This is a genomic window from Streptomyces sp. OZ13 (assembly GCF_052068155.1).
Taxonomy (GTDB): domain Bacteria; phylum Actinomycetota; class Actinomycetes; order Streptomycetales; family Streptomycetaceae; genus Streptomyces.
The window spans coordinates 1-57,671 of record NZ_JBQHCZ010000014.1 but is presented as its reverse complement, the minus strand read 5'-3'; the positions used below and the strand labels follow the sequence as shown (position 1 = coordinate 57,671).

Here is a 57,671-nt window from a genome sequence, read left to right as displayed (position 1 = left end):
CCTCGATCCACACCTCGACGAACCCGAACCGCAACCATCTCTGGAGCGGCTGGACGGGACACGAGGCCGACGGCAGCCGGGCCGTGACCAACGCCGCGTACGCCGAGGGCACCCACCCCGGCTACCCGTGGCCGACCTACGCGGAGCGCCTGGAGAGGGCGGGCCGCAGCTGGAAGACGTACACGGAGTGGGAGAACTTCACCGACAACAGCATCGAGTTCTTCACGAGCTTCAAGAAGATCGCGCGCAAGGCGCTGGCGGAATCCGGTGGCTTCACCTACATGGAGGCCTTCTACGCCAAGGTCCGCGAGACCGAGGACGCCGCGGAGCGCGCCGCGCTGCTCGCGTCGCTCGAGCGGGGCGTCGCGAAGCTCTCGAAGGACGAGCGGTCGCTCTTCGAGCGCGGGCTGCGCCGGGTCGAGACCGGCACACTCGCCGACAGCTTCCGTGCCGACGTGGCAGCCGGCAGGCTCCCCGCCGTGTCCTACCTCGTGCCGTCGGCCGTGGACTCCGAGCATCCCGGGACCTCGTCGCCCATCGCCTCCGCCTCCCTCGTCTACAAGGTCCTCGACGCCCTCGCCTCGCACCCCGAGGTCTGGCGGCGCACCGTCGTCCTGATCAACTACGACGAGAACGACGGCTTCTTCGACCACGTGCCGCCGCCGGTCCCGCCCGCCGACAACACCGACGAGCGCTGGCAGGGGCTCCCCACCGGCCTAGGGATCCGCGTCCCCATGCTGGTCGTCTCGCCCTGGTCGGTCGGAGGCTACGTCTGCTCCGAGGTCTTCGACCACACCTCGGTGATCCGGCTGCTGGAACGGTGGACCGGGGTCGAGGAGCCCAACATCACCCCGTGGCGGCGCACCGTGACCGGCGACCTCACCTCGGCCTTCGACTTCGGCAGGGCACACCCCCAGCCGGAGGTGGAGCAGCCGGGGGAGATACCCGCCTTCACGGGCCGCTGGCGGCCGCTGCCTCCCGCGGTGCAGTCGATGCCCGTCCAGGAGCCGGGCACCCGTCCCGCGCGTCCTCTGCCGTACCAGCCCGACGCCCACGCGACGCTGTCCGCCGACGCGGTCACCGTGGCGGTCCGCAACAGCGGCCGGGCGAGCGCGCACTTCGCGCTCTACCCGTACGCGGGCGAGTTCCCCGTGCCGCAGCACCGGGATGTAAGGGGCGAGGCGCAGTGGACGGTGCCCCTTACGCGTGCGGACTACCGGTTCACGATCACCGGCCCGAACGGCTTCCGCCGGGAGTTCGCCGGCCCCGCGCGGGGCACAGCGGAGGTCCGCTCCGTCATCGACCACCACGACCGCGACGTGCACCTCACGCTGCGTAACAGCGGCAGCGCGCCCCTCACGTTCACCGTGCGGCCCCTCGGCTATGTCGAGGAGGCGGACCTGCACGGCTGGACCCGCAGGATCACGGTGAAGGCCGGACGCAGCCGCACCGTCGTGCATTCGGCGGCCGACGCGCACGGCTGGTACGACCTCGAGGTGACCGTCGAGGGGCCTGAGCGGGAGTCCGGTTTCCGGCGCCGGCTGATGGGACACATCGAGAACGGTCGCCCCAGCGTCTCGGGCTGAGGCGGCGCTGTCGGGGGGTGAAGGCTGCACATCGCTGTCATGGGGCAGCGATGTGCACCGTTATGTACCGGTGTGCATCTGTGTGACTCACCCCACAAAAGGGACAAACGATCACGATTGGCTGCCAGAGTGTTTCCTTGCAGGTCATGAGTTCTTTGCGGGCCTTTCCCGACCAAAGATCCACGAACCATCAGGGGAGCCGGTCCGTTGGCAGCAATTGCCCGGTGGTGCGTCAGGCACCGCCTCGTCGTCGTACTGCTCTGGCTCGTCACCCTCGGCGGCGTCGCGGCCGCCGCGGGCGTCGCCGGAGCCGCCTACTCCAACGACTACGAGGTCCCGGGCACCGAATCCGGCCGTGCCACCACCCTCCTCCAGGAGGGCTTCCACGGCCGGGCCGGCGACAGCGACACCATCGTCTGGCGCACCGACAGCGGCAGCGTCCGGGCCCCCGACGTCGAGAAGCGCATGTCCGACATGCTCCAGGACGTCGCCGGGCTCGACGGCATCGCCGGCGTCGTGAGCCCGTACGGCAGCGACGGCGCCACACAGATCAGCCCCGACTCCCGCACCGCCTTCGCCGTGGTCGCCTTCGACCACCAGGTCGAGGACATCCCCGAGGCGCAGGCCAGGGCCGTCGTCGACACCGCGAAGGCCGCCGCGGTCGACGGGGTGGACGTCGAACTCGGCGGCAGCGCCATCGCCCTGACCGAGGCCCCCGACGGGCATCTCGCCGAAATGGTCGGTGTGGCGGTCGCCGCGGTCGTCCTCTTCCTGGTCTTCGGCTCCCTCGCCGCCAGCGTGCTGCCCATCGCCACGGCGCTCGTGTCCGTCGGAACCGCCTACGCGGGCATCGTTCTCCTCGGCCATGTCATGACCGTCGCCGACTTCGCGCCCATGCTGGGCCTCCTGATCGGCCTCGGCGTCGGCATCGACTACGCGCTCTTCATCGTCACCAGACACCGCAAGGGGCTCAAGCGCGGCCTTCCGGTGGACGAGGCGGTTCGCGACGCCGTGGCCACCACGGGCCGCGCCGTCGTCTTCGCCGGCGCCACCGTCTGCATCGCGCTCCTCGGGATGCTGATCCTGCGACTCGGCTTCCTCAACGGCGTCGCGATCGCCGCGTCCCTCACCGTCGTCCTCACCGTCGCCGCGTCCGTGACGCTGCTGCCCGCCATGCTCTCGATGATCGGCATGCGGGCCCTGAGCCGGCGCGAGCGCCGCCGGCTGGCCGAAGAGGGGCCGCAGCCCGAACTGCCGACCGGCTTCGCCGCCCGCTGGTCCGCCTTCGTCGAGCGCCGGCCCAAGCTGCTGGGCGCCTTCGCCGCGGTCGTCATGCTGGTGCTGGCCCTGCCGACGTTCTCGCTGCACCTCGGCACGTCCGACCAGGGCAACGGCCCCGCCTCCGCCACCACCCGGCAGTCGTACGACATGCTCGCCGAGGGCTTCGGCCCCGGCGTCAACGGGCCCCTCACACTCGTCGCCGAGCTGGAGGGACCCGACGACCACATGGCGCTGGACCGGCTTCGGGAGGACCTCCGCGCCACCGACGGCGTCGCGTCCGCCGGGCCCGTCGCCTACAACAGCAGCGGGGACACGGCGGTGCTCACCGTCATCCCGGAGTCCGCGCCCCAGTCGAAGACGACGAGCGAACTCGTCGACCGCCTGCGCTCCGAGGTCCTGCCGGTCGCGGAGAACGGCACCTCGCTCCAGGTGCACGTCGGCGGTGTCACCGCCGGCTACGACGACTTCGCCGAGGTCATCGTCGGCAAGCTGCCCCTCTTCGTCGGCGTCGTCATCGCGCTCGGCTGCCTCCTGCTGCTGCTCGCCTTCCGCTCCCTCGGCATCCCGCTGAAGGCCGCGGCGATGAACGTCCTCGCCGTCGCCTCCGCCTTCGGCATCGTCGTGGCCGTTTTCCAGTGGGGCTGGGGCAGCGAGCTGCTCGGCCTCGGCAGCGCGGGCCCCATCGAGCCCTTCCTGCCGGTGATCATGGTCTCTGTGCTCTTCGGCCTCTCCATGGACTACCAGGTCTTCCTGGTCAGCCGGATGTACGAGGAATGGCTGGAGACCGGCGACAACCGGCGCGCGGTACGGGTCGGGCTCGCCGAGACCAGCCGCGTGATCAACTCCGCGGCCGTCATCATGATCTCCGTCTTCCTCGCCTTCGTACTCAGCGGCGACCGCGTCATCGCCATGTTCGGCATCGGCCTCGCCGCTGCCGTGGCGCTGGACGCCTTCATACTGCGCACCCTGCTGGTGCCCGCGCTGATGCACATGCTCGGCGGCGCGAACTGGTGGCTGCCCCGGTGGATGGGCCGCCTGCTGCCCCGGATCAGCATCGAAAAGCCCGAGTGCCGCGAGGCCGCGCATGCGAGGATCCCCGGTGCACGCGCGCGCGAGGACGGCGAGCTCGTGCAGTAACGGCCCGCAGTCCACCGGAGGAGCACTGTGTTTGCCATAAGCCTCGGCGACGACGGAGCGGAACTGCGTCCCCTGGAACCCTGGCAGGCGGAGGAGTTCTTCGCCCACATCGACCGTGGCCGCGAGTACATCGGCCGCCACGTCGGCCTGCCGGACATCGTCAAGGACGTCCCCGCCGCAAGGACCTTCCTCCAGTCGTACGCCGACAAGGCCGCCGCGGACACGGGACGCATCTACGGCATCTGGCTGGAGGGCACCCTCGTCGGCGGCGTCATGTTCCGCACCATGGACGTGGCCCAGGGGACCTGCGAGGCGGGCTGCTGGCTCGAACCCACCGCGGCGGGCCGGGGCCTGGTCACGCGCGCCGTGACGGTCATCATCGACTGGGCGGTGGAGGTACGCGGAATGCACCGCGTCGAATGGATCGTCGCCTCCGCCAACCAGGCCAGCATCAACGTCGCCAAGCGCCTGGGCATGACACACGAGGGCACCCAGCGGGAGCTCTACCTGTACCGCGGCGAGCGGCACGACGAGCAGATCTGGTCGGTGCTGGCGCCTGAGTGGCGCAAGCGGCGGGCCGCGTAGCGGGCAGCTCGAAGGGCAGCGCAGAAAACCGATGGTGCTCCCGAGCGGGCGGTGCTCCAATGCCCGGATGGACCCAAGTGATCAGCAAGCCGTACTCGCCCTGTTCGACCGGCAGTTGCGCCGGCACGCCCCCGGGGGCGAGCCGGCCGGCGACGTGGTGCGCCGGACCGGCGCCGACGGTGACTGGAGCGGTGTCCTGTGGTCCGCGCTGCGTCCGGAGACCGCCGATGCCGCGATCGAGGGTCAGGTGCGGTACTTCTCCGGGCTCGGCCGCCCCTTCGAGTGGAAGCTGTACAGCTACGACGCTCCGCACGACCTCGGTGAGCGGTTGCTCGCGGCCGGATTCACCCCGGAGCCCGACGAGACGGTGATGGTCGGGGAGGCCGCCGGCCTGACCGCCGGCGCCGGACTGCCCGACGGGGTACGGCTGGAGCCGGTGACCGGCCCGGCGGGCGTCGACCTCGTGGCACAGGTGCACGAGCAGGCTTTCGGCACCAGCAGCGAGCGGCTGCGCGAGCAACTCCTCGTCCAGCTGGCCAAGGAACCCGACACGATCGACATCACCCTCGCGATGGCGGGCGACCTCCCGGTCTGCTCCGCACGCATGGAACGCTACCCGGGGACGGACTTCGCCGGACTCTGGGGCGGCGGCACGCTCGCCGCATGGCGCGGACGCGGCATCTACCGGGCCCTGGTCGCCCACCGGGCACGTCTCGCGGTGGCCGGCGGCGTCCGCTTTCTGCAGGTCGACGCGTCGGACGACAGCCGGCCCATCCTCGAACGGCTCGGTTTCACGGCGCTGTGCACCACGACGCCGTACGTCTACGAGCCGTGAGCCACGGGCTGTGAGGCACGCGTTGTGATTCCCGGGGCCGGCACGCCCCGCGGTCGCTACGAGCCCTGGGCCCGCACCAGTACGTCGCCGGCGGTCGAGCGGTAGTAGAGCACGGACCGTCCCGCACGGCGGCGGCCCACCAGCCCGGCGCCCAGGAGCACCTTGAGGTGCCGGCCCACGGAGCCGAGACCCTGGCCCGTCAGCGCCACCAGGTGCGTCGTGCTCATCGGGCTGTCCAGGAGCACCAGCACGCTCGCCCGCCCGGTGCCCAGCAGCCTGGCCAGCGCCTCCGGGGCGGCGGCGCGCTCCGGCTCCGCCAGCGTGCCCGAGCACGGGTACACCACGGCGTTCCGGTGCACCGTGCCGTCGGCGTCCGGCCGGTCCGTGGAGATCCATCCCGTGCGCGGCGTGATCGGTACGAACAGCAGCTGCGCTCCCAGCAGCTGCCGGGGCGGGAAGGCACGGGTGTTGATCTGCAGCCGGTTGTCGCCCAGCCACCGCATCTCCGGGTGCATGTCGTCCAGCGCCGCCGCCCAGCCCGCCCGGCTCAACTGGTCGGTGCGCGCGACCACATCGGCCTCGATGACGCGCCGCCGCCGCGGCCAGTCGGGCGCCACGGTCTCCCGCCACACCCACTCCAGCAGGCCGGCGACGCGCTCCGGCAGATCCGGGCGCAGCAGCAGGTCGGGCAGCGGCCCGCGGTGAGCGACCTCGAGGTCGGCGCGGGCCACGTCGGCCGGTGTCTCGCGGATCCGCGTTAGCTCGTCGTGGAACTCAGCGCCGCCGCCCGGCGCCGCACGCTCGAGCGGCGGCACCGGCGTCAGGAAGTCGGCTATCCACCGGTGCCTGCCCAGGGCGACGGGCACCAGCAGGGCGGTGACCGGATCGGCGGCAAGCCGCTCCCGGAACGCGTGCCGGTGACGCTCCAGCCACCGGCGCTCGGCCGGATGCGCGGCCGCGTCCCTCATCAGGACCATCAGGCTCGCCGTCGTCTCGCAGAGCGGGGACACGACGAAGCGGCCGCCCGCGAGCGTGTCCGCGTTGACCTCCCACCAGCCCAATGGTTTCGCCTCCCCGCGAAACATTAACTCCGCGCCCGAACGGCTGCCGACACTCCGTCCATGCGCACCTACCAAGAACTCTTCCGAGCCCCGGAGTTCGCCCCGCTGCTGGCGGCCACCGCCGCACACGTGGCTGCACTGACAGTGAGCGGGCTCGCCCTGGGGACGCTCGTCCACGACGCGACCGGGTCGCCGCTCCTCGCGGCCCTCAGCATGTTCGGCCCGAAGCTGGCGCAGATGATCGGCGCGAGTCTCCTGCTGTCGGCGGCGGACCGGCTGCCCCCGCGCACCGCGACCGTCGGCCTGGCGCTCTTCTTCGCCGCGGCCACCACGGCCCTGGCCCTGCCCGGCCTGCCGGTGTGGGGCATCTTCGCGATCCTGTCGGTGCAGGGCACGGTCGGCTCGATCGGCGGCGGGGTGCGCTACGGACTGCTCACCGAGATCCTCCCCGCAGACGGCTACATACTCGGCCGGTCCGTGCACAACATGTGCGCGGGAAGCCTCCAGGTCTGCGGCTATGCCATCGGCGGCGTACTCGTCAACGTCCTGACCCCGCGCGACGTCCTGCTCACCGGAGCCGCCCTGTACGTCGTCTCCGCGGCCGTCGCCCGCATCGGTCTCACGAACCGGCCGTCGCGCGCGAAAGGCCGACCGTCCGCGCGTGAGAGCTGGAGGACCAACGCGCGGCTGTGGGCGTCGAAACCGCGGCGCCGCGTCTACCTCGCCCTGTGGGTGCCCAACGGACTCGTCGTCGGCTGCGAGTCCCTCTTCGTCTCCTACGCTCCCCGCCACGCGGGGCTCCTGTTCGCCTGCACCGCGGTGGGCATGCTGGCGGGGGACGTCCTGACCGGCCGCTTCCTGCCCGCGCCCTGGCGTGACAGATTCGGTGCGCCGCCCCTGCTGCTGTTGCTCGCCGCCCCGTACCTGATCTTCGTTCTGCACCCCGCGCTGCCCGTGGCGCTCGCCGCCGTGACCGTGGGGGCGGTCGGCTTCTCCGCCAGCCTGCTGCTCCAGGAACGCCTGCTGTCCCTGACGCCGAGCGAGCTGACGGGTCACGCCTTGGGACTGCACTCCTCGGGGATGCTCACCATGCAGGGCGTCGCCGCGGCCGTCGCGGGCGGCGTCGCGCAGCTCACCTCGCCCGCGACCGCCATGACCGTGATGGCCGCCGCCTCCGCCGCGGTCACCCTCGCCCTGACACCGGGCCTCCGACGCCTGGCAGCGGTCGCGGAACGCGTGCCGGAGACAACCGGTACCCACCGCGGGAACACCGGCGCGGGCAAGGACCCCAGCCCAGCCGAAACAGCCTGACGCCCCGGCACGCGCTCCAAGACGCCTCGCGCCTCCGGAGATCCGGCAGCCGCCCGGCGCCGCCGCCCGCACCACCGGGGAAGGCCCCGTCGACACTGGAGGAACGACATGCTCGACCACGCCATGCAGCAGCTGCGCCGCGCCGACCTGATCCGGGAGGCCGACGCCGAACGCCGCGTCCTCCGCGCCGCAGGCACGCGCCGCGCCGAGCGTTCCTCCGCCGACGACGGAGGGACAGCACGGTCGAGCCGTCCTGACCGCAGGTGTTTCACCCAGGCGGCGTGATCCTCCGCGACGACGGATTCTCGGGCCCGTCCACCTCTTGCGCCTCAGCCGTGCCGTCGGCATCGGCCGTGCCGACGGCGCCGCCGCCCGTGCCTGCCGCGCCGCCCGGACCTGCCGCGTCAGCGGTTCCGGCGGCTCCGGCTGCTGCACCCGGCTCCCGGGCCGGCCCCACCGTCGCGTCCGGCGCCGGAGCGTCTACTGCCGACGGATCGTCCGGGCGCGTCGCGTCCGTGGCCCTGACCGTCACCTTGCCCGAGTCGAGGTCGATCGGGCCACGGCCGGGGTCGCCGTCGCCTACGTCGACCCTGGTCAGCGCCAGACGGTTTCGTTCGTCGTCGGTGTGCTTACGGCCGGGTGCGAAGATCTCCTCGAAGGCGTTGAACACGGATCGGCCTCCCCTATCGGACCTCCAGCTGGAGGATCTTGTCGTCGCCCGACTCCGGCGTGCCGCGGGAGTCGGTCTCGCTGGTGAGGAGCCAGAGCTTGTCCCCGCCCGCCGGTACGACGGTGCGCAGACGGCCGTGCTCCTCCTCGAGGAACGCCTGCGGGTCCGCGGAAGGCGCGGTCCCGGACAGCGGGATGCGCCACAGGCGTTCGCCGAGCAGCCCCGCCATCCAGATCGAGCCCCCCGCGTACGCGATGCCGCTCGGTGAGGCGTCCGTCGTCTTCCACTGCGCGACGGGGTCGACGAAGCCGGACCGGCCGCCCTCGCCCTCGACCTCCGGCCAGCCGTAGTTCTTCCCCGGCTCGATCAGATTGAGCTCGTCCCAGGTGTTCTGCCCGAACTCCGCCGCCCACAGTCGCTTCTCGGAGTCCCAGGCGAGGCCCTGCACATTGCGGTGGCCGTACGAGTAGACGACGGAGTCGGCCTCCGGGTTGCCGTGGACCGGGCGGCCGTCCGGCGTCATGCGGAGGATCTTGCCGCCCAGCGACTCCTTGTCCTGGGCGAGACCGGTCTCGCCCGTCTCGCCCGTGCCCGCGTACAGCATCTTGTCCGGGCCGAAGGCGATCCGGCCGCCGTTGTGGATGATCCCCTTGGGGATGCCGCGGAGCACCGTGTCCGGCGCGCCCAACTGCTGGCCGGCCGGCTTCTGCTCGTCGTAGAGCAGGCGGGCGATGCGGTTGTCGGAGGCGGTGGTGAAGTACACGTACACCTGGCGGTCGGAGGCGAACGAGGGGGAGATCGCGAGACCCAGCAGGCCGCCCTCCCCGCCCGGTGCGACACCCGGCACGGAACCGATCTCGGTCTTGTCGCCGCTCTCCGCGTCGACGCGCGTGATCGTCCCCTCGTCCCGCGAGGTCACCAGCAGGTCGCCGCCAGGCAGGACGGCCGCGCCCCAGGGCGACTTGAGGTCCTCCGCCAGGGTGGACACGACCTTCACGGAGCCCTTCGCGGGCGGGCCGGCGGGGCTGGGCGCGGGGCTCGGTGCCGCGGTCGAGGGCGAGGCGGCCTCTTTGGAGGCGCCGGGTGTACCGGCGGACGGATTCGTCCCGTCGCCCGACGAGCATCCGGCCGCAAAGAGGAGTGCGACGGCGGCCATTACGGCCGTCACTGCAGGACGGTGCACGGTTCTGATCCCTTCGACGGCGGCTGGAGCTGCCTTCCTGTTCTTCTTACACCGCTGCCGCCGTTCAGGTTCCCGATCTTGCGGAGAAGCTGCGGCAGCCGTCCAAGTGCCGGGCCCGCAAGACGCCTCGGCAGCGGCCGGTCTCCGATACACCGGTAAGCCTCGGCAGCGGTCCGCGAGCCGGGTCGGGAGCCGAGCCGCAGCAGCCGTCCGCGCGCCGCCGCCGGGCCCGCCGAGACGCCTCGGCAGCGGCCGACACTCCGGCCCGCCGAGGCGCCCCGGCCGCGGTCAGCGCGCCGGGTCCGCAACCCGGCCGCCGCGCCGCTCAGTCCCACGAACCCCGTGCCGGCGGCAGCGCCGCGATCTCCGCCAGGTCGTACGCCGTGAGCTCCACCTTCCACGCGCCCGCGTTCTCCACCGCCCATTCCGGCCGCTTCGTACCGGGTACCGGCACCACGTGCCGCCCCTGGGCCAGTACCCAGGCCAGGGCCACCTGTGCCGGTGTGACGGCGCTCCCGTGCCGAGCGGCGACCCGGCGCAGTCCGGCCACGACCGGCTGGTTGGCGGCCATCATCTCCGCCGTGAACCGGGGGTGGCGCGCCCGTACGTCGTCCGGCTCGAAACCCTGCCCCGGGGTGAGCGTCCCCGTCAGGAAGCCGTTCCCCAGCGGTGTGGCCGCGAGGAATCCCACCCCGCGCGCCTCGCACCACGGGAGGAGCCGTTCCAGGGCCCGGGGCGACCACACCGACAGCTCCGCCTGCACCGTGCTCACCGGGAATACCTGCTGCATCCGCTCCAGTTGGCGAATCGTTCCCTCGTACAGGTCGCCCCCCGAGCGGCGTGACGCCCGTGCACCGACGGCGCACATCCCGAGAGCCCGCACCTTGCCGGCGCCGACCAGTTCCGCCATCGCGCCCCAGGTCTCCTCCACGGGCACCTCGGGGTCGGCGCGGTGGAGCTGGTACAGGTCGATCACGTCGGTCTGGAGCCGCCGCAGCGAGGCGTCGCAGGCACGCTTCACATAGCCGGGCCGCCCATTGGCGACGATGTGCTGGTCGCCGACGAGCAGGCCCGCCTTCGTCGACACGAAGGCGTCCTCGCGCCGTTCCTTGAGGACCCGGCCGAGCAGCAGCTCGTTGGTGAACGGGCCGTACATGTCGGCCGTGTCCAGCAGGCTCGAACCGGCGTCGAGCGCGCTGTGGACGGTACGGAGCGACCGGTCCCCACGCTGCTGGGAGCTGCTGTAGGCCCAGCTCATCGGCATGCAGCCGAGCCCCACGGCGCCCACCTCGAGGCCCGCCGCACCGATCGCCCTGCGCTCCAACTCCCCGTACCTCTCCCTCGGCCGCTCCCAAACTAACCAATGGGCGCCCGCGGCCTTCGCATAGCCTCCTGACCATGACTGCTGATGTGTGGCTCCCCGTCCCGGCCGACGAGATCGACGGCCTCCCCGCGCCCTCCGCCACGGGCCTGACGTACCGGTTCTGGGACGGCGGACCCGACTTCCCCGCCGACCCCGCCGACTGCGCCTTCTACGCCGTCCCGTACATGAAGGGCATGGAGGTGGCCATACGGCCGCTGTCCGCCATGAAGTCCGTACGCGTCGTGCAGACGCTGTCCGCGGGCATCGACCATGTGGAGCCGGGACTCGACCTGCTGCCCGCCGGCGTGCGGCTGTGCAACGCCAAGGGCGTCCACGAGGCGTCCACGGCCGAGCTCGCCCTCGCGCTCGTCCTCGCCTCGCTGCGCGGCATCCCCGGGTTCGTACGCGGGCAGGACTCGGAGCAGTGGCGGGCCGGCTTCTACCCGTCGCTGGCCGACAAGTCGGTGCTCATCGTGGGATACGGGTCCATCGGCGCCGCCGTCGAGGACCGGCTCGCGCCGTTCGAGTGTGCGCGGGTGGCGCGCGTCGCGCGCTCCGCCCGGACAACGGAGCGCGGCGAAGTGCGCGCACTCACCGACCTTCCCGTCCTGTTGCCGGACGCCGATGTCGTGATCCTGTCCACTCCGCTCACCGACCGGACGAAGGGCCTGGTGGGGGCCGACTTCCTGAGCCGGATGAAGGACGGCGCGCTGCTCGTCAATGTCGCCCGCGGTCCGGTCGTCGACACAAAGGCGCTGCTCGCGGAGGTGGAGACCGGTCGGATCACCGCCGCTCTCGATGTGACGGATCCCGAGCCGCTGCCCGCCGGACACCCGCTGTGGCACGCCCGCGGCGTACTGATCAGTCCCCATGTCGGCGGCTCCACCTCGGCGTTCATGCCCCGGGCCAAGCGCCTGCTGGCCGATCAGGTCAGCCGCTTCGCGGCGGGCGAGGCGTTGCGGAATGTCGTCGTGACGACCGGATAACGACCTTCGAGCCGACCACGATCCGACACGCTTCGAAGTCACTCGAATGCACCGCGTGCCTTAATCGCCAGAGATCGTCACGGAGAGTAGAGGGGCTATGTCCCTGAGTGACGATATTGGTGTATCGTCCCGACCTGGGGGCTGCACCGTGCGAGGGGTGGTGCTGTGGCGCGAACTGATTGCCGATCAGACGTGAGGGGGGCGACGGGCGATGCATGGCCGATGGACCGACGATCCGACGCGGCAGGGCAGCCGCTGGCGACTCCCGCGCACTGCGCTGCGCGGAGCGACGACTCCGACGGCCGCGCCCCAGGCCTCCGTGCCGCCCGCGCCCCCGGGGACGGCGGCGCAACCCCGGACAGCGCGATGAGCGCGCCAGGGGCACTGCTGTTCCGGGACGCGCTGCCGCGCGGCGGCTCGAGGCTGAAGCACCAGCTCGTCCTGGCCGTCGTCTGCGCCGGCTACGGAGTGGGCGCCGCCTTCGGCTGGGGCTCCGACCGACTGGCTCTGATCATGGGCGACTTCGGCCTCAGCCTGGCCGCCCTGATCGCCGCCGTCTCCTGCCTGCTCTACGCCCGCACGCAGAAGTGCCGCTTCCGGCCCGCGTGGCTGCTGTTCGCCTTCTCCTCCGCCATGGCGGCGGCGGGCAACGCCGTCTGGGGCTGGTACGAGGTCGTGCTCGGCCGCGCCGTGCCGAGCACGTCCGTGGCCGATCTGTTCTTCCTCTGCTTCGCGCCGCCCGCCATCGTGGGACTCCTGGTCCTGGCCAAGCGGCCGGTCTCCAAGGCCGGCTGGGTCTGCCTCGCGCTCGACGCCTGGCTGATCGGCGGCTCGCTGCTCACACTCTCCTGGAGCCTCGCGCTCGCCCACACCGCACACGCACAGGGCGAGAGCGTGGCCCCGGCCGCTCTCGCGCTGGCCTATCCGCTGCTCGACATCGTGCTGGTCAGCATGGTGCTCGCGCTGCACTTCCGCCGCTCTCCCGCCAACCGGTCCGCGGTCAACACCGCGATCGCCGGCCTCGCGCTCACGGTGCTGTGCGACGCCCTGTTCACCTCCCCGCTGCTGCGGGAGAGCTACAGCTCCGGCCAACTGCTGGACGCCGGCTGGTTCGCGGGCTCGCTGCTGCTCGCCTACGCACCCTGGGGAGGCACCGGTGAGCCGGCGGGTCCGCCACGGGGCACGAGGAATCCGGTGCGTCCCATAACGAGCTCACTGTCCGCGCTGACCCCGTACCTGGCCGCGGCCGTGTGCACCCTCGGCATCCTCCACAACGTCATCGAGGGGCGCCGGGTCGACCGGGTCGTCGTGCTCACCGGCTGCACCGTCGTCCTCGCCCTCGTCGTGCGGCAGGGCATCATGCTCCTCGACAACATCGCCCTCACCCACGAACTGGCGCAGAAGGAGAACCACTTCCGCTCGCTGGTGCAGGGATCGAGCGACGTCATCATGATCGCGGCGCCGTCGGGGGTCCTGCGCTACGTCTCGCCCGCCGCCGCAGGCGTCTACGGGCGTGACGCGGAGGAACTGGTCGGCACCGAGCTCGCCTCGCTCATCCACCCGGAGGACCTCGGCCGCGTCGTCCACGAACTGCGCCGCTTCCTCGCCGCGGAGCCGTCGGCGGAGCCCACCACACGCATGGAGTGCCGGTTCAGATCCGGTTCCGGCGACTGGCTCAACGTGGAATCGACCGTCAGCCGTCACCAGGGCGGCCTGATCTTCAACAGCCGTGACGTCACGGAAAGGGTCCGGCTGCAGGCCCAGTTACAGCACAACGCGGAGCACGACCCGCTCACCGACCTCCCCAACCGGGCGCTGTTCACCGAGCGGGTCAGGGGCGCCCTGAACGGCCGCAGGGCGGGCGACGAGGGCACCGCGGTGCTCTTCATCGACCTCGACGGCTTCAAAGGCGTCAACGACCGGCTCGGCCACCAGGCGGGCGACGAGCTGCTGATCCAGGCGGCGCGGCGGCTGGCCGACTCCGTACGGGCCGCCGACACGGCCGCCCGGCTCGGCGGCGACGAGTTCGCCGCCCTGATCGTCGGCGACGGGTCCGGGGACAGGTCCGCCCGCGAGTCGCAGGTGCTGGAGATCGCCGACCGGCTGCGGCTCATGCTCTCCCAGCCGTACCGCATCGACGGCGGCGAGGTGCGGGTGGCGGCCTCCATCGGCGTCGCCTTCGCCGAGCCCGCGATGAGCCCCACCGACCTGATGCGCAACGCCGACCTCGCCATGTACCGGGCCAAGGCCGCGGGCAAGGACCGCGTGGAGCTGTACGCGCCCCAGATGCAGGCCGAGGTGGTCCGGCGCACCGAACTCGCCGCACGGCTGCGCAGCGCTCTGCACGAGGGCGAGTTCGCGCTGCTGCACCAGCCGGTGGTGAGCCTCACCACCGGCCGGATCGCGGCGGTCTCCGCGCAGGCGCGCTGGCGCTCCGCGCAGGGCATCCTCTTCACCCCTGCCGAGTTCCTGCGGGTCTCCGACGACGGCGACCGCAGCGCCGAGCTCGGCCGCTGGCTGCTGGAGGAGGCCGTCGGCCAGGCGGCGGAACGCGCCGGCGCGGGCCACCGGACAACGGTGTCGGTACGACTGCCCGCGCGTCTGCTGCTGGACAGGGCGCTGCCGCTCGGCTCCATCGAGGCCCTGCTCACGCGGCACGGCCTGCCGTCGGGCGCACTCGTCATCGAGCTCGCGGACAGTGATCCGCGCATCTCCTTCGACGAGCTCGAACAGCGGCTGACCGCCCTGCGCAGGATGGGCGTACGCATCGCGCTGGACGGCTTCGGCAGCGGCTACGCGGCCATCAACGCCCTGCGCAGGCTCCCCGTGGACGTGCTGAAACTGGACAGGGGCCTGATCGAGGGCGTCGTCGAGTCGGCGAGAGTGCACAAGATCACGAGCGGGCTGCTGCGGATCGCGGGCGACCTCGGCTTGCAGTCGGTGGCGGACGGCGTGGACGTGCCGGAGCAGGTGCTGGCGCTGCGCGCCATGGGATGCACCCACGGCCAGGGAATGGCCTTCTCGGGGCCGCTGGACGAGTACCGGCTGCGCCGTGCGCTGGCCAGGGGCGAGTATCCGGTGCCCGACGGGCTGGGGCTGCCGCTGCTGGCCGCGGGCGTTCCGCCTGCCCGGAATGGCTCAAATAATGAGACGCGCGTCCCACCCACTTGACAGTGGTAGCGCGCCGGGGGGAGGGTCATTGCCATGCGCACCCGAATTCTCGTACTTGGAAAGCGCGTCGGCTAGCAGGGCCGCACCGACAGCTCTGCAGACACCTCCCGACGCGCTCCCCTCGCTTGCCTCACGGCACGAGGGGTTTTTTGTTGCACCGGCGCCGACAGCAGCCAGATCAGAACCGCATCAAACCTCGCGAAAACCCTCAGCTTCGAGAAGAGAACGCCGATGACCGAGCAGGCCTCCGGGGCCCACCATCCGCAGCCGCGGGCCCGTACCGGCGGACAGCCGTCCGCCACCGTCGAACACGTCACGGGTGCGCAGTCCCTCATTCGCTCTCTCGAGGAAGTAGGGGCCGACACGGTGTTCGGCATCCCGGGCGGCGCGATCCTCCCGGCGTACGACCCGATGATGGACTCCTCGAAGGTCCGCCACGTCCTGGTCCGCCACGAGCAGGGCGCGGGCCACGCCGCCACCGGCTACGCGCAGGCCACCGGAAAGGTCGGCGTCTGCATGGCGACCTCCGGCCCGGGCGCCACCAACCTGGTCACCCCGATCGCCGACGCGCACATGGACTCCGTGCCGCTGGTCGCGATCACCGGCCAGGTCGCCAGCAAGGCCATCGGCACGGACGCCTTCCAGGAGGCGGACATCTGCGGCATCACGATGCCGATCACCAAGCACAACTTCCTGGTCACCAAGGCCGACGACATCCCGCGCATCATCGCGGAGGCCTTCCACATCGCGTCCACCGGCCGCCCCGGCCCCGTCCTCGTCGACATCGCCAAGGACGCCCTCCAGGCCAGGACCACCTTCAGCTGGCCGCCGCAGACCGAGCTGCCCGGCTACCGCCCGGTCACCAAGCCGCACGCCAAGCAGATCCGCGAGGCCGCCAAGCTGATCACCGGCGCCAAGCGCCCGGTCCTGTACGTCGGCGGCGGCGTCCTCAAGGCCGGCGCAACGGCCGAGCTGAAGGTGCTCGCCGAGCTCACCGGAGCCCCCGTCACCACCACCCTGATGGCGCTGGGCGCGTTCCCCGACAGCCACCCGCTGCACGTGGGAATGCCGGGCATGCACGGTGCGGTCACCGCCGTCACCGCGCTGCAGAAGGCCGACCTGATCGTCGCCCTCGGAGCCCGTTTCGACGACCGCGTCACCGGCAAGCTGGACAGCTTCGCCCCGTACGCCAAGATCGTCCACGCCGACATCGACCCGGCGGAGATCGGCAAGAACCGCGCCGCCGACGTCCCGATCGTGGGTGACGCACGCGAGGTCATCGCCGACCTGGTCCAGGCCGTCCAGGCCGAGCACAGCACCGGCAACACCGGCGACTACAGCGCCTGGTGGAAGGACCTCAACCGCTGGCGCGAGACCTACCCGCTCGGCTACGAGCAGCCGGGCGACGGCAGCCTCGCCCCCCAGCAGGTCATCCAGCGCATCGGCGAACTCGCCCCCGAGGGCACGATCTTCGCCGCCGGCGTCGGCCAGCACCAGATGTGGGCCGCCCACTTCATCGACTACGAGCAGCCCGCCACCTGGCTGAACTCCGGCGGCGCGGGCACGATGGGCTACGCGGTTCCCGCGGCGATGGGCGCCAAGGCCGGAGCCCCGGACCGCACGGTCTGGGCGATCGACGGCGACGGCTGCTTCCAGATGACCAACCAGGAACTCACCACCTGCGCCCTGAACAACATCCCGATCAAGGTCGCGATCATCAACAACGGCGCCCTCGGGATGGTCCGCCAGTGGCAGACCCTGTTCTACAACCAGCGCTACTCCAACACGGTGCTGCACTCCGGCCCCGAGGCCACCGGCCTGGAGAAGAGCGCCGGCACCCGCGTCCCGGACTTCGTCAAGCTGTCGGAGGCCATGGGCTGTCACGCGATCCGCTGCGAGTCGCCCGACGACCTCGACAAGGTCATCGCCGAGGCCAACGCGATCAACGACCGCCCGGTCGTCATCGACTTCATCGTCCACGAGGACGCCCAGGTGTGGCCCATGGTCGCCGCCGGCACCTCCAACGACGAGGTCATGGCCGCCCGGGGTGTCCGCCCCGACTTCGGCGACAACGAAGACGACTGAGAGCCGCAGGAAGAGCTGTAGGAAGAGGAACGACGCACATGTCCAAGCACACGCTCTCCGTCCTGGTGGAGAACACGCCCGGCATCCTGGCCAGGATCGCCGCCCTGTTCTCCCGCCGCGGCTTCAACATCGACTCGCTCGCCGTCGGTGTCACCGAGCACCCCGACATCTCCCGCATCACCATCGTGGTCCAGGTCGAGGACCTGCCGCTCGAGCAGGTGACCAAGCAGCTCAACAAGCTCGTCAACGTCCTGAAGATCGTCGAACTCGAGCCCGGTGGCGCCATCCAGCGCGAGCTCGTGCTGGTGAAGGTCCGCGCCGACAACGAGACCCGCTCCCAGATCGTCGAGATCGTCCAGCTGTTCCGCGCCAAGACGGTCGACGTGTCGCCCGAGGCCGTCACCATCGAGGCCACCGGTTCGAGTGACAAGCTGGAAGCGATGCTGAAGATGCTGGAGCAGTTCGGCATCAAGGAACTCGTCCAGTCCGGCACGATCGCCATAGGGCGGGGCGCCCGTTCCATCACGGACCGGTCGCTGCGCGCCCTGGACCGCAGCGCCTGACTCCCTTTCTCGCCTGGCGAGACCCCGAAACCTCCCCGTCCTCTCCCGCCGTACGGTGGGACGCAACACCAGCACTCCAAGGAGATATCCCAGTGGCCGAGCTGTTCTACGACGACGATGCCGACCTGTCCATCATCCAGAACCGCAAGGTCGCGGTCATCGGCTACGGCAGCCAGGGTCACGCCCACGCGCTGTCGCTGCGTGACTCGGGTGTCGACGTCCGTGTCGGTCTGCACGAGGGCTCCAAGTCCAAGGCCAAGGCCGAGGAGCAGGGTCTGCGCGTCGTGACGCCCGCCGAGGCCGCCGCCGAGGCCGACGTCATCATGATCCTGATCCCGGACCCGATCCAGGCCCAGGTCTACGAGGAGTCCGTCAAGGACAACCTGAAGGACGGCGACGCGCTGTTCTTCGCCCACGGCTTCAACGTCCGCTTCGGCTTCATCAAGGCCCCGGCCGGCGTCGACGTCGCCCTGGTCGCCCCGAAGGGCCCGGGCCACCTGGTCCGCCGCCAGTACGAGGAGGGCCGCGGCGTTCCGGCGATCGCCGCCGTCGAGCAGGACGCCACCGGCAACGCCTTCGCGCTGGCGCTCTCGTACGCCAAGGCCATCGGCGGCACCCGCGCCGGCGTCATCAAGACGACCTTCACCGAGGAGACGGAGACCGACCTGTTCGGTGAGCAGGCCGTGCTCTGCGGTGGTGCCTCCGCGCTGGTCAAGGCGGGCTTCGAGACGCTGACCGAGGCCGGCTACCAGCCGGAGATCGCCTACTTCGAGTGCCTCCACGAGCTGAAGCTGATCGTGGACCTCATGTACGAGGGCGGCCTCGAGAAGATGCGCTGGTCGGTCTCCGAGACCGCCGAGTGGGGCGACTACATCACCGGCCCGCGGATCATCACGGACCAGACCAAGGCCGAGATGAAGAAGGTCCTCGCCGAGATCCAGGACGGCACCTTCGCCAAGAACTGGATGGACGAGTACCACGGTGGTCTGAAGAAGTACAACGAGTACAAGACCCAGGACTCCGAGCACCTGCTCGAGACCACGGGCAAGGAGCTGCGCAAGCTCATGAGCTGGGTCGACAACGACGAGGCGTGAGCGACCGGGCGAGGGGGCCGGTCCCCGGTCCCCTCGCCTCCGCCACTTCGTCCAGCCACGGACGAGTGATCCTGCCAACGAGGCGCAAGACGCAGCGTGCGGCACCACTACACTGCTCAACAACACCATCGCGTCAGGCCCACAGTGTCGTGCGTCTTCCACGCGGCTTGCCCCCTCCACCGCCTGCGGCCGTCGGGACGGCCGTCCGCACTGCATCTGTGAGGACTCACGTGAGCTCGAAACCTGTCGTACTCATCGCTGAAGAGCTGTCGCCCGCCACCGTCGACGCGCTGGGCCCGGACTTCGAGATCCGGCACTGCAACGGCGCCGACCGCGCGGAGCTCATCCCCGCCATCGCCGACGTCGACGCGATCCTGGTCCGCTCCGCGACGAAGGTCGACGCCGAGGCCATCGCCGCCGCCAAGAAGCTGCGTGTCGTCGCCCGCGCGGGCGTCGGTCTGGACAACGTCGACGTGTCCGCCGCCACCAAGGCCGGCGTGATGGTCGTCAACGCCCCGACCTCCAACATCGTCACCGCCGCCGAGCTCGCGTGCGGCCTGCTCGTCGCCACCGCGCGCAACATCCCCCAGGCCAACACCGCGCTGAAGAACGGCGAGTGGAAGCGCTCGAAGTACACCGGCGTGGAGCTGAGCGAGAAGACCCTCGGCGTCGTCGGCCTCGGCCGCATCGGTGTCCTGGTCGCCCAGCGCATGTCCGCGTTCGGCATGAAGATCGTCGCGTACGACCCCTACGTGCAGCCGGCCCGCGCCGCGCAGATGGGCGTCAAGCTGCTGTCCCTCGACGAGCTGCTCGAGGTCTCCGACTTCATCACCGTCCACCTGCCGAAGACCCCGGAGACGCTGGGGCTGATCGGCGACGAGGCGCTGCACAAGGTCAAGCCGGCCGTCCGCATCGTCAACGCCGCGCGCGGCGGCATCGTCGACGAGCAGGCGCTGTACACGGCGCTCAAGGAGGGCCGCGTCGCCGGCGCCGGCCTCGACGTGTACGCCAAGGAGCCCTGCACCGACTCGCCGCTCTTCGAGCTCGACCAGGTCGTGTGCACCCCGCACCTCGGCGCCTCCACGGACGAGGCCCAGGAGAAGGCCGGCATCGCCGTCGCCCGCTCCGTGCGCCTCGCGCTCGCCGGTGAGCTCGTACCGGACGCGGTCAACGTCCAGGGCGGCGTGATCGCCGAGGACGTGCGCCCCGGTCTGCCGCTCGCCGAGAAGCTCGGCCGCATCTTCACCGCCCTCGCGGGCGAGGTCGCGGTCCGTCTCGACGTCGAGGTCTACGGCGAGATCACCCAGCACGACGTCAAGGTGCTCGAACTGTCCGCGCTCAAGGGCGTGTTCGAGGACGTCGTCGACGAGACCGTCAGCTACGTCAACGCGCCGCTGTTCGCGCAGGAGCGCGGTGTCGAGGTCCGCCTGACGACGAGCTCGGAGTCCCCCGACCACCGCAACGTCGTCACCGTGCGCGGCACGCTCTCCGGCGGCGAGGAGGTCGCGGTCTCCGGCACGCTGGCCGGCCCCAAGCACCTCCAGAAGATCGTCGCGATCGGCGAGCACGACGTGGACCTGGCGCTCGCCGACCACATGGCCGTCCTGCGTTACGAGGACCGCCCGGGCATCGTCGGCACCGTGGGCCGGATCCTCGGCGAGGCCGGTCTCAACATCGCCGGCATGCAGGTCTCTCGGGCGGAGGAGGGCGGCGAGGCGCTCGTCGTCCTGACTGTCGACGACACGGTGCCGCCGGCGGTGCTGGCGGAGATCTCGGACGAGATCGGCGCGACGTCGGCGCGGTCGGTGAACCTGGTGGACTGATCGGCGCTTCCCGCGTCTCGACGCGGCGACCGCACCGTACGGCGAAGGGGCCCGGGTCTCCCGGGCCCCTTCGCCGTCCGCGGTTCCCGGGCGTGCCACTCGCGGCGGGCCGTTCCCCTCCCCGCCCCACCCTTCCCGCTGTACCGATGTGCGGCTCCGCCGCGTGGGGGCTCCGCCCGGACCCGGCACCGCGCTCCGCGCGGTGTTTCGGGGGCTCTGCCTGCCCCAGGACCCCCCCGCGCCTCAATCGCCGGCGAGGCTGACGCAGTCAGCCCGCCTGGGGGCACCTTCCACGGCCGCCAGGCCGTAGGGGGAGATTGAGGGCACCGCGCGGAGCGCGGTACGCCGCCCGCAGCGCGGTACGGGGTCCGGGGCCTGCCCCGCCACGCGGCGGAGCCGCACATCGGTACAGCGGGGGAGAGGAACACGCCCCGCGCAGCGGCTATCGCACCAGCGCGCCCCGCGCCGCCCCCTCCTCCGCGGCGCCCCCGGCGGGCCGCACGCCCCGGCGCATCAGCACCGCGCACCCCGCTCCCGCCAGCACCAGGACCGCCCCGCCGATCGCCGCCCCGTGCATCCCGTGCACGAACGCGTCGCGCGCCGTCGCGAGGAGTTGCGCCCCGGCCGGGCCGCCCAGTTCCGCGGCGACGGCGCTCGCGCCGCCGAGGGTCTCGCCGGCGGTGTCGAGGGCCTCGGGCGGCAGGCCCGAGGGAGCCGAGGCGGCGAGGTCCCGGCGGTAGACCGCGGCGCCGATGCTGCCCAGGACGGCCATGCCCAGCGCGCCGCCGAATTCCTGTCCCGTCTCGAGCAGCGACGCCGCCGAGCCGGCCTTCTCCGGCGGTGACGCGGCGAGCGCCAGGTCGGAGACGAGCGCCATCACGGTGACGATGCCGCAGCCGATGACGGCGGCGGCGCCGAGCACGATCCACAGCGAGTCGGTCCCGGACAGCAGCAGCAGGGCGAACCCGGCTGCCGCGATCAGGAAGCCGGCGGCGATCACCCGGGCCCGGTCGGTCCTGGCGGCGATCGTGCCGGCCACCGGGGCGGCGACGCCGACGGCGAGCGAGGGCGCGGTGCTCCACAGGGCGGCCTCCAGCGGCCCCATGCCGAGCACGGACTGCAGGTACTGCGTGGTGAAGTAGGCGGAGCCCATCATGGCGAACATGGCGAGGGTGTTGAGGGCGACGCCGGGGCCGAAGCCGCGGGCCCGGAACAGCTCCGTGCCGATCATCGCGTCGTCGCGCACCCGCTGGCGCCGCACGAAGACGAATCCGATCGCGAGGCCGGCCGTGATGCTCATCGCCGGTCCCATGCCGTAGCCGTCCGCGGCGATCTCCTTGAGCCCGTAGACGACGGGCAGTACGGCGCCCATCGACAGCGGCACGCTGAGCAGGTCGAAGCGACCGGGGGCCGGGTCCTTGAACTCCGGCACCAGGACCGGCACCAGGACCAGCAGGAGCAGCATCGCGGGCACGTTGACGAGGAAGACCGACCCCCACCAGAAGTGGTCCAGCATGACGCCGCCCATCACGGAGCCGAGCGCGATGCCGCCGGCCATGCAGCCGGACCAGATGCCGATCGCCTTGGTGCGCTGCCTGTCGTCGCGGAACATGTTGCGCACGAGTGCCATGGTCGAGGGCATCAGGGTCGCGCCGCCGATGCCGAGCAACGCCCGCGCGACGATGAGCATTTCGGCGCTTTGCGCGTACGCGGCGCCGACGGAGGCGAGGCCGAACGCGACGGCCCCGACGAGGAGCAGCCGGCGGCGGCCGATGCGGTCCCCGAGCGATCCCATGGTCATCAGCAGCCCGGCGAGGGCGAAGGCGTAGATGTCGAAGATCCACAGCTGCTGTGTGCTGCTCGGGTCCAGTTCGAGGCTGATGGCGGGGATCGCGAAGTAGAGGACGGAGACGTCCATGGAGACCAGGAGGAGCGGCAGCAGAAGGACGACGAAGGCGGTCCATTCGCGGCGGCCGGCAAGGGGCGCGGTGGTGCTCGGTGGGGTCATGCGCAGCAATGTACGGATGTATTAAACGCATGTCTAGAACATTTGTATAAAACATGCGTCTAGGACGCTCGTATGGCATGCCGGTACGCTGCCTGGCATGGGACATCGCGAGGATCTGCTCGAGGGCGCGAAGCGCTGCCTGATGGAAAAGGGCTTCGTGCGCACCACGGCGCGGGACATCGTCAAGGAGTCGGGGACCAACCTGGCGTCGATCGGCTACCACTACGGCTCGAAGGACGCACTGCTGGCGGAGGCGTACGTCGCCCTGGTCGAAGGCGTCTCCGACCACTTCGACGCCACGGAGGAGGCGGCCACGGGGACGCGCCCCGGCTCGACGGACCGCTTCCAGGCGGTCTGGAAGAACATCATCGCCACCATGTCGGGCCCGGACTCCCTGTGGCACCTGAGCATGGAGATCGTCGTCATGGGCGATCAACTGCCCGCCGTGCGCGACCATCTGGCCCGGGCCCAGCGTGAAGGCGCGCGGGGCATCATCCCCATGTTCATGGGCGGTGCCGAGGCCGATGTCGCCGAGGAGGACGTCGACACGCTCGGGAAGTTCTACATGACGCTGATGATGGGGCTCATCGCCCAGTGGTCGTTCGACCCGGCGACCGCGACCCGCGCCGACGAACTCACCGAGGGGCTGCGGCGGGTCATGAAGGCGGCCGGCGAGACGCCGTGAGGCGCTACAGCCGGGCGCTCTTGAGAGTCATGTGCAGCAGCAGCCGGTGTTCCCCGTCGTCGAGGTCCAGACCGGTGAGCTGCTCGACGCGGCCGAGCCGGTAGTAGAGCGTCTGGCGGTGGATCCCCAGCGCCGTGGCGGTGCGCCCCGCCTGGCCGGCGCAGTCGAGGAACACCTCCGCCGTGCGGGCCAGTTCGCGGTGCGCGGGGGCCAGTAGTTCGCGTACCGCGGGATCCTCCGCGGCCTGTGCGGGCAGGGCGGTCAGCAGGCGGTACGGGCCGATGTCCGACCACCGGGCGACGGGCCCGAGCCGGGTCTGCGCCCGCGCGGCCCGGGCGGCGGAAGCCGCCTCGCGCCAGGCGCGGCCCAGGCCGGCCAGTCCGCGCAGCGGCGTCGCCACGCCGGCGGCCGCCTCGCCGCCGCCCGCCGTGTCCACCAGACGGGACGCCGCCGAGAGCGCGGGGGAGAGGCTGTCCGCGGAACGGAGTCGTACGAGCGCGGCCACCGCACCGGCCGGACCGCCGGACGCCTCGCCGGAGATCTCCGTCTCCACGGTGCGCCCGCCACCGGACCGCACGGGCAGGGGCACCGTGCACAGGGCGGAGGCCCCGGGCAGTGAACGCACGGACGGTGCGTCGCCCTTCGTCCACGGCGTCACGCACACCAGCGTGTGCAGTCCCTCCGCGTCCGTGCCCAGCCCGGTGCCCAGCTCGGCCACCGCCATGTCGTACTGCCAGCCCCGCTCCGCAGACAGCACCGCCCGCAGCTCCCGGGAAAGATCCGCGCCGACCCGCTCCTCGTCCGCGAGCAGTGTCCCGATCCGGTCGGCGACCTCCATCGCGGCGGACAGCTGGGCGGCCGACGGCCCCGGCTCCGCGTCGAGCAGCCACACGTACCCGAGGGCGACGCCGCGGTGGCGGACCGGCAGACAGATCCGGTCGCGGTAGACACCCGCGTCCGGGGCGGCGGGAATGCGGACCGGGCCGGTGGCGCGGGTGATGCCGAAGCCCTCGAACCAGGCGCGCACCGCCGGGGTCGATCTGCGGGTCAGGATCGAGCGGGTGCGCACCGGGTCCAGGGTGGTCTCGTCGAAGGCGCTGTCGCTGTCGTGGGCGCCGAAGGCGATCAGCCCGAAGTCCCGGTTCTCCAGAGTCGCCGGCATGGCCAGCAGCGCGGAGATCTCGTCGACGAGGTCCTGGTAGTCGCCCTTCACGCCCCCATTCTCGCACCCTTCAGACATATGTCTGAGATCCGGGACACGGATGCGTGACAGCTGTCGATGGCCCGGCGATCGCGCCATCCTTAGTTTCAGGGTGGTTCTTCGTGCCGTTTCCGGGGGCTTCCGGTTTCGGCCACTTCAACACCTGTTCCGTGGAGGTGCCCCCGTGCTGGGTCCCGTGATCCTCGCCGCTTCGCGCAGCGACAAGATGCGCCGTTTCGTGTCGGCCGCCCCGGGGACCAAGCAGGTCGTCGCCCGGTTCATCGCCGGTGAGACGGTCGAGCAGGTCGTTCCGGTCGTCAAGGAGGCCGTGGCCAAGGGCCTCGAGGTCACCCTCGACGTCGTCGGTGAGGACATCACCACCCGCGAGCAGGCCGCCGCCGCCCGCGACGCCTACCTCGAGCTGATCGAGCAGCTCGAGGGCCTCGGCCTCGGCACCAAGGCCGAGATGTCCGTCAAACTGTCGATGTTCGGCCAGTCCCTCGAGGGCGGCCACGAGCTGGCCCTCGCCAACGTCCGCCCGGTCGTCGAGGCCGCCGCCGCCATCGGCACCACGGTTACGCTGGATGCCGAGGACCACACCACCCTCGACTCGATGTTTGCCATCCACGAGGAGCTCCGCAAGGACTTCCCGCAGACCGGCTGTGTGATCCAGGCCTACCTGTTCCGCACCGAGGACGACGCCCGCCGACTCTCCGAGGCCGGCAGCCGGGTCCGGATCGTGAAGGGCGCGTACAAGGAGCCCGCCTCCGTCGCCCACCAGGACAAGGCCGAGATCGACAAGGCGTACGTCCGCGTCCTGAAGATCCTGATGGAGGGCGACGGCTACCCGATGATCGGGTCGCACGACCCGCGTCTGATCGCCATCACCCAGGAGCTGGCGCGCAGCGCCGGGCGCAAGCTCGACGACTACGAGTTCCAGATGCTGTACGGCATCCGCAGCGACGAGCACGTCCGCCTCGCGGCGGAGGGCCACCGGATGCGGGTCTACACCGCCTACGGCACCGACTGGTACGGCTACTTCATGCGCCGCCTGGCGGAGAAGCCGGCCAACCTGCTCTTCTTCCTCCGCTCGATGATCACCAAGGGCTGAGCCCTCCCACCCCTCGCTAAGGAGCAACGGAACCCATGGACGCTGTCACCCAGGTCCCCGCCCCGGTCAACGAGCCGGTGCACGGCTACGCCCCCGGTTCGCCCGAGCGCGCCCGCCTCGAGGCCAAGCTCAAGGAGCTGGCCGAGAACCCGATCGAGCTGCCGATGACCATCGGCGGTGTGAAGCGGATGGGCGGCGGCGAGCGTGTCGACGTCGTACAGCCGCACAACCACAAGGCCGTCATCGGCACCTTCGCCGCCGCCACCCAGCAGGACGCGCAGGACGCGATCGACGCCGCCCTCGCCGCCGCTCCCGCGTGGCGGGCGATGTCCTTCGACGACCGTGCCGCGATCATCCTGCGCGCCGCCGAGCTGCTGGCCGGCCCGTGGCGCGAGACGATGGCCGCCTCCACCATGCTCGGCCAGTCGAAGACCGCCCAGCAGGCCGAGATCGACACCCCCTGCGAGCTCATCGACTTCTGGCGCTTCAACGTCAAGTACGCGCGTGACCTGCTCGCCGAGCAGCCCCCGGCCAACTCGCCGGGCGTGTGGAACCGTCTGGACCACCGCCCGCTCGAGGGCTTCGTCTACGCGATCACCCCGTTCAACTTCACCGCCATCGCCGGCAACCTGCCGACAGCGCCCGCGCTGATGGGCAACGTCGTCGTCTGGAAGCCGTCCCCGACGCAGACCCACGCCGCCGTGCTGCTGATGCAGCTGCTGGAGGAGGCCGGTCTGCCCAAGGGCGTCATCAACCTGGTGACCGGCGACGGCATCGCCGTCTCCGAGGTGGCCCTCGAGCACCCGATGCTCGCCGGCATCCACTTCACCGGCTCGACCAAGACCTTCCAGCACCTGTGGAAGACGGTCGGCAACAACATCGAGAAGTACCGGTCCTACCCGCGCATCGTCGGTGAGACGGGCGGCAAGGACTTCGTCGTCGCGCACCCCAGCGCCGACCGCGCGGTGCTGAAGACGGCTCTGACCCGCGGTTCCTTCGAGTTCCAGGGCCAGAAGTGCTCCGCTTCCTCGCGCGCCTACGTCCCGGCCTCGATCTGGAACTCCGGCTTCAAGGAGGAGTTCGCGGCCGAGGTCGACGGCATCAAGATGGGTGACGTCACCGACCTGTCGAACTTCATCGGCGCCGTGATCGACGAGCGTGCCTTCGCCAAGAACAAGGCCGCCGTCGACCGCGCGAAGTCGGACCCGTCCTGCACGATCGTCGCGGGCGGCAGCTACGACGACTCGGTCGGCTACTTCGTCCGTCCGACCGTCATCGAGTGCTCGGACGCCGCCAACGAGGTCTTCACGACCGAGTACTTCGGCCCGATCCTCGCCGTCCATGTCTACGAGGACGACAAGTACGAGGAGATGCTGGAGCAGATGGAGTCGGTGTCGGCGTACGCGCTGACCGGCTCGATCATCGCCGGTGACCGGGCCGCGGCGGCCCACGCGATGGAGAAGCTCCGCTACGCGGCGGGCAACTTCTACATCAACGACAAGTCGACCGGCGCCGTCGTCGGCCAGCAGCCCTTCGGCGGCGGCCGGGCCTCCGGCACGAACGACAAGGCCGGCGCCCCGCAGAACCTGATGCGCTGGACGCTGACCCGTGCCATCAAGGAGACGCTGGTCCCGCCGACCGACTACTCCTACCCGCACATGGGCTGACCTTCCGGTCGACCCCCGAGGCTCCGCCCCCGTCCCGGCCCCCACGCCGGAACGGGGGCGGTTTCCATGTGCGCCCGCCGAACTCCCCGCCGGTCGGGTCCGGTTCAGACCCGGCGCCTGCGCGCCATCGCGAACGAGAACACCCCGAACAGCACCAGACCGGCGGCGACGAGCGCCAGCAGCCACGGCCCCGCGGGAGTCGCGGCGAAGGACCGCAGCGTGTCGTCGAACCCCTTTGCCCTGTCCGGTTCGTAGGTGAGCGCCGCGAGCACGACGAAGACGCCGACGGCCCCGAACAGCACTCCTCGTGCCACGCCGCCCGCGACGCCCGTCACGTCGATCAGCCGCCGGGTCCCGCGCGACATGCCGCCCTGCTTCAGGTGCTTGCGGTACTTGCGCAGCGCGGCGCGTACGGCGACCCAGGCACCGGCGACGACGATGCCGGTACCGGCCAGACCGACGATCCACCGGCCCCCGGGCAGCTCCAGCGCCCTGGCCGTCACGTCCTGCGACTGCCGGTCGCTCGAGCCGCCGCCGCTGCCGCTCTCACCCGCGGCGAACGCGAGCACCGAGTAGGCGACGAACCCGTAGAAGACGCAGCGGCCCGCGGACAGCAGCCGCTTGTGCGTCTTGTGCCCGTCGGCTCCCGCGGCGCCGAAGAGCGCTTCGGAGAGACGCCACAGCGCCATGCCGGTCAGTCCGGCACCGAGCGCCCACAACAGCACGGCGCCGAAAGGCTGCTCCGACAGCTGGGTGAGCGCGCCGCCGCGGTCCGCCTGGCGGCCGGTGCCGCCGAAGGCGATGTGCAGGGCCAGCGCCCCGACGAGCAGGTAGATCACCCCGCGTGCCACGAATCCCCAGCGAGCGGCTGCTTCGACGACGGAACCGTTCGCCGCCCGGCGGGCCCGGGCGCGGCCGGTGAGCGTCAATGTGCGTGCGTTCATGGGCCACCTCCGGTACGCGGATGCCCTGGGGGTTCTGCCGGAAACGGGACGCCGACGGCCACGCCTGGTGACGGCCGCTCAGTTTGCGTGCGCCGTGGGCGGATACCCGAACGGCATGGCTGAGACCGAGAAGAAGACGACCCAGGCACGTACGACGACGAAGAAGACGGCCGCCGCCGCACAGGGGCGGACCCGGTCGGCCGCCGAGGCGCCGGCGAAGGCGTCGTCCAAGGCGCAGGACACGGCGCGCCGCACCGGCGAGCTGGCGCAGGGCATCGGCGGCGTGGCCACGGAGAAGGCACTGACGGCGGCCAGGACGGTCCAGCAGGCGGCCTCCACCGCCGCCGGCGCGACGGTCGGCAAGGCAGGCGTCGTGTGGACGCTCGTGAAGGCGCGCAAGGCGATCGTGGCCGGAGCCGGGACGGGCGTCGCCACCGCGGTGGCCGGCTCGTACGCGCTCGGCCGCCGCGCGGGCCTCAAGCAGCGCGGCCCGTTGTCCCGCCTCACCGGCGGCAGGCTCTGAACGGACCGCTCCCGACCCGGTAGCCGTCTGCTCCGGACGGGTGGGGCGGCGCTCGCCGGTGCCCTGCGCTGGAAGGGATCACGCGTCAGTGATCACCACCACGCAGGGAGACACGATGACCCACAACCGGCGAAGGAGCCCCGTCCGCCGGGTGCTCCTGTTCAGTTGCGCCCACCTCTTCGCAGCGGCGGCCGTCGTCGGCCTGGGAGCCACGGAAGCCGGCGCGCAGGTGCCATTGTGCTTCGGGTTCCCCGCGACGACCACGGGGACGACGGGGACGCCCGGTAACGACGTGATCGTCGGGACGCCGGGCGCCGACGTCCTCGACGGCCTGGGCGGCAACGACCTGATCTGCGGCCTGGGTGGCGACGACCGCCTGACCGGAGGGCCGGGCGCCGACTCGCTCGACGGCCAGGACGGCGGCGACACCGTCGTCGGCGACAACTACAGCGCGACGGGGAACGCCACGGCGGCCACCGGGACGGACCGGGTGTTCGGCGGGGCGGGCGTCGACGCGCTGGTGGGCGACAACCTCGCCCCGCAGGGCACGGCCGCCGGGGCGGCGGGGGACACGCTCCACGGCGGAACGGGCGACGACTTCCTGGTCGGCGACAGCAGGGGCGACCACGCCTCCGGCGGGGCGAACGACCGTCTCGAGGGCGGCGAGGGCAACGACGGCCTCAACGGTGACGCGTTCGCCTTCTTCGACGCCTCGGGGGCCGGCGACGACGTCCTCCTGGAAGGCCCTGGGGACGCCGGTGACGCGAACGGCGACAGCACCGCCATTCTGGGGAACGCGAGCGGCAGCGGCGGCAACGACGTCATCGATCTCGGAGCGGACGGCGGCACGATCGCGACCGGTGATCACAGCGCTTCCGGTGGTACGGCGACCGGTTCCGGCAACGACCGGATCACCGGTGGTGGCGCGGGCGAGTTCCTGCTCGTCGGCGACAGCGCGATGGGTGACCCCACGGGCGCGACCGCCGGGAACGATCTGATCGACGGGCGCGGCGGGGACGACACGGTGTTCGGCGACAACATCGGCCCGAGCGGTGTGTCGGCCGGCGCCGCGGGCGGCTCCGACCGCATCGACGCCGGGGCCGGGAACGACACCCTCCGGGGCGGCCCCAGCAGCGATCTGCTCAACGGCAGCACCGGCACGGACGACTGCGACGGCGAGGCCGGGGCGGACCTCGAGACGAACTGCGAGATCTGAGGCCCGGTCTCCACGGGCCCGCGCCGGGACGCCGATCCCGCCGCGGGCCCGCGCTCTCGTCCCGGGCCATGATCGCGTCTCAGATAGTAGGAAGTCCGAGTAATTGTGGAGACAGAGCGGCCGGGCTGACCTAGCTTTGTAGGAGCCGAACGTCTCGCTCGATCCAGCGAATGGCGGTTCCGAGTCCGCGCCCACAGGCAGGCAACCCCTGCGGCGCGCTCACCGCCCCTTCCGGCACCTCGAAATCTCTTCTGATCTCAAGGAGTCGATCATCATGTCCGCTGCGACCGCCCGCCGAGTCCGTCACTCCTCCCGCACCAGCGAGTCCGACCGCAAGAACGCCGCCGCCGCCCTCCAGCGCGCCCTCGACCGCCGGGACAACGGCGGCTCCACCGGTCACTGAACGACGACCATCCGCGTCCATATGGTGGACGCGCCGTGTCATTGAATGGGACGCGGAGTAGGGTGCCGACATGTCTCGCAGCATCAATCTCGCAGTTGTCCCCGGTGACGGCATCGGCCAGGAGGTCGTGGCGCAGGGCCTGAAGGTCCTTGCCGCGGTCCTGCCTCAGGATGTGAAGCTGGAGACCAAGGAGTACGACCTCGGCGCCCAGCGCTGGCACCGCACCGGGGAGACCCTCCCGGACGCGGAGCTCGACTCCCTCAAGAACCACGACGCGATCCTCCTCGGCGCCATCGGCGACCCGTCGGTGCCCTCCGGTGTGCTGGAGCGCGGTCTGCTGCTGAAGCTGCGGTTCGCCTTCGACCACTACGTCAACCTGCGTCCGTCGAAGCTGTTCCCGAACACGGCCACCCCGCTGGCCGGCCGCCCCGACATCGACTTCGTCGTCGTGCGCGAGGGCACAGAGGGCCCGTACACGGGCAACGGCGGTTCCCTGCGCACCGGTACGCCCGCCGAGGTCGCCACCGAGGTCAGCCTCAACACGGCCTACGGCGTGGAGCGTGTCGTCCGCGACGCGTACGAGCGGGCCAACTCCCGCCCCCGCAAGAAGCTGACGCTCGTCCACAAGAACAACGTGCTCGTCTACGCGGGGCACATGTGGAAGAACATCTTCGACAAGGTCGGCCAGGAGTACCCCGAGGTCACCACCGACTATCTGCACGTCGACGCCGCGACGATCTTCTTCGTCACCCAGCCGGAGCGCTTCGACGTCATCGTCACCGACAACCTCTTCGGCGACATCCTCACCGACCTCGCCGCTGCCGTGACCGGCGGCATCGGCCTGGCCGCTTCCGGCAACATCAACCCGACCGGCGAGTTCCCGTCGATGTTCGAGCCCGTCCACGGCTCGGCCCCCGACATCGCCGGCCAGGGCAAGGCCGACCCGACCGCCACGATCCTGTCGGTCGCCCTCCTGCTGCGCCACCTCGGCCACGTGTCCGAGGCGGTCCGCATCGAGGAGGCCGTGGCCGCCGACCTGGCGGAGCGTGCGCCGGGCACGACCCGCACCACGGACCAGATCGGCGACGCGCTCGCGGTACGAGTAGCGAACTGACCCGGGACATCAGACTTCCGGGGGCGTCCCCCGGACACCCCAGAAGCCGCCGGGTCGCATTCTCCACCGCGCCCGGCGGCTTTTCCTGTGCGGCCCCCGGGTGCCACCATCAGAACCTGGGCCGTACTCCCGCCGTTCCCTGCGCGGATCCCCACGGGCGATAATCGGACGTGGGCCGTGTCGCACGGCGATGCTCGGATGTCCAAGCAGTGGGCGTGAGCGCGGTCCGTCACAACAACCGGTGAAGGACACTGCACTCATGACGACGCCCTCGATCGAGCTCAAGCCTTCCTCGCACCCGCTGTCCGACGCGGAGCGCGAGGCGATCCTGGCCAATCCGGGATTCGGCCGCCACTTCACCGACCACATGGTGACGATCAGGTGGACGGAGGGGCGTGGCTGGCACGACGGCGAGCTCGTTCCTTACGGGCCGCTGTCGATGGACCCGGCCAACATGACCCTGCACTACGCGCAGGAGATCTTCGAGGGCCTCAAGGCGTACCGCCGCCCCGACGGTTCCGTGGCCACCTTCCGTCCCGAGGCCAACGCCGAGCGCTTCCAGCGTTCCGCCCGCCGCCTGGCGATGCCCGAGCTGCCGGTCGACACCTTCATCGCCGCCTGCGACGCGCTGGTCCAGCAGGACAAGGCGTGGGTCCCCGCGCACGGTGGCGAGGCGTCCCTCTACCTCCGCCCGTTCATGATCGCGAGCGAGGTCGGTCTGGGTGTGAAGCCCGCCAACGAGTACCTCTTCCTCGTCATCGCCTCCCCGGCGGGCGCGTACTTCCCCGGCGGCGTCAAGCCCGTCTCGATCTGGCTCTCCGAGGACCGGGTCCGCGCCGTCCCCGGCGGCATGGGCGACGCCAAGACCGGCGGCAACTACGCCGCGTCCCTGCTCGCCCAGGCCGAGGCCGCGCAGAAGGGCTGCGACCAGGTCGCCTACCTCGACGCCGTCGAGCACAAGTGGGTCGAGGAACTGGGCGGCATGAACCTGTACTTCGTCTACGAGACGGGTCCCGCCGGCGACCTCAAGATCGTCACCCCGGAGCTCACCGGCTCCCTGCTCGCCGGCATCACCCGCGACTCGCTCCTCACCCTCGCCAAGGACCTCGGCTACGGGTCGGAGGAGGGCCGGATCTCCATCGACCAGTGGCAGGCCGACACCGAGAACGGCACGCTCAAGGAGGTCTTCGCCTGCGGCACGGCCGCGGTGATCACCCCGGTCGGCCGGGTGAAGTCCGCGCGCGGCGAGTGGACGCAGTCCGGCGGGCAGCCGGGCGAGGTCACCATGCGGCTGCGCAAGGCGCTCCTCGACATCCAGACGGGCTCCGGCGAGGACGTCCACGGCTGGATGCACGAGCTCGGCTGACGCCCCGCGTCACCACGACGGCCCGCCCCGGCTTCCGGCCGGGGCGGGCCGTCGTGTTCACGAGGCCGTCGACTCCGCGACCGGTGCGGGCGCGGCGGCGGGGGCTGTGCCCGCCCGCAGCGCCGCGTACGTCACGCCTCCCACCAGTCCCGACAGGACGAAGCTCACGTCGATACCGCCGGTGAGGCCGAGCAGCGGTCCTTCGTAGAGCGGGGTGGAGACGGCCGCCAGACCCACCGCCGCACCCAGCGCCCAGGACACGGTGGCGGATACGTTCCAGCCGGACCGGAACCAGTAGACGCCGCCCCGCGCACGGCGGTTGTGGACCTGGAGGGCGTCCGCGTCGTACACGCCGGCGCAGCGGACGTGCGCCATCAGCGTGATCACCGCCCAGGGGGTTCCCACCGCGGTGAGCAGCAGCACGAACGACGTCATGGCCGACTGGGCGTCCCACCCGAAGTGGCCGGCGAACACGAACGCCGTGGCCACGACGGCCATCACCAGGGTGGCCCGGGTACGGGTGGCACGCGGCAGGATCGCGTCGAGGTCGAGCCCCATCGAGTAGAGCATCAGCCCCGCGTTGCCGACCGAACCCGCCGCGGCGGCGATCAGCAACGGGACGAGGTACCAGGCGGGGGACGCGGCGACGAGCGGGCCGGCGTAGTCGGCCCCGGCCCGCGCGGCCAGCGCCGTGTACGTACCGAAGAGCTGCGGGATCAGCAGCCCGGCCACCAGCCCCGCACAGGTGGCGCCGAGCACCCGGCGCGGGCTGTGGCGCAGCGGCGAGATGTACCGGGTGTAGTCGCCGAGCAGGGTGATGAACGCGATCGGTCCGCTGAGTCCTGCGGCCACCGCCGACAGCACCCACGTCGGCCAGAACGACCCCAGCAGGTACGGGGTGTCCGGCGGCGCCGCCGTGGTGAGGTCCGGGGCGTACGCGACGATGCCGAGCAGCAGGAGCGCGGTCATGCCGACGGCCAGGACCTTGCTGAGACGCAGCAGCAGCCGGTAGCCGTACACGGCGCCGACGGCGGTGCAGGCGGCGAGCAGCGCGTAGACGAGCGTGTGGGCCATGCCGCCGGTGGGCAGTCCCGCGAGGCGCGCCAGCGTGCCGATCACCACGTCGCCGCCGATCCACAGGGTCAGTGCCGTGTAGCCGAGCGAGAGCAGCAGGCCGACGACCGACCCCACGAGCCGGCCGCGGACCCCGAAGGCGGCGCCGCTGGACGTCGACAGATTGGTCGCCGTACGCAGCGAGACAAGGGCCAGCGGGGCGGTGACGGCCACGCCGACGACCGTGCCGGCGACGACCGAGGTGACGGACGGCCACAGGCCGAGGCCGAAGGAGACCGGGAGCCAGCCGAAGACGATCACCCCCAGGCAGAGGTTCGACCCGAGCAGGATCGAGACGAGATCGCGAGGAGAGCTGGTGCGCTCCCCTTCGGGGACGGTGTCGACTCCGCGCTGTTCCACCGGCATGGGCTGCCCCTCACCTTCACGGTTAGAGTGACGTTCTAATTGAATGCTGCTCAATGTGAGGCATGCCTCGTACCAAGTCAATGGTTTCCTTCTGAGAGTGCGATTGTTAGAGTGACGCTCAAAGATGGAGGTGTGGTGACATGCGACTGACCCCGACCGAGCGCGACCGGCTGCTGCTCTTCGGCGCCGCCGAGCTGGCGCGGGCACGCAGGGCCCGCGGTCTGCGGCTGAACGTCCCGGAGGCCACCGCGCTCATAGCGGACACGGTCTGCGAGGCGGCACGCGACGGTCGCCGGCTCGCGGAGGCCATCGAGGCCGCCCGCTCGGTCCTCGGCCCCGACGACGTCCTCCCCGGCGTCGCCGACGTGGTGGGGGAGGTCCATGTGGAGGCGGTCTTCGACGACGGGTCCCGCCTCGCCGTCGTCTCCGACCCGATCGGCGGCGGGCAGGGCAAGAACGCTCCCGGAGCGCTGCTGCCCGCGCCGCCGCACGACGAGACGCCGCCCGCCGTGCGGCTGACCGTGCGCAACACCGCCAGCGTCCCGGTCAGCGTCACCTCGCACTTCCACTTCTTCGAGGCCAACCCGCGTCTGCGCTTCGACCGGGCCGCGGCCTACGGCATGCGGCTCGCCGTCCCGGCGGGCTCGTCGGTCCGCTTCGACGCGGGCGGTGACGTGGAGGTGGGGCTGCTGCCCATCGGCGGCGACCGGATCGCGATCGGCTTCGCCGGCCTGGTCGACGGACCGCTGGACGCGCCCGGCGCGAAGGAAGAAGCCCTGCGCAGGGCGGCGGCCTGCGGCTACCTCGGAGCGGAGGAGAACTGATGGACCCGTACGAGTACGCATCCGTGCACGGACCCCGCGCCGGGGACCGGGTCGTCCTCGGCGACTCCGGCCTCGTCGTACGGGTCGAGTCCGACGCGCAGAAGCCCGGGGACGAGTTCCTGGCCGGTTTCGGCAAGACGGCACGCGACGGACTGCACCTCAAGGCCGCCGCCGTCCGGGAGACCTGCGACGTCGTCATCAGCAACGTCCTGGTGATCGACGCCGTGCTGGGAATCCGCAAGGTCTCCATCGGCATCCGCGAGGGCCGCATCCACGCCATCGGCCGGGCCGGGAACCCGGACACCCTCGACGGTGTCGACGTCGTCGTCGGCACCGGCACCTCGATCGTCTCCGGTGAGGGGCTGATCGCCACCGCGGGCGCCGTCGACACCCACGTCCATCTGCTGTCGCCCCGCATCATGGAGGCCTCCCTCGCCTCCGGCGTCACCACCGTCATCGGCCAGGAGTTCGGCCCCGTGTGGGGCGTCGGCGTCAACTCGCCCTGGGCGCTGCGGCACGCCTTCAACGCCTTCGACGCCTGGCCCGTCAACATCGGCTTCCTCGCCCGTGGTTCGTCCTCCGATCCGGCGCCGCTCGTCGAGGCTCTCGCCGAGGGCGGTGCGTCCGGCTTCAAGGTCCACGAGGACATGGGCGCCCACACCCGCGCCCTCGACACGGCGCTGCGGGTCGCAGAGGAGCACGATGTTCAGGTCGCCCTGCACAGCGACGGCCTGAACGAGTGCCTGTCCGTCGAGGACACCCTGCGGGTGCTCGACGGACGGACGATCCATGCCTTCCACATCGAGGGCTGCGGCGGAGGGCACGTACCGAACGTGCTCAAGATGGCGGGCGTGCCGAACGTCATCGGCTCGTCCACCAACCCGACCCTGCCCTTCGGCCGGGACGCCGTCGCCGAGCACTACGGCATGATCGTCTCCGTCCACGACCTCAAGACCGACCTGCCGGGCGACGCGGCGATGGCCCGCGACCGGATCCGCGCCGGGACCATGGGCGCGGAGGACGTCCTGCACGACCTCGGGGCGATCGGCATCACCTCGTCGGACGCGCAGGGCATGGGGCGCGCGGGGGAGACCGTACGCCGCACCTTCGCCATGGCCGGCAAGATGAAGGCCGAACGAGGACCCCTGGACGGCGACGGCGCGCACGACGACAACGCACGCGTCCTGCGCTACATGGCCAAGCTGACGATCAATCCCGCTCTCGCGCACGGACTCGCCCACGAGATCGGCTCCATCGAGCCCGGCAAGATGGCCGACATCGTGCTGTGGCGGCCCGAGTTCTTCGGAGCCAAGCCCCAACTGGTACTGAAGTCGGGGTTCCCCGCGTACGGCGTCGTCGGCGACCCGAACGCGGCGACGGACACCTGCGAACCGCTCGTGCTGGGACCGCAGTTCGGCGCCTACGGAGCGACACCGGCCGACATCTCGGTGGCGTTCGTCGCCCAGGCGGCCGTGGACCTCGGCTCCGATCTGATGCCCACCCGCCGGCGCCGCGTCGCCGTGCGCGGTACCCGCGGCATCGGTCCGGGTGACCTGCTGCTCAACTCCAGGCTGGGGGACGTGTCGGTGGACGGACACAGTGGACTGGTGACCCTCGACGGCGATCCGCTGCGCTCCGGTCCGGCCGAGTCCGTCTCGCTGAACCGCCTCTACTTCCTCTGAGCCCTCCGCCCTCGCCGCCTTTCAAGCCCCGTCCTCAAGCCCTCCTTCAAACCCCTCCTTCAAGCCAACGACGCCTTAGGACTTGCCGTGACCTTCCGCATGCCGGCCGAATGGGCCCCGCACGAGCGCACCTGGATGGCCTGGCCCGGCCCCAACCCGACCTTCACCGACGAGGCGGAACTCGCGGAAGCCCGCGCGGCGTGGGCGTCCGTGGCCCGGGCCGTACGACGCTTCGAGCCGGTGACCGTGGTCGCCGGGACGGGGCAGGTGGCATCGGCCCGGGCACTCCTCGGTGCGGACATCGAGATCGTCGAACGGGACCTGGACGACGCCTGGATGCGCGACATCGGCCCGACCTTCGTCACCGACGGCTCCGAACTGGCCGCCGTCGACTGGGTGTTCAACGGCTGGGGCGCGGCCGAATGGGCGCGCTGGGAGCACGACGCCAAGATCGCCCGCCATGTCGCGGACCTCGCGGGCGTCCCCGTGCACCCCTCACCGCTGGTCAACGAGGGCGGCGCGATCCACGTCGACGGCGAAGGCACCGTCCTGCTCACCGACACCGTGCAGCTCGGCCCCGAGCGGAATCCGGGCTGGAGCCGCGCCGAGGTGGAGGCGGAGATCCACGCCCGGCTCGGCACGACAAAGGCCATCTGGCTGCCGCGCGGCCTGAGCGGCGACTACGGCACGTACGGCACACGCGGGCACGTCGACATCGTCGCCGCCTTCGCCCGCCCCGGCGTCGTCGTGGTCCACACCCAGCCCGACCCTTCTCACCCCGACCACGAACCGTGCAAGGCCAATGTGGCGCTGCTCTCCGCCCAGACGGACGCCAAGGGGCGCCGTCTGGAGGTCGTCGAGGTCCCCGCCCCGACGAAGCTCCGCGACGAGGACGGCGAGTGGGTCGACTACTCGTACATCAATCACTACCTGTGCAATGGGGGCCTGGTGCTCTGCGCCTTCGACGACCCGCGCGACGAGATCGCGGCGGGCATCTTCCGCCGGCTCTTCCCCGAGCGGACGGTGACGCTGGTGGACGCGAGGGCGATCTTCGCGGGCGGCGGCGGCATCCACTGCATCACCCAGCAGCAGCCGCAGATCTGACTCCGGGCCGCCGACGGCACAGGATCGGGTAGAACGTACAGGTGACCAGCACCAGCCCTGCCGGCCCCCGCCGCCGGAACCAGTCCGCCCCACCGCGCGAGCAGCTGCTCGCCGCCGCCATGGCCACCATCGCGGAGCGCGGGCTCGACGGGCTGACCATGGCCGGGCTCGGCCGGCAGGTCGGAATGAGCAGCGGGCACCTCCTCTACTACTTCCGCACCAAGGACGAGCTGCTCCTGCAGACGCTGGAGTGGAGCGAGGGCCGCCTCGGCGCGGAACGCGGCGCGCTGCTGTCCCGGCAGGCGCCGGCCCGTGAGCGGCTCGAGGCGTACGTCGACCTCTACGTCCCCGACGGGCCGCGCGACCCGCACTGGACGCTGTGGCTCGAGGTCTGGAACCGCTCGCAGAACGCGGACGCCGACATGCACGGCCGCCAGGCGGCGATCGAGGGCGCCTGGCACAGGGACCTCGTGGCGCTCATAGCGGAGGGCGTCTCCCGCGGCGAGTTCCGCCCGGTGGACCCCGACCGCTTCGCGGCCCGCCTGCGCGCACTGCTGGACGGCTTCAGCGTGCATGTCGCCGTGGGCATACCGGGCACGGGCCGCGAGCAGGTGCTGGCGCACGTGGGGGAGTTCGTGCGGGAGTCCCTGCTCCACTGACCCCGCGGCCGGCGCGCGGTCTTGTTCCCCTCCCCGCCCCTTTCCCGAAACCGGGGGCTCCGCCCCCGGACCCCGTGCCGCCCTGCGGGCGGCGTACCGCGCTTCGCGCGGTGCCCTCAATCTCCCCCTACGGCCTGGCGGCCGTGGGAGGTGCCCACAGGCGGGTTGGAAATGCCGCTGCGCGGCATCCAGCCACGCCGGCGGAGGACTCCGGCCTTGCCGGCAACTCCAGCCCCGCCGGCGTTTGAGGCGCGGGGGTGCGGTGGGGGTCCCCCCACGCCGCCAGGCGTAGGGGGAGGAGCCCCCGAAACACCGCGCTTCGCGCGGTGCCGGGTCCGGGCGGAGCCCGGTTTCGGGAAGGGGCGGGTAGGGGAAAGGCCCCGCGCAGCGCGCCCCGCCCCGCAGCGCGCCCCGCGCAGCGGACCCGCCCCGTCGCAGCGCACCCGCCCCGCGCAGCGGACCCGCCCCCCAGGGGCGACCGCATCGTGAGACTCCCGTCCAGCCCGCGGCGCACCTGTGGCAGACTTCCCCCGTGCTCTCGTTCGCCATGATTATCGGCAGCAGCGCGCCGGTCCGCAGTGACCGCTGACCCGTGGACAGCAATCCCGCGGCAGGCGGCACCGTGCCCCAGACCCGCGCGCAGACCTCTCGCACCCGCGAGGGGTTTTTTCGTTTTACGGCCTCACCCACGGCCGAATGCGAGCCGCGCGCGATGATGGGGGCAAGTGGAGCCAGACATTCCGGAGCCACTCATCCGACAGGAGTCAGGACAGCATGACCACCAACGGCCAGGACACGCAGGTCGACGACAGTTTCCATGTCTTCGACACGACGCTGCGCGACGGCGCCCAGCGCGAGGGCATCAACCTCACGGTCGCGGACAAGCTGACCATCGCCCGGCACCTGGACGACTTCGGCGTGGGTTTCATCGAGGGCGGCTGGCCGGGCGCGAACCCCCGCGACACGGAGTTCTTCGCCCGCGCGCAGAAGGAGATCACCTTCCGCCACGCCCAGCTCGTCGCCTTCGGCGCCACCCGCCGCGCCGGCGGCAAGGCGGCCGAGGACCCGCAGGTCAGGGCGCTGCTCGAGTCCGGCGCCCCCGTGGTCACGCTGGTGGCCAAGTCCCACGACCGCCATGTCGAGCTCGCGCTGCGCACGACCCTCGAGGAGAACCTGGAGATGGTCCGCGACACCGTCTCCTACCTGCTCGAACAGGGCCGGCGGGTGTTCGTCGACTGCGAGCACTTCTTCGACGGATACCGCGCGAACCCGGAGTACGCCAAGAACGTCGTCCGGACCGCACACGAGGCCGGCGCCGACGTGGTGATCCTCTGCGACACCAACGGCGGCATGCTTCCGGCCCAGGTCCAGGCCGTGGTCTCCACCGTCCTCGCCGACACCGGGGCGCGCCTCGGCATCCACGCCCAGGACGACACCGGCTGCGCCGTCGCCAACACCCTGGCCGCGGTCGATGCCGGCGCCACCCACGTCCAGTGCACCGCCAACGGCTACGGCGAGCGGGTCGGCAACGCCAACCTGTTCCCGGTCGTCGCCGCGCTGGAGCTCAAGTACGGCAAGCGCGTCCTGCCGGACGGGGCGCTCGCGGACATGACCCGCGTCTCGCACGCCATCGCCGAGGTCGTCAACCTCACGCCTTCCACCCACCAGCCGTACGTGGGTGTCTCCGCCTTCGCACACAAGGCCGGCCTGCACGCCTCCGCGATCAAGGTCGATCCCGACCTGTACCAGCACATCGACCCGGAACTGGTCGGCAACACCATGCGGATGCTCGTGTCCGACATGGCCGGCCGCGCCTCGATCGAGCTCAAGGGCAAGGAGCTCGGCATCGATCTCGGCGGCGACCGTGAGCTGGTCGGCCGCGTCGTCGAGCGCGTCAAGGAGCGCGAGCTCCAGGGCTACACCTACGAGGCCGCCGACGCCTCGTTCGAGCTGCTGCTGCGCGCGGAGGCGGAGGGCAGGGCCCGGCGCTACTACCGCACCGAGTCCTGGCGGGCGATCGTGGAGGACCGCCCGGACGGTACGCACGCCAACGAGGCCACCGTGAAGGTGTGGGCCAAGGGCGAGCGCATCGTCGCCACCGCGGAGGGCAACGGACCGGTCAACGCGCTCGACCGCGCGATGCGGGTGGGCCTGGAGCGGATCTACCCGCAGCTCGCGAAGCTGGAGTTGGTCGACTACAAGGTCCGGATCCTCGAGGGCCGCCACGGCACCGGCTCGACGACCCGGGTGCTGATCACCACCGGCGACGGCAACGGCGAATGGGCCACGGTCGGCGTCGCGGACAACATCATCGCCGCGTCCTGGCAGGCACTGGAGGACGCGTACACCTACGGTCTGCTGCGCGCGGGCGTCGAGCCGACGGAGTAGTGCGCGAGGGGCGGCCCGGGCGACCGGGCCGCCCCCTTCGCTTCGTGCTCAGGCCTGAAGCCGCCACTTCTGGTTCGCGGCCCCCGTGCACGACCAGATCTGTGCCCGGGTCCCGTTCGCCGAGGAGTTGTCCGACGCGTCGAGGCACTTGTCCGCGGGGACGTTCACCAGATCCCCGCTGCCCGCTTCGTGGCGCCATTGCTGGGCGCCCGAGCCGTTGCACGTGTAGAGCTGCACCTTCGCGCCGTCCGCCGTCGAGCCCGATGTCACGTCCAGGCACTTGCCGAGCGCCTGCACGGAACCGTCGGAGCGGATCGTCCAGCGCTGCGCGGCGGAGCCGTTGCAGTCCCACAACTGGACGGGCGTGCCGTCGGCGGAGGAACCGCCCGCCACGTCGAGGCACTTGCCGCCGAGGCCCACCAGGGCGCCGGACTGGTCCGAGCCGCCCGACTGCGTCCCCGACCAGGTGAAGGTCGCGGACGTCTTGCCCGGCAGCGAGTACGTGTACCGCTGTCCGCCCCAGTTGACGGTCATCGTCTGAGCCGACGACGAGTCGTTGTAGGCGATGAGGGCCTTGGAGCCGTCGGGGTTGCGCCAGGCCACGTTGGGGACGGCCGAGCTGCCGGTCGACGCGATCCGGTGGGCGCCCGGCTTCACGAACTTCGTGAGGTGGCCCATCGTGTAGTACTCGATCGTGTAGTCCACCTGGCCGTGCCGTGAGTCGCCGTTGTGGACGGTGATCAGGCCGTCGCAGGTGCCGCAGCCGCCGTTGTGCGGGCCGCGGTTCTGGTCGACCGCGAGGGACCACTTGGTCACCGACTTCGCCCAGTTACGGGTGTAGTCGATGATGTTCATCATGTCCTCGCGCTGCTGGTTCGCGATCCAGGTGCCGCCGGAGTGCTCGGTCTGGAAGGCGTCCAGCTGCGGGTACTGGTTGTGGACGTCCGTCTGCTTCGAGACGTTGCCTCCGTAGCCGTGCCAGGCCACCCCGCCGAAGTTCGGGTGGCTGCGCACCGCCGCGTCGTTCACGGTCTGCGCCGCGTACGCGTCGTAGGTGTCCCAGTTCCAGTCGTGCGCCAGCACCTTCGTGGGCAGGCCCGCGTCCGCGAGCCCCGGCAGCAGCTCGCTCTTGGTGAAGTACGCGAGCCCCGAGGCGTTCCAGCTCATCGAGGGGTATCCGCCGCAGCACGTCGGCTCGTTCTGTGCGGTGACGTAGTCGACCGGGACGCCCTGGTCCCGCCAGGCCTGAAGGTACTTCACGAAGTAATCGGCGTACGTGCCGTAGTTCTCGGCCTTCAGCCAGCCGCCGCTCAGCTGCCCGCTGTCCTTCATCCACGCCGGGGCGGTCCACGGCGAAGCCACCAGGGTCAGCGAGGGGTTGAGCTGCTCGGCCTGCTTCGTCAGGGGGAGCACGTCCTGGAGATCGTGCGCGATCGAGAACCTCGACAGGGACGGGTCGGTCTGCCCGGCCGGCAGGTCGTTGTACGTGTATCCGAAGCGCGCCAGGTCGGAGCCGCCCATGGGGTTGCGGATGAACGACAGTCCGATGCCGTCGGTGGGCGAGAACAGTTTGCGCATCGTGGCGTCACGTGTCGCCTGCGACAGAGCGCCGGAGCCCTTCATCAGCCAGGCCGCGGTGTCGGTGAAGGACGCGCCGCCGCCGGTGAACGTCTGGTAGCGGGTGTTCTCGTCGACGGTGATGTTGGTGCCTCCACCGCCGGTGCCCGACTGGAAGTGGATCGGTGCCTGCTGCTGAAGTCCGCGGGTGACATGGCGGCCGCCGCTGTCGTCCGTCGTGGTGAGCCAGACGTTCACCTGTTCACCCGCCGCCTGGGCGCTGCCGGCCGTGAGGCCGGTGAGGCCCGCCGTGGCGAGCGCGCCGGCCAGCAGGATGCGGACGGTTCTCATCGGTCGTCGGGCCGGTCGTCGTGATCGTCTTGCCAGCAGTCTCGCCATGAGCATGACCTCTCGGCTCGGTGTGGGGGACGGGGCGTGAGTGAACTCCCGCACGGGGCACCCGTCAAGACTTCGCGCATTCAGATCCTGAACGCATAACTCCCCACGCCTGCCCCGCACTTGGGTTTCAGCGGATTTCGGTGTGAAGTATTGACGGCATGACCGCCTGGCGGTTGACTCTGCGCACCACGCCGGAACCGGTTCCGGCAGCGGTTCCGGTACCGGTACCGGTACCAGAGGCTCGACGCGGAGGCCCTTCGATGCGTGTCACCATCGCCGACGTCGCACGTGAGGCGGGTGTCAGCAAGACCACCGTCTCCCGGGTGCTGAACACCAAGGCCGATGTCGACGCCGCCACGGCCGCCCGTGTTCGTGAAGTGATCGGTGCGCTCGGCTACGTCCCCAGCTCGGGCGCCGTCGGTCTGGCCCGCGGCCGCAGCCGTACCGTCGCCATGCTGACGCCGCCGCTCACCTGGCCCTGGATGGGCGAGGTGCTCCAGGGCGTCGTGGACACCGTCGAGGCGGCCGGCTACGGCCTGCTGCTGTTCACCTGCAACCGGGGCGCGGAGTCCGTCGACCACTTCACCAGCCAGGTGTCGGCCAGGGCGTTCGACGGACTGCTCGTCATCGAACCGGAGAACACCCTCGACACCATCACCGCGATGCACCGCCGCGGACTCCCCGTCGTCCTCATCGACGACCGCGGGCACCACCCCGAGTTCCCGTCCGTGGCCACCACCAACCGGGAGGGCGGAGCCTCGGCCGCCCGGCATCTGCTCGCGGCCGGACGCACCCGGCCCCTCGTGGCCACCGGTCCGGCGGGCTTCGGCTGTGTACGCGACCGGACGGACGGCTTCCTGGAGATCCTGCCCCACGCTCTTGTCCTGGAGGGGGAGTTCACGGAGGCGTCCGGCCGGCAGGCCGTCGCGCGGGCGCTCGGCGACGGGACGCCCTTCGACTCGGTCTTCGCGCACAACGACCTCATCGCCGCGGGGGTGCTGCGCGCCCTGCGGGACGCCGGCCGCGGCGTGCCCGACGACATCGCCGTCGTCGGCTTCGACGACATCCCCATGGCCCGGCACACCGCGCCCCCGCTGACCACCGTGCGCCAGCCGATGCGGGAGATGGGCGAGACCGCGGCCCGGCTGCTGCTCGCGCGGCTCGGCGGCGAGGCGATCCCGGACGAGCCGGTCGTGTTGCCCACCGAGCTCGTCGTCCGGGGCTCCGCGCCCGACGGCTGACCCCGCTCCTCCGCCGGTCCGCGCCCGCGGGCGGCGCCGTATGCCCCGCCACAGGCCCCCTTCGACCCGGTCTGCCATGCCGGACGGTGCACCACCGGGGCCCCGCCGTCCGCACACCGACCGCCTCTTGCCACATCCTGCCGAATCCGCGCCACACCCATGTCGCACCGAAGGAGCCGCAATGCCAGGATCACGCCGGCCACGACCACGCCCCGGACCCCGTCGGGCCGGTACGGCCCTTCTCGCAGCCACCGCCGTGCTCGGGTCGCTGATCGCCGGAGCTCTGCCGAGCGCCGCCGCCGACGAGCCCGCGCCTGTCCCCGTCGACCGCTTCGAGGGCGAGGTGCCGTTCGCCGCCCCGCCCGCGGAGGGCATCTTCACCTGGGGCAGCGACGCCGACGACCGGCCCAGGCTGGAGTTCGAGGAGCGGGCCGACGCACCCGAGGGCAGCAAGGTCCTCGAAGGCTCCTACGACATCAGCGGCTGGGGCGGTCTCAGCCACGAGTACGCCGTCGACCAGGCGCCCCGCGACTGGACGGCGTCCAAGGGCATCCGCTTCTGGTGGTACGGGCAGAACACGGCGCCCCTGCCGCCCGGTTCGGGCAAGCGCATCAACTTCGAGATCAAGGACGGCGGCGCGAACGGCGGCGCGTCCGAACTGTGGACCACCTCGTTCACCGACGACTGGGAGGGCTGGCACCTCGTCGAGATCCCGTTCGCCGACTTCGTCTACCGCGCCGACTACCAGCCCGTCGGCGGCATCGACCAGGTCCTCGGCCTGAACGAGATGTGGGGCTGGGCGCTCACCCTCCCCACCGGCGCCCCCGGCTCCTTCGCCGTCGACGGCATGGAGCTGTACGGGAAGGCCGACCCGGCCCTCAAGGCCAAGGTCGTCACCGACGCCGCCGTGTACCCGGTCGACGAGGGCGGCACCGCCCAGGTGAAGATCTCCGTCGCCACCACCGGCTCCGTCCCGACCGACGAGCCGGTCACCGTCGAGTACACGGCAGGCGGCGGCAGCGCGGAGGCCGGGGCGGACTACGAACCGGTCACCGGTTCCGTCACCTTCCCGGCGGGCACGGCTTCCGGGGAGTCCCGTACGGTCGCCGTGCGAACGAGCAAGGACCGGACGGCCGAGTCCGCGGAGACCGTGCCGCTGCGGCTGACCGTCACCGGCGCGAAGGCACCCGCCGAGACGCCCCAAGTCGTCGTGAACGCCCACGGTCTGCCGTACCAGAACGCCGAGCTGCCTGTGAGGAAGCGTGTCGCCGACCTGCTCTCGCGCATGTCCCTCGCCGAGAAGGCCGGCCAGATGACGCAGGCCGAGCGCAACGCCCTCAAGTCGCAGGGCGACATCGCCTCCTACGACCTCGGCTCGCTGCTCTCCGGCGGTGGTTCGGTGCCGACGCCGAACACGCCGGAGGCGTGGGCCAAGATGGTCGACACCTACCAGCTCCGGGCCCAGGCCACCCGGTACCAGATCCCGCTGATCTACGGCGTGGACGCCGTCCACGGGCACAACAACGTGATCGGCTCGACGATCATGCCGCACAACATCGGCATCGGAGCCGGCCGCGACCCCGAGATCGCCGAGCGGACCGGCGCGGTCACCGCCAAGGAGGTGCGCGCCACCGGCATCCCGTGGGACTTCGCGCCCTGCCTGTGCGTGACCCGCGACGAGCGCTGGGGGCGTTCCTACGAGGCGTTCGGTGAGGACCCGGCCCTTGTGACCGCCATGGAGACGGTGATCCAGGGCATGCAGGGCGCCCGTAACGGCAAGGACCTGGACCGCAGCGACAAGGTCCTCACCAGCGCCAAGCACTTCGTCGGCGACGGCGGCACCGAGTTCGGCTCGTCGTCCACCGGTTCCTACACGATCGACCAGGGCGTCACCAAGGTCACCCGTGAGGAACTGGAGGCGGTGCATCTCGCGCCGTTCGCGGAGGCCGTCAAGCGCGGCGCGGGCACGGTCATGCCCTCGTACTCGTCGCTGGACATCATCGGCGACGACGCCGGACCCGTGAAGATGCACGCCCACGCCGAGATGATCAACGGGGTCCTCAAGGACCGGATGGGCTTCGACGGGTTCGTCATCAGCGACTGGCAGGCCATCGACCAGATCCCCGGCGACTACCCGAGCGACGTGCGCACCTCCGTCAACGCCGGCCTCGACATGATCATGGTCCCGACCAACTACCAGGAGTTCACGCGCACCTTGAAGGACGAGGTGACGGCCGGGCGGATCAGCGAGGCCCGTGTCGACGACGCCGTCTCCCGGATCCTGACCCAGAAGTTCAAGCTCGGCCTCTTCGAGAAGCCGTACGCGGACACCGGGAACCTGGACGAGGTCGGCTCCGCGGAGCACCGCGCGGTGGCCCGGGAAGCCGTCGCCAAGTCGCAGGTGCTGCTGAAGAACGACGGCGCCGTGCTGCCGCTGAAGAAGTCGCAGAAGGTGTACGTCGCCGGCTCCAACGCCGACGACCTCGGCAACCAGGCCGGCGGCTGGACCATCAGCTGGCAGGGCTCCTCCGGCAAGATCACCACCGGCACCACCATCCTCGAAGGCATGAAGCGGGCCGCCCCCGACGCCACCATCGACTACTCCAAGGACGCCTCCGCAGCCACCGACGGCTACGACGTCGGCGTGGTCGTCGTCGGAGAGACCCCGTACGCGGAAGGCATCGGCGATGTCGGCAACGGCCACGACCTGGAGCTGACCGCCGCCGACAAGGCCGCCGTGGACAAGGTCTGCGCCGCGATGAAGTGCGCCGTCCTGGTCGTCTCCGGCCGGCCGCAGCTGATCGGCGACCGGCTGGACGGCATCGACGCGCTCGTCGCGTCCTGGCTGCCCGGCACCGAGGGCGACGGCGTCGCGGACGTCCTGTACGGGACCCGTCCGTTCACCGGGCAGCTCCCGGTCACCTGGCCGAAGTCCGAGGCGCAGCTGCCGATCAACGTCGGCGACGCCGCGTACGACCCGCAGTTCCCCTACGGCTGGGGCCTGACCACACGCAGGACACCGGGCGGCGGTGAGCTGACGCTCAAGGCCGTCTCCGTGGCCGCGAAGGTCCTCCAGGCGACCGGCCGGGGCAGGTCGGAGCAGGCCAGGGAACTGGTCGGCACGGCACGTCTGATCGTCCAGCAGAAGATGAGCGGGAAGATCACCGAGGCTTCGGCGAAGCCGTTCGCGGAGGCGGACCACCTGCTGCTCACCGGCGATCCTGCGGGTGCGGTCGCCAAGCTGACCGCCGCCTACCGGGCCGGCTGATCACACGCTCGACGGCGGCACCCGGCAGGGCGGGTGCCGCCGTCGATCATCCGCCGAGGGTCCGGCGAGCATTTCGCTCCGGGCTGTTTCGCCCGCACCTCAGACGTATGTCTTATTTATCCCTATTTCGGGTAGCGTCAAGGGTATGAGGACACGGCCGTTCACTCTTGTGTCGGCCCTCGCGGGGCTGACAATGATGCTGCTCATGATCCTGGCTCCTGCGTCCGGCGCCGCCGTCAGGGCTTCGGGGCTGTCCGACGCCGCCGCGGCCCTGAGAGAGGGTCCGGTGTACGTCCACCCGGCCATGACCGGCCAGGTCTCGCAGACCGAGGCCGCCTCGCTGGCCGACCGGATCGAGGAAGCCGACAAGCCGGTCTTCGTGGCCGTACTGCCCGCCACCGCCGAATTCCCGCCGGACGATCTGCTGCGCAATCTGCGCACCGAGACCGGTATCACCGGCCTGTACGCCGTCCGGCTCGGCGACGGCTTCGACGCCGGCGCCGACTCCGTCGTGATGCCGAACCGGGCCGTCGAGAATCTGACCGCCTCGGTGAAGAGCGGCGCGCCCGTCGACGCCGTGGTCCAGCTGGACAAGTTCGTCGACCAGGCCCTGCCTCAGGTCGACGGCACCGCTCCCGCATCCTGGGACCCCGGATCGGGTGAGGAGGACGGTGTCGGAGCCGGCGGTCTGATCGTCCTCGGCGCGGTCGCGGCCGCGGGCGGTGCCGGTGCCTACGCGATGGTCCGCAACAAGCGCCGCCGGAAGGCGGAGGAGGAGCGGGCCGCCCTCGAACGCCTCCGCGTCGTCGTCGACGAGGACATCACCGCGTTCGGCGAGGAACTCGACCGGCTGGACTTCCACCCCTCGGAGAAGGGCGCGGACGACGCCATGCGCGCCGACTACGAGCGGGCCCTCGACTCGTACGACACCGCGAAGTCCCGCATGGCCGCCGCGCAGCACCCGGGAGACGTCCGCGGGGTCACGGAGGCCCTGGACGACGGCCGGTTCGCGCTCGCCGTACTGGCCGCGCGCCGTGAGGGGCGGCCCCTTCCCGAACGCCGGGCACCCTGCTTCTTCGACCCGCGCCACGGTCTGTCGGTCAAGGACATTTCCTGGGCGCCGGCGGGCGGCGCCGCGCGTGACGTCCCGGTCTGCGCGGCCGACGCGGCCCGCGTCGAGGAAGGCCAGGACCCGCTGGCGCGCACCGTCGACACGGGCGCCGGGCGCCGCCCCTACTGGGAGGCCGGGCCCGCTTACGGTCCCTGGGCGGGCGGCTACTTCGGCGGCGGCATCCTGCCCGGCCTGCTGATGGGCACGATGCTCGGCCATATGCTCGCCACCCCCGCCTACGCGGCCGACTACGGCGGAGGCGAGTTCACCGGCGGCGAATACGGCGGCGGTGACTACTCCGGTGGCGACTTCGACTCGTCCGACTTCGGTGGCGGCGGCGACTTCGGTGGCGGCGGTGACTGGGGCGGCGGCGGCTTCGGCGGCGGGGACTTCGGCGGCGGAGGCTTCTAGATCCCGGCTCCCGTCCGGTGCGGAACGCCGCGCCGGACGGAGCAGGCGTGCCAGCGGCCCGGTGTACGGCAACCGTGGGGGCTCGATTCGAAACGGTTACCGACAGTAGGAAAGCGTTACACGCCGTGCTTGTCTCGGGTGCATGCGCAACCGAACCAGAATCAGAGCCCTCTCCGCCCTCGCCGTCACCGCTGTCCTCGCGGCAGCCGGTCCGCTGTCCGCGCACGCCCGCTCCGCACCCGCCCCCGAAATGGCGCCGCTGCACCGCTCGGCGAACGCCGTACCGGGGCGCTACATCGTGACCCTCGCCCGGACCGCGGACTCCAGCGTGATGATGGGGGAGGTCGGCGTCAAGGCGCTGTTCACCTACGGGACGGCGCTGCGCGGATTCACCGCCGACCTCACTGCCGATCAACTGAAGCAGGTCCGGCTGATGCCTGGCGTCGTGGCCGTCGAGGAGGACGCCACCGTCACCGCGAGCACTCCGCCCGCGTCCTCGTCGGCGCCCGCCGCGTCATGGGGTCTCGACCGCATCGACCAGCGTGCACTGCCTCTGGACGACGCGTTCACGGCGGCCGGCAGCGGCCAGGGCGTCAACGCGTACATCCTCGACACCGGCATCGACTACGGGCACGCCGAGTTCGGCGGCCGGGCAGTCTTCGGCTACGACGCCGTCGGTGACGGGCGGCGCGGGCAGGACTGCCAGGGCCACGGCACGCATGTCGCGGGCACCGTCGGCGGCTCGTCGTACGGCGTGGCGCGCAAGGCGTCGCTGGTGAGCGTCCGAGTGCTGGACTGCGAGGGTGGCGGCACGCTGTCGGGCGTCATCGCCGGCATGGACTGGGTCGCGGCGAACGCCGAGCAGCCGGCCGTGCTGAACGCCTCCCTCGGCGGCGGAAAATCCACTGCGGTCAACGACGCGGCGGACGCGCTCGCGGCCGGCGGGGTCCTGCCGGTCGTCGCTGCGGGCAACGAGACGGAGAACGCCTGCAACGTCTCTCCCGCTTCCGCGGAACGCGTGCTGGCGGTCGGGGCGACCAACGCCTCCGACCAGGAGGCCGACTTCTCCAACTTCGGGTCCTGCCTGTCGGTCTACGCCCCCGGCGCCTCGATCGTCTCGGCCAAGCTCGGTGGGGGCAGTGTCGACATGAACGGGACCTCCATGGCTTCCCCGCACGTCGCGGGCGTTGCCGCCCTCTACAAGTCGAAGTATCCGACCGCGACGGCGGCCGAGGTCGCCGACTGGATCGTCGAGAAGTCCAGCAAGGACGTGATCACCGGGATCAGCCCCGGCTCCCCGAACCGTCTGCTCCACACCGGCGGCCTCTGACATCACCCCGGCAGAGAGACTGCGGACGCGCGCCGGCGGGGCCGGGAGGTCCCGACCCCGCCGTGGCGGTGCGTGCGGTGCGATCAGGCGGCCGGAGCGGCGGCCTTGATCGCGGAGATGTCGAAGTTCAGCTTGACCTTGTCGCTGACCATCACGCCGCCGGTCTCCAGCGCCGCGTTCCAGGTCAGGCCCCAGTCGGAGCGCAGGATCTCGGTGCCGCCCTCGAAGCCGACCCGCTCGTTGCCGTAGACGTCGGTGGCGGAGCCCTGGAACTCGAGGTCGATGGCGATGGGGCGCGTCACGTCCTTGATCGTGAGGTCGCCGCTGATCCGGTACTTGTCGCCGCCGAGCTGCTCGGCGCCGGTCGAACGGAACGTCATCTTCGGGAACGTCTCGGCGTCGAAGAAGTCACCACTGCGCAGGTGGCCGTCGCGGTCGGCGATGCCCGTGTCGATGGAGGCGATGGCCACGTCGATGGCGGCGGTCGAGCGGGCGGGCTCGGTGCCGTCGAGGACCAGCTTGCCCTCGTGCTCGCCGAAGCTGCCGCGGACGTTGGTGACCATGGCGTGCCGGACGGTGAAGCCGATGCTGCTGTGCGCGGGGTCGATGGTGTACTCGCCGCTCAGTGCCGCCAGGGCGGGGTCCACCTGCGCGGTGGCGGTCGCGACGGCGGTGTCACTGTTCTTGCGGTTGAAGAGGCCCATGTCTGCTCCTTGGGGACGGGCGCCGGGGAGCTCCCTGCGCTGTTGTTTAAGCTTCAACGACTTCGACTGTAGACCTATTCCGTACAACTTTCAACATCTCTCGGGAAGGTTTCGCCGGATCCGCCCGAAGGTTCACCCGGAAGATGCCGACGCCCTCTGGCGGACGCGCGTAGAACTCGGGCACGATCTCCCTGCTCCACCTGCACTGCCGTCCCACCGGAAGCACGGTCCAGACACGGTCATCAGCAGGAGGGATCCCCCCGCCATGAAAATCCGCTCCGTCCTCAGCGCGCTCGCGCTCGTCACGGGCGCGCTCTTCGCGCCCGGCTTCGGCGTCCTCACCACCGCGACCGACGCGCACGCCGTCACCAAGATCAGCCATGCGACGGCGACCTCGATGTTCCGCTCGTCCGGGATCACCTGGTCCTCGTCCGGCGGCTGCTCCGACCGGAACAACCCGACCTGTACGTCCTTCGAGCAGCTCAACCTCGCCACCGCGAAGGGCGCCCAGACGCTCAAGAGCGCCAGCGGCTGTGCTCTCAACATCACGGGAGGCACCGAGACCGGCCACGCCGGCGGCACCTACTCGCACTGGAACGGCTACAAGCTGGACTACTCGAAGTACACCTGCGTCGGGAACTACATCAAGAACAACTTCGCGTACATCGGCGTTCGCGGCGACGGCGCGCCCCAGTGGCGGTCCGGTTCCGGGAACATCTACGCCGACGAGGGCAACCACTGGGACGTGACGTACTACAACTGCGGCGGCTGCTGATCCGGCCGGTCCACCGAAAAGCCGTGCGGGCGTCCGGCCCCCCGGACCGGACGCCCGCACGTGCTACCGGGTGATACGTGCGATCAGGACCCGACGCTCACCGTGAACCGCTTCGGATTTCCGTCGTGCGCCGCGCCGGAGACGTCCGGCTGTCCGTCCGGGCGGACGTCGTCGTAGGGGAAGGCGTAGCCGATGGGGGAGTTGGCGTGGACGATGCGCGACCAGTGGTTGGTGGTGGGGTCGCGGTAGTAGTCGGCCGAGGTCGCGCCGTTCGGCTGGTCGGGATGGGTCAGCAGGGTGCTGCGGTTGAACGCGGCGGAGATCCGGGCCAGCAGTGCCTTCTTGTCGTCGGGATCGGCGGGGTTGTTGGCGAACGGCCCGTGGTTGCAGGTGAAGACGTCCCGCGACGACGGCTTGGTGAAGGTGTGGCCGCCATCGAAGGCCAGCACGTCGCCGCTGACCCGCCCGGAGAGCGCGCCGCGGCCGCCCTGCAGGTCCACCCGCAGGTCCTCCGAGCGGTACTTCTCCCAGACCTTGTCGATGTACCCGTCGAAGACGTCCCGGAACGGCATCTCCGCCGGACGGTCGAAGTACGGGGCCATGATCGTCTGCGGTGAGATCACCCGCAGCACCGTGCCGGAGTCCGAGCGGATGACCAGCTTGTCCCAGGGCTGCCCGTCGCGGCCGGCCTGTGCGGCGAGGTCGTCCGCGATCTTCTCCAGGGCCCCTTGGGGCAGCGGTGCGACGGCGTGGGTCGCGTCGCCGGTCAGGGTGAGGCCGATCGGCAGCGCGGTGACCAGGTCGACATAGCTGATGTTCGCGTACAGCTGCTGCGAGTTGAAGGTGAACTCGCAGAACGACCAGGTGCGCCCGTAGTTGGGGTCGGCGGGCGTGGCGAAGGCCGGCTCGACCAGCGAGGGGCCGGGGTTGACGAAGAAGTCCAGCTTGTCGTCGCGGACGAAGTAGACGCGCGCCCCGAACATCCGGGGGAGGGTGAGGACGACCGGCCCCTCGCCCGCGCCCTTGAGGGGGATGGCGCAGTCGACGGGCAGCGGCGTCCCGGGCGCCGGCGGGTCGGCCGGCTTGTGGACGCTGCCGTCGGCGCGGAGCAGCACCCAGTCCCCGGAGCCGTCCTCGTGGCCGGTCACATAGGCGTTGACCGTGCCGGGCAGCGACTTGTTCTCGAGGGCCAGTTCGCAGGTGGCGGGCGCTGCTCCCGCACCGGGGCTGAGAGCGCTTCCCCAGGCGGGGTAGGTGAGTGCGGTCGCGGTCGCGGCGGCACCAGTGAGGAACATACGGCGGGATATCACGGGATGAACTCCTGCTGTTGTGGGGGGAGTCCCACTCTTGCGACGGGTGGGGCAGACGTCAATAGTTGTGACTGAGAGCGCTCTCAGAGTGTCGACGCGTTCACAAGTCGTCACCGCCCTGGGGGACTTGGACTAAAGAGCGGTGGTTGTTGGACTGCCGGGAGCCCCGGCCTCCGACTTCGTTGACGCCCGCAGAGCCGGGGACTACCCATGCCCCATGCCTCGTAGATTCCGTGCGGCCGGCGCGCTGGCCGCCGCCTCCTGTGCCGTGTTCGCCCTGGCCGGGCCCGCGTTCCCGGCGTCACCTGCCGACGGGCCCGGCGCCGTGACAGCCTCCGGCGCCGGGCCCGTCATCAGCTCCGGCGCGCTGTCCGTCACCGTCGCCGACGACTTCCCCCGCGTCCTGTCGTACACCGACCGCGCGTCCGGAGCCGTGCTGCTCGGCAGCACCGCTCCGGTCACCGAGGTCACCCTCAACGGCAAGCCGTACGCGGTCCGTCCCGCCGGCACACCCCGCGTCGAGCGGTCCGCCGCGCGCTATGCGCTCGTCTTCCCCGCACTGCCCGGCGTGGAGATTGACGCCGTCCTTCAGGTCTCCGGCCGGGCGGTGACCTTCAAGGTCACCGCCGTACGCGACACCGAGGCCTTCCGGGTGGGCACCATCGACATACCCGGCCACGACCTCGTGTCCGTCGGCAGTACGGAGCCCGGGGCGGCCACGGCGTTCACCCGCCTCGACCCCGACTCGACCCGGACCGCCGACGTCTTCGCGGACGTCACCGCCGGCACCCCCGCGGAGACGGCCCCCGTCGGCGCCTCCTACGCGATCGTCAACTCCGGAACCCTGGCGGCCGCCGTCGAATCCAACTCCTCCTACGACAGGCCCAGCGGGCCGACCGGCGGGGACGACGCCCGTTTCTGGCACCAGGCCCGCAAGGCGCCCGACGGTACCGTGCGCGTCGGCGTCTGGTCCGGTCAGTGGACCTACCGCGGGGCGGGCGCGCCGGAGCCCGAGAGCGGCGACAGCCTGCCCTGGGCGAAGGTCGTCGTCACCGCGGACGCCAACGGCGACCGGAAGGTCGACTGGCAGGACGGCGCGGTGGCCTTCCGCACCATCGGCATCACAGCGCCCGGCAGCGACGCCACGCCCGAGCGGGTCGTCACGCACATCCCGTTCAACTTCGCCAGCCAGGCCACCCACCCCTTCCTGCGCACCCTCGACGACGTCAAGCGCATCTCGCTCGCCACCGACGGCCTCGGCCAGCTGGCGGTGCTCAAGGGATACGGCTCAGAGGGCCACGACTCCGCCCACCCGGACTACGGCGGCAACTACAACAAGCGCGCCGGCGGCCTCACCGACCTCAACAAGCTGCTCGAGCACGGCGAGAAGTGGGGTGCGGACTTCGGCGTGCACGTCAACGCGACCGAGTCCTACCCGGAGGCGAACGCCTTCGACGAGAAGCTCGTCGACAGGACGAAGCCCGGCTGGAACTGGCTCAACCAGAGCTACTACATCGACCAGCGTCGCGACATCAACAGCGGTGACCTCGCCCGCCGTTTCCAGCAGCTGCGCGACGAGACGCACCGCAACCTGGACTTCCTCTACATCGACGTCTACTACACGCACGGCTGGATCGCCGACAAGACGATCCAGGCCGTGCAGCGCCAGGGGTGGACCGTCGGCACGGAATGGGCGGACAAGTTCGAGCGGGCCTCGCTCTGGTCGCACTGGGCCAACGACCTCGACTACGGCGGAGCCACCAACAAGGGCCTGAACTCCCAGATCATCCGCTTCATCCGCAACGGCGAGAAGGACGTCTGGAACAACCACCCGGTCCTCGGCCAGACCGCCCTCGAGGACTTCGAGGGCTGGACCGGCGAGACCGACTGGAACGCCTTCTACGACAACATCTGGCAGCGGGACCTGCCCGCCAAATACCTCCAGCACGAGCGGATCACCCGCTGGAACGGCAATGACATCCGCTTCACCGGCGGTCTGCGCGGCACCGTGGAGGACGGCCGCCGCACCTTCTACGACGAAGGCCGCAAGGTCCTCGACGGCGACCGCTATCTGCTCCCCTGGGCCGGCGGCGAGAAGTTGTACCACTACAACAAGAGCGGCGGCACCAGCAGTTGGGCCGTGGACGGCAACGGCCCGTACACCGTCTACAAGCTCACCGACAACGGCCGGGTGAAGACCGGCACCGTACGTCCCGAAGGCGGCCGGATCAGCCTCACCGCCACCGCGGGACAGCCGTACGTGCTCCACCCCGACCGCGCCCCCGAACAGCGCGACGCCCGCTGGGGCGAGGGCGGCCCGGTCGCCGACCCCGGTTTCAACGACGCCTCGCTCGACGCGTGGACCAAGGACGGCGGCGTCACCCGTCACACCGACGGCCACGGCCGCAACAGCGCCGCACTCGAAGGACCCGGCGCCGCGTCCCTGTCCCAGCGGATCACCGGGCTGAAGGCGGGCGAGCGGTACACCGCGTCCGCGTGGGTCGAGGTCGAGCCCGGCAGCTCCCGCCGTACGACACTGTCCGCCGGCGGCAGCTCCGTCACGGTCGAACGCTCCACGGCCAAGGACCAGGTCGCCGCGTCCGACTGGCACGGCACCCACTTCCAGCGCGCCAAGGTCAACTTCACCGCACCCGACGAGGCGGTGACCCTGAAGATCGAGGCCGCGGCAGGCAGCGCGGCGCGGGTCCGGACCGACGACGTACGGATCGTCGCCAACGCGCCCACGACCAAGCAGGGCGCGCTCGTGTACGAGGACTTCGAGGCCGTCGACCAGGGCTGGGGGCCGTTCCTCAAGGGCGACGCGGGCGGCGCGACCGACCCGCGCACCCATGTGAGCCAGTTGCACGCGCCGTACACCCAGGCCGGCTGGAACGGAAAACTGATCGACGACGTGCTCGGCGGCAAGGAGTCCCTCAAGGCCCACGACGAGAACACGGGACTCGTGTACCGCACCGCCTCCTGGACCGTACCCATGAAGGACGGCCACAGCTACCGGGTCGAGTACGACTACCAGTCCAGTCACGCCGGTGCCTACGAGTGGGTGACCGGCTACGACCGGGCCGCCGGCGGCTCCGTCGAGCGACGCCGTACGCCCGTCGGGCAGCAGCGGACCACCGGCCACTTCTCCGAGACGGTGACCGCGGGCTGCGGCGACACCTGGACCGGGCTGCGCAAGCGCGCGGACGCGCCGGACGGCGCCGACTTCGTCATGGACGCCTTCACGGTCACCGACCTCGGCCCGGCTGCGCGGCCCACCGCGTGCGGCACCCTCGGCGTGACCGCCGGGGAGGCCCTCGAACCGGGCGACAAGAACGAGGTCAAGGCCGTCTTCACCAACGACGAGCAGACCGCGGCCGCGGATGTGCGGCTGGCGCTCCGGCTGCCCGAGGGCTGGACGGCGGAGCCCGCGGGGCCGGTGTCGTTCGAGACGGTGGCGCCCGGTGCGAAGGTCACCGGCAGCTGGCAGGTGACGCCGCCGGCCGACGCGGAGTACCGCGCGTACTCCCTCGGCTCGACCGCGACGTACACCGTGGGCGGCTCGGCCCGCGAGCTCACCGCGGCCGCCTCCGTGCGGACCCTTCCGCCACCGCCCACCGCCGACGCATGGGCGAGCGACCTGGACTGGACGTCCGCCGCCAACGGCTGGGGCCCGGTCGAGCGGGACCTGTCCAACGGCGAGACCGGTACCGGTGACGGCGGCCCGCTGCGAATCGGGGGAGTGGTGTTCGAGAAGGGGCTCGGGAGCCACGCGCCCTCGAGGATCCGCTACTACCTCGGCGGGAAGTGCACCACCTTCACCGCCCAGGTGGGCGTGGACGACGTCCAGACGTCACGGGGGACCGTACGGTTCAGCGTGGTCGCGGACGGCACGGAGAAGACCGCCTCCCCGGTGCTGAAGGCCGCCGACCCGGCCTGGTCCCTGACCGCGGACATCACCGGCGCCGACTACGTCGAGCTGGTCGCCGGCGACGGCGGGGACGGCAACGGCAACGACCATGCCGACTGGGGTGCGGCCCGCTTCCACTGCGGGAGCTGAGCACCCTCCGGCGGGCGGCCCGGTACGCTGGGCCGCCCCCCGGATAACCCGAGCGGCGTACTCCGCGCGTCCTGGCTGTGAGGCGACTCTCAGCCCACATGCTTGTCGGACCTCCACAAAGCCGCACCGTCCTGAGCTGGTGGTTGGCGCTCGGTGCGGAATGGTTCTGTTCAAGCCCGACAGGAGAACGGGCGCGAGACTGTGCAGAGTCGACGGCAGGGTTTCCTTGTTCGGATCCGTAGGGTCGATGCATGACCGTTTTGGACGAGACCACCAGCGAGCCGAGCGACGCACGTGGCCGGGTTGCCGAGCTGCACGAGATCCGTGAGCAGGCGCTTGGGGGGCCGAGTGAGAAGGCGACCGAGGCGCAGCATGCGAAGGGCAAGCTGACGGCCCGTGA

General features: G+C 71.2%; 42 protein-coding genes (1 of these 42 running past the window's edge). 31 read left to right on the top strand and 11 right to left on the bottom strand.

Features of this window, described 5'->3' with window-relative positions; translation table 11 throughout:
• From ACTMTU_RS26910 to ACTMTU_RS26895, 4 genes are all read left to right on the top strand, one after another.
• Window positions 1-1,586 carry the 3' portion of a phosphocholine-specific phospholipase C gene (locus ACTMTU_RS26910; protein WP_441266039.1) on the top strand. The gene continues 517 nt to the left of window position 1, outside the view, so the window shows 1,586 of its 2,103 coding nt (coding positions 518-2,103); the start codon falls outside the window, past its left edge; its stop codon occupies window positions 1,584-1,586.
• A 207-nt stretch (window positions 1,587-1,793) separates the two neighbouring features.
• Window positions 1,794-4,004, top strand: coding sequence for an MMPL family transporter (locus ACTMTU_RS26905; RefSeq protein WP_441266038.1), 2,211 nt, complete (start codon window positions 1,794-1,796; stop codon window positions 4,002-4,004).
• A 27-nt stretch (window positions 4,005-4,031) separates the two neighbouring features.
• Window positions 4,032-4,589 (top strand): GNAT family N-acetyltransferase, encoded by a 558-nt coding sequence (locus tag ACTMTU_RS26900; RefSeq protein ID WP_441266037.1) that lies wholly within the window; start codon window positions 4,032-4,034, stop codon window positions 4,587-4,589.
• 67 nt (window positions 4,590-4,656) lie between these two features.
• Complete coding sequence (locus ACTMTU_RS26895) at window positions 4,657-5,424, top strand: GNAT family N-acetyltransferase (protein WP_441266036.1); 768 nt, start codon at window positions 4,657-4,659, stop codon at window positions 5,422-5,424.
• Between the two features lie 56 nt (window positions 5,425-5,480).
• Here ACTMTU_RS26895 and ACTMTU_RS26890 read toward each other — a convergent pair whose 3' ends face one another.
• Window positions 5,481-6,485 carry an ArsR/SmtB family transcription factor gene (locus ACTMTU_RS26890; protein ID WP_441266035.1) on the bottom strand — a complete coding sequence of 335 codons (1,005 nt, stop codon included), beginning with the start codon at window positions 6,483-6,485 and terminating at the stop codon, window positions 5,481-5,483.
• A gap of 60 nt (window positions 6,486-6,545) precedes the next feature.
• Here ACTMTU_RS26890 and ACTMTU_RS26885 point away from each other — a divergent pair, with 60 nt between their 5' ends.
• Together ACTMTU_RS26885 and ACTMTU_RS26880 are read left to right on the top strand one after the other, a co-directional pair.
• Window positions 6,546-7,796 (top strand): MFS transporter, encoded by a 1,251-nt coding sequence (locus ACTMTU_RS26885; protein ID WP_441266034.1) that lies wholly within the window; start codon window positions 6,546-6,548, stop codon window positions 7,794-7,796.
• A 108-nt stretch (window positions 7,797-7,904) separates the two neighbouring features.
• Window positions 7,905-8,081, top strand: coding sequence for a hypothetical protein (locus ACTMTU_RS26880; protein WP_441266033.1), 177 nt, complete (start codon window positions 7,905-7,907; stop codon window positions 8,079-8,081).
• On the opposite strand, the gene ACTMTU_RS26875 is transcribed toward ACTMTU_RS26880, so the two are convergent.
• The 3 genes from ACTMTU_RS26875 to ACTMTU_RS26865 all read right to left on the bottom strand — a co-directional run bounded on the left by ACTMTU_RS26875 (window position 8,065) and on the right by ACTMTU_RS26865 (window position 10,973).
• A complete protein-coding gene (locus ACTMTU_RS26875; RefSeq protein WP_441266032.1) occupies window positions 8,065-8,466 on the bottom strand; it encodes a DUF6191 domain-containing protein in 402 nt (133 codons plus the stop codon). The two genes, ACTMTU_RS26880 and ACTMTU_RS26875, sit on opposite strands and share 17 nt — an antisense overlap.
• 13 nt (window positions 8,467-8,479) lie before the next feature.
• Complete coding sequence (locus ACTMTU_RS26870) at window positions 8,480-9,622, bottom strand: PQQ-dependent sugar dehydrogenase (RefSeq protein WP_441266151.1); 1,143 nt, start codon at window positions 9,620-9,622, stop codon at window positions 8,480-8,482.
• Window positions 9,623-9,974: 352 nt separating this feature from the next.
• A complete protein-coding gene (locus tag ACTMTU_RS26865) occupies window positions 9,975-10,973 on the bottom strand; it encodes an aldo/keto reductase (protein ID WP_441266031.1) in 999 nt (332 codons plus the stop codon).
• A gap of 74 nt (window positions 10,974-11,047) precedes the next feature.
• Here ACTMTU_RS26865 and ACTMTU_RS26860 point away from each other — a divergent pair, with 74 nt between their 5' ends.
• The 6 genes from ACTMTU_RS26860 to serA all read left to right on the top strand — a co-directional run bounded on the left by ACTMTU_RS26860 (window position 11,048) and on the right by serA (window position 20,734).
• Entirely contained in the window at window positions 11,048-11,998 is a 951-nt protein-coding gene (locus tag ACTMTU_RS26860) for a 2-hydroxyacid dehydrogenase (protein WP_441266030.1), read from the top strand.
• 366 nt (window positions 11,999-12,364) lie between these two features.
• Window positions 12,365-15,169, top strand: coding sequence for a putative bifunctional diguanylate cyclase/phosphodiesterase (locus ACTMTU_RS26855; RefSeq protein ID WP_441266029.1), 2,805 nt, complete (start codon window positions 12,365-12,367; stop codon window positions 15,167-15,169).
• A 231-nt stretch (window positions 15,170-15,400) separates the two neighbouring features.
• Entirely contained in the window at window positions 15,401-17,254 is a 1,854-nt protein-coding gene (locus ACTMTU_RS26850) for an acetolactate synthase large subunit (RefSeq protein ID WP_441266028.1), read from the top strand.
• Window positions 17,255-17,292: 38 nt separating this feature from the next.
• A complete protein-coding gene (ilvN, locus tag ACTMTU_RS26845) occupies window positions 17,293-17,817 on the top strand; it encodes an acetolactate synthase small subunit (RefSeq protein ID WP_159686740.1) in 525 nt (174 codons plus the stop codon).
• Window positions 17,818-17,909: 92 nt separating this feature from the next.
• The gene (gene ilvC / locus ACTMTU_RS26840; protein ID WP_307708445.1) at window positions 17,910-18,911 is read left to right on the top strand and encodes a ketol-acid reductoisomerase; all 1,002 of its coding nucleotides are present in this window, start codon (window positions 17,910-17,912) and stop codon (window positions 18,909-18,911) included.
• Between the two features lie 230 nt (window positions 18,912-19,141).
• A complete protein-coding gene (gene serA, locus ACTMTU_RS26835) occupies window positions 19,142-20,734 on the top strand; it encodes a phosphoglycerate dehydrogenase (RefSeq protein ID WP_441266027.1) in 1,593 nt (530 codons plus the stop codon).
• Window positions 20,735-21,176: 442 nt separating this feature from the next.
• Here the strand turns inward: serA and ACTMTU_RS26830 are convergent, their stop codons facing one another.
• On the bottom strand, window positions 21,177-22,742 hold the full coding sequence (locus ACTMTU_RS26830) for an MFS transporter (protein ID WP_441266026.1): 1,566 nt from the start codon (window positions 22,740-22,742) through the stop codon (window positions 21,177-21,179).
• A gap of 97 nt (window positions 22,743-22,839) precedes the next feature.
• On the opposite strand from ACTMTU_RS26830, the gene ACTMTU_RS26825 reads away from it, so the two are divergent.
• Complete coding sequence (locus ACTMTU_RS26825; RefSeq protein WP_441266025.1) at window positions 22,840-23,427, top strand: TetR/AcrR family transcriptional regulator; 588 nt, start codon at window positions 22,840-22,842, stop codon at window positions 23,425-23,427.
• Between the two features lie 4 nt (window positions 23,428-23,431).
• On the opposite strand, the gene ACTMTU_RS26820 is transcribed toward ACTMTU_RS26825, so the two are convergent.
• Window positions 23,432-24,640 (bottom strand): PucR family transcriptional regulator, encoded by a 1,209-nt coding sequence (locus tag ACTMTU_RS26820; RefSeq protein WP_441266024.1) that lies wholly within the window; start codon window positions 24,638-24,640, stop codon window positions 23,432-23,434.
• A 172-nt stretch (window positions 24,641-24,812) separates the two neighbouring features.
• Here ACTMTU_RS26820 and ACTMTU_RS26815 point away from each other — a divergent pair, with 172 nt between their 5' ends.
• Window positions 24,813-25,739: a proline dehydrogenase family protein gene (locus ACTMTU_RS26815; RefSeq protein ID WP_441266023.1), complete on the top strand. Its 927-nt coding sequence runs from the start codon at window positions 24,813-24,815 to the stop codon at window positions 25,737-25,739.
• Between the two features lie 35 nt (window positions 25,740-25,774).
• Window positions 25,775-27,406, top strand: coding sequence for an L-glutamate gamma-semialdehyde dehydrogenase (gene pruA, locus ACTMTU_RS26810; RefSeq protein ID WP_441266022.1), 1,632 nt, complete (start codon window positions 25,775-25,777; stop codon window positions 27,404-27,406).
• A gap of 104 nt (window positions 27,407-27,510) precedes the next feature.
• On the opposite strand, the gene ACTMTU_RS26805 is transcribed toward pruA, so the two are convergent.
• Window positions 27,511-28,350 carry a DUF1206 domain-containing protein gene (locus ACTMTU_RS26805; protein ID WP_441266021.1) on the bottom strand — a complete coding sequence of 280 codons (840 nt, stop codon included), beginning with the start codon at window positions 28,348-28,350 and terminating at the stop codon, window positions 27,511-27,513.
• Window positions 28,351-28,465: 115 nt separating this feature from the next.
• Here ACTMTU_RS26805 and ACTMTU_RS26800 point away from each other — a divergent pair, with 115 nt between their 5' ends.
• The 5 genes from ACTMTU_RS26800 (at window position 28,466) to ACTMTU_RS26780 (ending at window position 32,972) form a co-directional block, all read left to right on the top strand.
• Window positions 28,466-28,873: a hypothetical protein gene (locus tag ACTMTU_RS26800; protein WP_441266020.1), complete on the top strand. Its 408-nt coding sequence runs from the start codon at window positions 28,466-28,468 to the stop codon at window positions 28,871-28,873.
• Window positions 28,874-28,988: 115 nt separating this feature from the next.
• Window positions 28,989-30,089 (top strand): calcium-binding protein, encoded by a 1,101-nt coding sequence (locus ACTMTU_RS26795; protein WP_441266019.1) that lies wholly within the window; start codon window positions 28,989-28,991, stop codon window positions 30,087-30,089.
• Between the two features lie 274 nt (window positions 30,090-30,363).
• Window positions 30,364-30,492 (top strand): hypothetical protein, encoded by a 129-nt coding sequence (locus ACTMTU_RS26790; RefSeq protein WP_441266018.1) that lies wholly within the window; start codon window positions 30,364-30,366, stop codon window positions 30,490-30,492.
• A gap of 70 nt (window positions 30,493-30,562) precedes the next feature.
• A complete protein-coding gene (locus ACTMTU_RS26785; protein WP_441266017.1) occupies window positions 30,563-31,606 on the top strand; it encodes a 3-isopropylmalate dehydrogenase in 1,044 nt (347 codons plus the stop codon).
• A 259-nt stretch (window positions 31,607-31,865) separates the two neighbouring features.
• Window positions 31,866-32,972, top strand: coding sequence for a branched-chain amino acid aminotransferase (locus tag ACTMTU_RS26780; protein WP_441266016.1), 1,107 nt, complete (start codon window positions 31,866-31,868; stop codon window positions 32,970-32,972).
• A 57-nt stretch (window positions 32,973-33,029) separates the two neighbouring features.
• Here ACTMTU_RS26780 and ACTMTU_RS26775 read toward each other — a convergent pair whose 3' ends face one another.
• Window positions 33,030-34,451: a cytosine permease gene (locus ACTMTU_RS26775; RefSeq protein WP_441266015.1), complete on the bottom strand. Its 1,422-nt coding sequence runs from the start codon at window positions 34,449-34,451 to the stop codon at window positions 33,030-33,032.
• Window positions 34,452-34,591: 140 nt separating this feature from the next.
• Between ACTMTU_RS26775 and ureA the strand changes: the two genes are divergently transcribed.
• The 5 genes from ureA to cimA all read left to right on the top strand — a co-directional run bounded on the left by ureA (window position 34,592) and on the right by cimA (window position 41,108).
• Window positions 34,592-35,275 (top strand): urease subunit gamma, encoded by a 684-nt coding sequence (ureA, locus tag ACTMTU_RS26770; protein WP_441266014.1) that lies wholly within the window; start codon window positions 34,592-34,594, stop codon window positions 35,273-35,275.
• Window positions 35,275-36,957 carry an urease subunit alpha gene (locus ACTMTU_RS26765; protein WP_441266013.1) on the top strand — a complete coding sequence of 561 codons (1,683 nt, stop codon included), beginning with the start codon at window positions 35,275-35,277 and terminating at the stop codon, window positions 36,955-36,957. Before ureA ends, ACTMTU_RS26765 begins: the two co-directional genes overlap by 1 nt.
• Window positions 36,958-37,044: 87 nt before the next feature.
• The gene (locus ACTMTU_RS26760) at window positions 37,045-38,061 is read left to right on the top strand and encodes an agmatine deiminase family protein (protein WP_441266012.1); all 1,017 of its coding nucleotides are present in this window, start codon (window positions 37,045-37,047) and stop codon (window positions 38,059-38,061) included.
• A 104-nt stretch (window positions 38,062-38,165) separates the two neighbouring features.
• Entirely contained in the window at window positions 38,166-38,720 is a 555-nt protein-coding gene (locus ACTMTU_RS26755; RefSeq protein WP_441266150.1) for a TetR/AcrR family transcriptional regulator, read from the top strand.
• A 774-nt stretch (window positions 38,721-39,494) separates the two neighbouring features.
• Entirely contained in the window at window positions 39,495-41,108 is a 1,614-nt protein-coding gene (cimA, locus tag ACTMTU_RS26750; RefSeq protein WP_441266011.1) for a citramalate synthase, read from the top strand.
• A 48-nt stretch (window positions 41,109-41,156) separates the two neighbouring features.
• Here cimA and ACTMTU_RS26745 read toward each other — a convergent pair whose 3' ends face one another.
• On the bottom strand, window positions 41,157-43,016 hold the full coding sequence (locus ACTMTU_RS26745) for a ricin-type beta-trefoil lectin domain protein (protein ID WP_441266010.1): 1,860 nt from the start codon (window positions 43,014-43,016) through the stop codon (window positions 41,157-41,159).
• A 308-nt stretch (window positions 43,017-43,324) separates the two neighbouring features.
• Here ACTMTU_RS26745 and ACTMTU_RS26740 point away from each other — a divergent pair, with 308 nt between their 5' ends.
• The 4 genes from ACTMTU_RS26740 (at window position 43,325) to ACTMTU_RS26725 (ending at window position 50,425) form a co-directional block, all read left to right on the top strand.
• On the top strand, window positions 43,325-44,305 hold the full coding sequence (locus ACTMTU_RS26740) for a LacI family DNA-binding transcriptional regulator (protein ID WP_441266009.1): 981 nt from the start codon (window positions 43,325-43,327) through the stop codon (window positions 44,303-44,305).
• A gap of 181 nt (window positions 44,306-44,486) precedes the next feature.
• A complete protein-coding gene (locus ACTMTU_RS26735; protein WP_441266008.1) occupies window positions 44,487-47,573 on the top strand; it encodes a glycoside hydrolase family 3 N-terminal domain-containing protein in 3,087 nt (1,028 codons plus the stop codon).
• Window positions 47,574-47,718: 145 nt separating this feature from the next.
• Window positions 47,719-49,095: a hypothetical protein gene (locus tag ACTMTU_RS26730; protein ID WP_441266007.1), complete on the top strand. Its 1,377-nt coding sequence runs from the start codon at window positions 47,719-47,721 to the stop codon at window positions 49,093-49,095.
• A gap of 142 nt (window positions 49,096-49,237) precedes the next feature.
• A complete protein-coding gene (locus tag ACTMTU_RS26725) occupies window positions 49,238-50,425 on the top strand; it encodes a S8 family peptidase (RefSeq protein WP_441266006.1) in 1,188 nt (395 codons plus the stop codon).
• Between the two features lie 83 nt (window positions 50,426-50,508).
• Here the strand turns inward: ACTMTU_RS26725 and ACTMTU_RS26720 are convergent, their stop codons facing one another.
• Window positions 50,509-51,129 carry a YceI family protein gene (locus ACTMTU_RS26720; protein ID WP_441266005.1) on the bottom strand — a complete coding sequence of 207 codons (621 nt, stop codon included), beginning with the start codon at window positions 51,127-51,129 and terminating at the stop codon, window positions 50,509-50,511.
• 265 nt (window positions 51,130-51,394) lie between these two features.
• On the opposite strand from ACTMTU_RS26720, the gene ACTMTU_RS26715 reads away from it, so the two are divergent.
• On the top strand, window positions 51,395-51,904 hold the full coding sequence (locus tag ACTMTU_RS26715) for a hypothetical protein (RefSeq protein ID WP_441266004.1): 510 nt from the start codon (window positions 51,395-51,397) through the stop codon (window positions 51,902-51,904).
• 83 nt (window positions 51,905-51,987) lie between these two features.
• Here ACTMTU_RS26715 and ACTMTU_RS26710 read toward each other — a convergent pair whose 3' ends face one another.
• A complete protein-coding gene (locus ACTMTU_RS26710; RefSeq protein ID WP_441266149.1) occupies window positions 51,988-53,199 on the bottom strand; it encodes a glycoside hydrolase family 64 protein in 1,212 nt (403 codons plus the stop codon).
• Between the two features lie 232 nt (window positions 53,200-53,431).
• Here ACTMTU_RS26710 and ACTMTU_RS26705 point away from each other — a divergent pair, with 232 nt between their 5' ends.
• Window positions 53,432-57,271 carry an endo-alpha-N-acetylgalactosaminidase family protein gene (locus tag ACTMTU_RS26705; protein WP_441266003.1) on the top strand — a complete coding sequence of 1,280 codons (3,840 nt, stop codon included), beginning with the start codon at window positions 53,432-53,434 and terminating at the stop codon, window positions 57,269-57,271.
• The last annotated feature ends 400 nt before the right edge of the window (window positions 57,272-57,671 follow it).

What these genes read in the sequence shown, in the direction of transcription:
- ACTMTU_RS26740 (WP_441266009.1), top strand. Translation starts at nt 43,325, where the DNA reads ATGCGTGTCACCATCGCCGACGTCGCACGTGAGGCGGGTGTCAGCAAG.
- ACTMTU_RS26705 (WP_441266003.1), top strand. Translation starts at nt 53,432, where the DNA reads ATGCCTCGTAGATTCCGTGCGGCCGGCGCGCTGGCCGCCGCCTCCTGT.
- ACTMTU_RS26895 (WP_441266036.1), top strand. Translation starts at nt 4,657, where the DNA reads ATGGACCCAAGTGATCAGCAAGCCGTACTCGCCCTGTTCGACCGGCAG.
- ACTMTU_RS26795 (WP_441266019.1), top strand. Translation starts at nt 28,989, where the DNA reads ATGACCCACAACCGGCGAAGGAGCCCCGTCCGCCGGGTGCTCCTGTTC.
- ACTMTU_RS26780 (WP_441266016.1), top strand. Translation starts at nt 31,866, where the DNA reads ATGACGACGCCCTCGATCGAGCTCAAGCCTTCCTCGCACCCGCTGTCC.
- ACTMTU_RS26715 (WP_441266004.1), top strand. Translation starts at nt 51,395, where the DNA reads ATGAAAATCCGCTCCGTCCTCAGCGCGCTCGCGCTCGTCACGGGCGCG.
- ACTMTU_RS26885 (WP_441266034.1), top strand. Translation starts at nt 6,546, where the DNA reads ATGCGCACCTACCAAGAACTCTTCCGAGCCCCGGAGTTCGCCCCGCTG.
- ACTMTU_RS26825 (WP_441266025.1), top strand. Translation starts at nt 22,840, where the DNA reads ATGGGACATCGCGAGGATCTGCTCGAGGGCGCGAAGCGCTGCCTGATG.
- ACTMTU_RS26830 (WP_441266026.1), bottom strand. Translation starts at nt 22,742, where the DNA reads ATGACCCCACCGAGCACCACCGCGCCCCTTGCCGGCCGCCGCGAATGG.
- ACTMTU_RS26790 (WP_441266018.1), top strand. Translation starts at nt 30,364, where the DNA reads ATGTCCGCTGCGACCGCCCGCCGAGTCCGTCACTCCTCCCGCACCAGC.
- pruA (WP_441266022.1), top strand. Translation starts at nt 25,775, where the DNA reads ATGGACGCTGTCACCCAGGTCCCCGCCCCGGTCAACGAGCCGGTGCAC.
- ACTMTU_RS26880 (WP_441266033.1), top strand. Translation starts at nt 7,905, where the DNA reads ATGCTCGACCACGCCATGCAGCAGCTGCGCCGCGCCGACCTGATCCGG.
- ACTMTU_RS26850 (WP_441266028.1), top strand. Translation starts at nt 15,401, where the DNA reads ATGACCGAGCAGGCCTCCGGGGCCCACCATCCGCAGCCGCGGGCCCGT.
- ACTMTU_RS26720 (WP_441266005.1), bottom strand. Translation starts at nt 51,129, where the DNA reads ATGGGCCTCTTCAACCGCAAGAACAGTGACACCGCCGTCGCGACCGCC.
- ureA (WP_441266014.1), top strand. Translation starts at nt 34,592, where the DNA reads ATGCGACTGACCCCGACCGAGCGCGACCGGCTGCTGCTCTTCGGCGCC.
- cimA (WP_441266011.1), top strand. Translation starts at nt 39,495, where the DNA reads ATGACCACCAACGGCCAGGACACGCAGGTCGACGACAGTTTCCATGTC.
- ACTMTU_RS26775 (WP_441266015.1), bottom strand. Translation starts at nt 34,451, where the DNA reads ATGCCGGTGGAACAGCGCGGAGTCGACACCGTCCCCGAAGGGGAGCGC.
- ACTMTU_RS26800 (WP_441266020.1), top strand. Translation starts at nt 28,466, where the DNA reads ATGGCTGAGACCGAGAAGAAGACGACCCAGGCACGTACGACGACGAAG.
- ACTMTU_RS26735 (WP_441266008.1), top strand. Translation starts at nt 44,487, where the DNA reads ATGCCAGGATCACGCCGGCCACGACCACGCCCCGGACCCCGTCGGGCC.
- ACTMTU_RS26745 (WP_441266010.1), bottom strand. Translation starts at nt 43,016, where the DNA reads ATGAGAACCGTCCGCATCCTGCTGGCCGGCGCGCTCGCCACGGCGGGC.
- ACTMTU_RS26860 (WP_441266030.1), top strand. Translation starts at nt 11,048, where the DNA reads ATGACTGCTGATGTGTGGCTCCCCGTCCCGGCCGACGAGATCGACGGC.
- ACTMTU_RS26725 (WP_441266006.1), top strand. Translation starts at nt 49,238, where the DNA reads ATGCGCAACCGAACCAGAATCAGAGCCCTCTCCGCCCTCGCCGTCACC.
- ACTMTU_RS26710 (WP_441266149.1), bottom strand. Translation starts at nt 53,199, where the DNA reads ATGTTCCTCACTGGTGCCGCCGCGACCGCGACCGCACTCACCTACCCC.
- ACTMTU_RS26805 (WP_441266021.1), bottom strand. Translation starts at nt 28,350, where the DNA reads ATGAACGCACGCACATTGACGCTCACCGGCCGCGCCCGGGCCCGCCGG.
- ACTMTU_RS26730 (WP_441266007.1), top strand. Translation starts at nt 47,719, where the DNA reads ATGAGGACACGGCCGTTCACTCTTGTGTCGGCCCTCGCGGGGCTGACA.
- ACTMTU_RS26765 (WP_441266013.1), top strand. Translation starts at nt 35,275, where the DNA reads ATGGACCCGTACGAGTACGCATCCGTGCACGGACCCCGCGCCGGGGAC.
- ACTMTU_RS26870 (WP_441266151.1), bottom strand. Translation starts at nt 9,622, where the DNA reads ATGGCCGCCGTCGCACTCCTCTTTGCGGCCGGATGCTCGTCGGGCGAC.
- ACTMTU_RS26855 (WP_441266029.1), top strand. Translation starts at nt 12,365, where the DNA reads ATGAGCGCGCCAGGGGCACTGCTGTTCCGGGACGCGCTGCCGCGCGGC.
- ACTMTU_RS26785 (WP_441266017.1), top strand. Translation starts at nt 30,563, where the DNA reads ATGTCTCGCAGCATCAATCTCGCAGTTGTCCCCGGTGACGGCATCGGC.
- ilvN (WP_159686740.1), top strand. Translation starts at nt 17,293, where the DNA reads ATGTCCAAGCACACGCTCTCCGTCCTGGTGGAGAACACGCCCGGCATC.